General features: G+C 69.1%; 53 protein-coding genes (1 of these 53 only partly in view). 29 read left to right on the top strand and 24 right to left on the bottom strand.

What is annotated here, in order from left to right:
• Positions 1 to 257 precede the first annotated feature (257 nt).
• The gene (locus ACLJRM_RS00005) at positions 258 to 626 is read left to right on the top strand and encodes a hypothetical protein (protein ID WP_168214266.1); all 369 of its coding nucleotides are present in this window, start codon (positions 258 to 260) and stop codon (positions 624 to 626) included.
• Positions 627 to 649: 23 nt separating this feature from the next.
• Complete coding sequence (locus ACLJRM_RS00010; RefSeq protein ID WP_410602172.1) at positions 650 to 1,003, top strand: DUF3817 domain-containing protein; 354 nt, start codon at positions 650 to 652, stop codon at positions 1,001 to 1,003.
• Here the strand turns inward: ACLJRM_RS00010 and ACLJRM_RS00015 are convergent.
• Positions 1,000 to 2,421 carry an MFS transporter gene (locus ACLJRM_RS00015; RefSeq protein ID WP_410661851.1) on the bottom strand — a complete coding sequence of 474 codons (1,422 nt, stop codon included), beginning with the start codon at positions 2,419 to 2,421 and terminating at the stop codon, positions 1,000 to 1,002. The two genes, ACLJRM_RS00010 and ACLJRM_RS00015, sit on opposite strands and share 4 nt — an antisense overlap.
• Before the next feature lie 137 nt (positions 2,422 to 2,558).
• On the opposite strand from ACLJRM_RS00015, the gene ACLJRM_RS00020 reads away from it, so the two are divergent.
• Positions 2,559 to 3,140, top strand: coding sequence for a TetR/AcrR family transcriptional regulator (locus tag ACLJRM_RS00020; RefSeq protein WP_101613048.1), 582 nt, complete (start codon positions 2,559 to 2,561; stop codon positions 3,138 to 3,140).
• Between the two features lie 64 nt (positions 3,141 to 3,204).
• On the opposite strand, the gene ACLJRM_RS00025 is transcribed toward ACLJRM_RS00020, so the two are convergent.
• Together ACLJRM_RS00025 and ACLJRM_RS00030 are read right to left on the bottom strand one after the other, a co-directional pair.
• Entirely contained in the window at positions 3,205 to 4,779 is a 1,575-nt protein-coding gene (locus ACLJRM_RS00025; protein WP_101606487.1) for a cation acetate symporter, read from the bottom strand.
• Complete coding sequence (locus ACLJRM_RS00030) at positions 4,776 to 5,201, bottom strand: DUF485 domain-containing protein (protein ID WP_101606488.1); 426 nt, start codon at positions 5,199 to 5,201, stop codon at positions 4,776 to 4,778. The genes ACLJRM_RS00025 and ACLJRM_RS00030 overlap by 4 nt, the downstream gene beginning before the upstream one ends.
• A 972-nt stretch (positions 5,202 to 6,173) precedes the next feature.
• Here ACLJRM_RS00030 and ACLJRM_RS00035 point away from each other — a divergent pair.
• From ACLJRM_RS00035 to ACLJRM_RS00050, 4 genes are read left to right on the top strand one after another with little or no spacing between them, the layout of a single operon-like run.
• Complete coding sequence (locus tag ACLJRM_RS00035) at positions 6,174 to 9,596, top strand: nitrate- and nitrite sensing domain-containing protein (RefSeq protein ID WP_410661852.1); 3,423 nt, start codon at positions 6,174 to 6,176, stop codon at positions 9,594 to 9,596.
• Positions 9,593 to 10,045, top strand: a complete 453-nt coding sequence (locus ACLJRM_RS00040) for a roadblock/LC7 domain-containing protein (RefSeq protein ID WP_005166055.1) — start codon at positions 9,593 to 9,595, stop codon at positions 10,043 to 10,045. Before ACLJRM_RS00035 ends, ACLJRM_RS00040 begins: the two co-directional genes overlap by 4 nt.
• A gap of 7 nt (positions 10,046 to 10,052) precedes the next feature.
• Positions 10,053 to 10,808 (top strand): DUF742 domain-containing protein, encoded by a 756-nt coding sequence (locus tag ACLJRM_RS00045; protein ID WP_410661853.1) that lies wholly within the window; start codon positions 10,053 to 10,055, stop codon positions 10,806 to 10,808.
• Positions 10,809 to 10,836: 28 nt separating this feature from the next.
• The gene (locus tag ACLJRM_RS00050; RefSeq protein ID WP_101606490.1) at positions 10,837 to 11,400 is read left to right on the top strand and encodes a GTP-binding protein; all 564 of its coding nucleotides are present in this window, start codon (positions 10,837 to 10,839) and stop codon (positions 11,398 to 11,400) included.
• 37 nt (positions 11,401 to 11,437) lie between these two features.
• On the opposite strand, the gene ACLJRM_RS00055 is transcribed toward ACLJRM_RS00050, so the two are convergent.
• The 3 genes from ACLJRM_RS00055 to ACLJRM_RS00065 form a co-directional block, all read right to left on the bottom strand.
• A complete protein-coding gene (locus ACLJRM_RS00055) occupies positions 11,438 to 11,995 on the bottom strand; it encodes a dihydrofolate reductase family protein (RefSeq protein WP_101606491.1) in 558 nt (185 codons plus the stop codon).
• 100 nt (positions 11,996 to 12,095) lie between these two features.
• Entirely contained in the window at positions 12,096 to 12,755 is a 660-nt protein-coding gene (locus ACLJRM_RS00060; RefSeq protein WP_101606492.1) for a DUF899 domain-containing protein, read from the bottom strand.
• Positions 12,748 to 13,086: an ArsR/SmtB family transcription factor gene (locus tag ACLJRM_RS00065; protein ID WP_101606493.1), complete on the bottom strand. Its 339-nt coding sequence runs from the start codon at positions 13,084 to 13,086 to the stop codon at positions 12,748 to 12,750. Before ACLJRM_RS00065 ends, ACLJRM_RS00060 begins: the two co-directional genes overlap by 8 nt.
• Before the next feature lie 135 nt (positions 13,087 to 13,221).
• On the opposite strand from ACLJRM_RS00065, the gene icmF reads away from it, so the two are divergent.
• Genes icmF through ACLJRM_RS00080 form a run of 3 tightly spaced genes read left to right on the top strand, consistent with a single transcriptional unit; the run spans position 13,222 to position 18,332 of the window.
• The gene (icmF, locus tag ACLJRM_RS00070) at positions 13,222 to 16,458 is read left to right on the top strand and encodes a fused isobutyryl-CoA mutase/GTPase IcmF (RefSeq protein WP_101606494.1); all 3,237 of its coding nucleotides are present in this window, start codon (positions 13,222 to 13,224) and stop codon (positions 16,456 to 16,458) included.
• Between the two features lie 42 nt (positions 16,459 to 16,500).
• Entirely contained in the window at positions 16,501 to 17,346 is an 846-nt protein-coding gene (locus ACLJRM_RS00075; protein WP_101606495.1) for an LLM class F420-dependent oxidoreductase, read from the top strand.
• A complete protein-coding gene (locus ACLJRM_RS00080) occupies positions 17,343 to 18,332 on the top strand; it encodes a TIGR03557 family F420-dependent LLM class oxidoreductase (protein ID WP_101606496.1) in 990 nt (329 codons plus the stop codon). The genes ACLJRM_RS00075 and ACLJRM_RS00080 overlap by 4 nt, the downstream gene beginning before the upstream one ends.
• Positions 18,333 to 18,416: 84 nt before the next feature.
• On the opposite strand, the gene kstR is transcribed toward ACLJRM_RS00080, so the two are convergent.
• A complete protein-coding gene (gene kstR, locus ACLJRM_RS00085; RefSeq protein ID WP_101613050.1) occupies positions 18,417 to 19,064 on the bottom strand; it encodes a cholesterol catabolism transcriptional regulator KstR in 648 nt (215 codons plus the stop codon).
• A gap of 157 nt (positions 19,065 to 19,221) precedes the next feature.
• On the opposite strand from kstR, the gene ACLJRM_RS00090 reads away from it, so the two are divergent.
• The 3 genes from ACLJRM_RS00090 (at position 19,222) to ACLJRM_RS00100 (ending at position 25,371) form a co-directional block, all read left to right on the top strand.
• Positions 19,222 to 21,297 (top strand): acyl-CoA dehydrogenase family protein, encoded by a 2,076-nt coding sequence (locus tag ACLJRM_RS00090; protein WP_410661854.1) that lies wholly within the window; start codon positions 19,222 to 19,224, stop codon positions 21,295 to 21,297.
• A 115-nt stretch (positions 21,298 to 21,412) separates the two neighbouring features.
• Positions 21,413 to 24,187: a DEAD/DEAH box helicase gene (locus ACLJRM_RS00095; protein ID WP_410661855.1), complete on the top strand. Its 2,775-nt coding sequence runs from the start codon at positions 21,413 to 21,415 to the stop codon at positions 24,185 to 24,187.
• On the top strand, positions 24,187 to 25,371 hold the full coding sequence (locus ACLJRM_RS00100; RefSeq protein WP_410661856.1) for an SWIM zinc finger family protein: 1,185 nt from the start codon (positions 24,187 to 24,189) through the stop codon (positions 25,369 to 25,371). Before ACLJRM_RS00095 ends, ACLJRM_RS00100 begins: the two co-directional genes overlap by 1 nt.
• On the opposite strand, the gene ACLJRM_RS00105 is transcribed toward ACLJRM_RS00100, so the two are convergent.
• Complete coding sequence (locus ACLJRM_RS00105) at positions 25,359 to 26,606, bottom strand: alpha/beta hydrolase fold domain-containing protein (RefSeq protein WP_410661857.1); 1,248 nt, start codon at positions 26,604 to 26,606, stop codon at positions 25,359 to 25,361. The two genes, ACLJRM_RS00100 and ACLJRM_RS00105, sit on opposite strands and share 13 nt — an antisense overlap.
• A 66-nt stretch (positions 26,607 to 26,672) precedes the next feature.
• Here ACLJRM_RS00105 and ACLJRM_RS00110 point away from each other — a divergent pair, with 66 nt between their 5' ends.
• The 7 genes from ACLJRM_RS00110 (at position 26,673) to ACLJRM_RS00140 (ending at position 33,505) form a co-directional block, all read left to right on the top strand.
• Positions 26,673 to 28,064, top strand: coding sequence for a WS/DGAT/MGAT family O-acyltransferase (locus ACLJRM_RS00110; protein WP_410602152.1), 1,392 nt, complete (start codon positions 26,673 to 26,675; stop codon positions 28,062 to 28,064).
• An 84-nt stretch (positions 28,065 to 28,148) separates the two neighbouring features.
• The gene (locus ACLJRM_RS00115; protein ID WP_101606501.1) at positions 28,149 to 29,213 is read left to right on the top strand and encodes an acyl-CoA dehydrogenase family protein; all 1,065 of its coding nucleotides are present in this window, start codon (positions 28,149 to 28,151) and stop codon (positions 29,211 to 29,213) included.
• A gap of 4 nt (positions 29,214 to 29,217) precedes the next feature.
• The gene (locus tag ACLJRM_RS00120; protein WP_101606502.1) at positions 29,218 to 30,390 is read left to right on the top strand and encodes an acyl-CoA dehydrogenase family protein; all 1,173 of its coding nucleotides are present in this window, start codon (positions 29,218 to 29,220) and stop codon (positions 30,388 to 30,390) included.
• A complete protein-coding gene (locus ACLJRM_RS00125; protein WP_410661858.1) occupies positions 30,387 to 31,301 on the top strand; it encodes a bifunctional MaoC family dehydratase N-terminal/OB-fold nucleic acid binding domain-containing protein in 915 nt (304 codons plus the stop codon). Before ACLJRM_RS00120 ends, ACLJRM_RS00125 begins: the two co-directional genes overlap by 4 nt.
• A complete protein-coding gene (locus ACLJRM_RS00130; protein ID WP_410661859.1) occupies positions 31,298 to 31,693 on the top strand; it encodes a MaoC family dehydratase in 396 nt (131 codons plus the stop codon). Before ACLJRM_RS00125 ends, ACLJRM_RS00130 begins: the two co-directional genes overlap by 4 nt.
• Positions 31,693 to 32,862, top strand: a complete 1,170-nt coding sequence (locus ACLJRM_RS00135; protein ID WP_101606505.1) for a lipid-transfer protein — start codon at positions 31,693 to 31,695, stop codon at positions 32,860 to 32,862. The genes ACLJRM_RS00130 and ACLJRM_RS00135 overlap by 1 nt, the downstream gene beginning before the upstream one ends.
• Positions 32,863 to 32,935: 73 nt before the next feature.
• Positions 32,936 to 33,505 (top strand): DUF5134 domain-containing protein, encoded by a 570-nt coding sequence (locus ACLJRM_RS00140; RefSeq protein ID WP_410661860.1) that lies wholly within the window; start codon positions 32,936 to 32,938, stop codon positions 33,503 to 33,505.
• Positions 33,506 to 33,507: 2 nt separating this feature from the next.
• On the opposite strand, the gene ACLJRM_RS00145 is transcribed toward ACLJRM_RS00140, so the two are convergent.
• From ACLJRM_RS00145 to kstD, 7 genes are all read right to left on the bottom strand, one after another.
• Positions 33,508 to 33,966, bottom strand: coding sequence for a riboflavin kinase (locus tag ACLJRM_RS00145; protein ID WP_101606507.1), 459 nt, complete (start codon positions 33,964 to 33,966; stop codon positions 33,508 to 33,510).
• A 273-nt stretch (positions 33,967 to 34,239) separates the two neighbouring features.
• Entirely contained in the window at positions 34,240 to 34,989 is a 750-nt protein-coding gene (locus ACLJRM_RS00150) for a class I SAM-dependent methyltransferase (RefSeq protein WP_101606508.1), read from the bottom strand.
• A 52-nt stretch (positions 34,990 to 35,041) separates the two neighbouring features.
• Positions 35,042 to 35,905 carry a MaoC/PaaZ C-terminal domain-containing protein gene (locus ACLJRM_RS00155; RefSeq protein WP_101606509.1) on the bottom strand — a complete coding sequence of 288 codons (864 nt, stop codon included), beginning with the start codon at positions 35,903 to 35,905 and terminating at the stop codon, positions 35,042 to 35,044.
• A gap of 9 nt (positions 35,906 to 35,914) precedes the next feature.
• Positions 35,915 to 36,940, bottom strand: coding sequence for a ferredoxin--NADP reductase (locus ACLJRM_RS00160; RefSeq protein WP_101606510.1), 1,026 nt, complete (start codon positions 36,938 to 36,940; stop codon positions 35,915 to 35,917).
• On the bottom strand, positions 36,937 to 37,197 hold the full coding sequence (locus ACLJRM_RS00165) for a hypothetical protein (protein ID WP_101606511.1): 261 nt from the start codon (positions 37,195 to 37,197) through the stop codon (positions 36,937 to 36,939). Before ACLJRM_RS00165 ends, ACLJRM_RS00160 begins: the two co-directional genes overlap by 4 nt.
• Positions 37,194 to 38,333 (bottom strand): Rieske 2Fe-2S domain-containing protein, encoded by a 1,140-nt coding sequence (locus ACLJRM_RS00170; protein WP_101606512.1) that lies wholly within the window; start codon positions 38,331 to 38,333, stop codon positions 37,194 to 37,196. Before ACLJRM_RS00170 ends, ACLJRM_RS00165 begins: the two co-directional genes overlap by 4 nt.
• Positions 38,330 to 40,000, bottom strand: a complete 1,671-nt coding sequence (gene kstD / locus ACLJRM_RS00175) for a 3-oxosteroid 1-dehydrogenase (protein ID WP_410661861.1) — start codon at positions 39,998 to 40,000, stop codon at positions 38,330 to 38,332. The genes ACLJRM_RS00170 and kstD overlap by 4 nt, the downstream gene beginning before the upstream one ends.
• A 99-nt stretch (positions 40,001 to 40,099) precedes the next feature.
• On the opposite strand from kstD, the gene ACLJRM_RS00180 reads away from it, so the two are divergent.
• The 6 genes from ACLJRM_RS00180 (at position 40,100) to ACLJRM_RS00205 (ending at position 46,519) form a co-directional block, all read left to right on the top strand.
• Positions 40,100 to 41,698: an FAD-binding protein gene (locus ACLJRM_RS00180; RefSeq protein WP_410661862.1), complete on the top strand. Its 1,599-nt coding sequence runs from the start codon at positions 40,100 to 40,102 to the stop codon at positions 41,696 to 41,698.
• A 43-nt stretch (positions 41,699 to 41,741) separates the two neighbouring features.
• Positions 41,742 to 42,917, top strand: a complete 1,176-nt coding sequence (hsaA, locus tag ACLJRM_RS00185) for a 3-hydroxy-9,10-secoandrosta-1,3,5(10)-triene-9,17-dione monooxygenase oxygenase subunit (protein WP_101606515.1) — start codon at positions 41,742 to 41,744, stop codon at positions 42,915 to 42,917.
• A complete protein-coding gene (hsaD, locus tag ACLJRM_RS00190; protein WP_101606516.1) occupies positions 42,917 to 43,765 on the top strand; it encodes a 4,5:9,10-diseco-3-hydroxy-5,9,17-trioxoandrosta-1(10),2-diene-4-oate hydrolase in 849 nt (282 codons plus the stop codon). The genes hsaA and hsaD overlap by 1 nt, the downstream gene beginning before the upstream one ends.
• A complete protein-coding gene (gene hsaC / locus ACLJRM_RS00195) occupies positions 43,765 to 44,679 on the top strand; it encodes an iron-dependent extradiol dioxygenase HsaC (RefSeq protein WP_101606517.1) in 915 nt (304 codons plus the stop codon). The genes hsaD and hsaC overlap by 1 nt, the downstream gene beginning before the upstream one ends.
• Entirely contained in the window at positions 44,676 to 45,242 is a 567-nt protein-coding gene (hsaB, locus tag ACLJRM_RS00200; RefSeq protein ID WP_410661863.1) for a 3-hydroxy-9,10-secoandrosta-1,3,5(10)-triene-9,17-dione monooxygenase reductase subunit, read from the top strand. Before hsaC ends, hsaB begins: the two co-directional genes overlap by 4 nt.
• Positions 45,243 to 45,385: 143 nt before the next feature.
• Entirely contained in the window at positions 45,386 to 46,519 is a 1,134-nt protein-coding gene (locus ACLJRM_RS00205; protein WP_410662426.1) for a S8 family peptidase, read from the top strand.
• Here ACLJRM_RS00205 and ACLJRM_RS00210 read toward each other — a convergent pair.
• Positions 46,507 to 46,860 (bottom strand): transcriptional regulator, encoded by a 354-nt coding sequence (locus tag ACLJRM_RS00210; RefSeq protein WP_101606520.1) that lies wholly within the window; start codon positions 46,858 to 46,860, stop codon positions 46,507 to 46,509. The genes ACLJRM_RS00205 and ACLJRM_RS00210 overlap by 13 nt on opposite strands.
• Positions 46,861 to 46,891: 31 nt before the next feature.
• A complete protein-coding gene (locus ACLJRM_RS00215; protein ID WP_101606521.1) occupies positions 46,892 to 47,938 on the bottom strand; it encodes a fatty acid desaturase family protein in 1,047 nt (348 codons plus the stop codon).
• A gap of 179 nt (positions 47,939 to 48,117) precedes the next feature.
• Between ACLJRM_RS00215 and ACLJRM_RS00220 the strand changes: the two genes are divergently transcribed.
• Positions 48,118 to 48,585: a MarR family transcriptional regulator gene (locus tag ACLJRM_RS00220; RefSeq protein ID WP_410661864.1), complete on the top strand. Its 468-nt coding sequence runs from the start codon at positions 48,118 to 48,120 to the stop codon at positions 48,583 to 48,585.
• Positions 48,586 to 48,652: 67 nt separating this feature from the next.
• The gene (locus ACLJRM_RS00225; RefSeq protein ID WP_410661865.1) at positions 48,653 to 49,834 is read left to right on the top strand and encodes a DUF222 domain-containing protein; all 1,182 of its coding nucleotides are present in this window, start codon (positions 48,653 to 48,655) and stop codon (positions 49,832 to 49,834) included.
• Positions 49,835 to 49,881: 47 nt separating this feature from the next.
• Here ACLJRM_RS00225 and ACLJRM_RS00230 read toward each other — a convergent pair whose 3' ends face one another.
• Positions 49,882 to 50,262 carry a nuclear transport factor 2 family protein gene (locus ACLJRM_RS00230; RefSeq protein WP_101606523.1) on the bottom strand — a complete coding sequence of 127 codons (381 nt, stop codon included), beginning with the start codon at positions 50,260 to 50,262 and terminating at the stop codon, positions 49,882 to 49,884.
• Positions 50,263 to 50,321: 59 nt separating this feature from the next.
• Between ACLJRM_RS00230 and ACLJRM_RS00235 the strand changes: the two genes are divergently transcribed.
• Positions 50,322 to 51,272 carry an RNA polymerase subunit sigma-70 gene (locus ACLJRM_RS00235; RefSeq protein WP_369862480.1) on the top strand — a complete coding sequence of 317 codons (951 nt, stop codon included), beginning with the start codon at positions 50,322 to 50,324 and terminating at the stop codon, positions 51,270 to 51,272.
• Here the strand turns inward: ACLJRM_RS00235 and ACLJRM_RS00240 are convergent.
• The 6 genes in view from ACLJRM_RS00240 to ACLJRM_RS00265 are tightly spaced (at most 4 nt apart) and all read right to left on the bottom strand, a layout consistent with a single transcriptional unit that may run on beyond the window.
• Positions 51,263 to 51,670: an HIT family protein gene (locus ACLJRM_RS00240; protein WP_101606525.1), complete on the bottom strand. Its 408-nt coding sequence runs from the start codon at positions 51,668 to 51,670 to the stop codon at positions 51,263 to 51,265. The genes ACLJRM_RS00235 and ACLJRM_RS00240 overlap by 10 nt on opposite strands.
• Positions 51,671 to 51,674: 4 nt before the next feature.
• On the bottom strand, positions 51,675 to 52,661 hold the full coding sequence (locus ACLJRM_RS00245; RefSeq protein WP_410661866.1) for an acyl-CoA dehydrogenase family protein: 987 nt from the start codon (positions 52,659 to 52,661) through the stop codon (positions 51,675 to 51,677).
• Positions 52,658 to 53,587, bottom strand: coding sequence for an acyl-CoA dehydrogenase family protein (locus tag ACLJRM_RS00250; protein ID WP_410661867.1), 930 nt, complete (start codon positions 53,585 to 53,587; stop codon positions 52,658 to 52,660). Before ACLJRM_RS00250 ends, ACLJRM_RS00245 begins: the two co-directional genes overlap by 4 nt.
• Positions 53,584 to 54,717 (bottom strand): acyl-CoA dehydrogenase family protein, encoded by a 1,134-nt coding sequence (locus ACLJRM_RS00255; RefSeq protein ID WP_410661868.1) that lies wholly within the window; start codon positions 54,715 to 54,717, stop codon positions 53,584 to 53,586. The genes ACLJRM_RS00250 and ACLJRM_RS00255 overlap by 4 nt, the downstream gene beginning before the upstream one ends.
• On the bottom strand, positions 54,717 to 55,550 hold the full coding sequence (locus ACLJRM_RS00260; protein WP_034317229.1) for an enoyl-CoA hydratase: 834 nt from the start codon (positions 55,548 to 55,550) through the stop codon (positions 54,717 to 54,719). Before ACLJRM_RS00260 ends, ACLJRM_RS00255 begins: the two co-directional genes overlap by 1 nt.
• A protein-coding gene (locus ACLJRM_RS00265) for a FadD3 family acyl-CoA ligase (RefSeq protein WP_410661869.1) crosses the window boundary here: on the bottom strand, positions 55,547 to 55,656 show its 3' portion. Its footprint extends 1,381 nt past the window's final position; the window shows 110 of its 1,491 coding nt (coding positions 1,382-1,491); its start codon lies beyond the right edge, outside the window; its stop codon occupies positions 55,547 to 55,549. Before ACLJRM_RS00265 ends, ACLJRM_RS00260 begins: the two co-directional genes overlap by 4 nt.

Consider the following 55,656-nt stretch of genomic DNA (forward strand, 5'->3'; position numbering starts at 1 on the left):
GCGCAGGGGGTCGCGAGTGGCGATTCGGGTTAGAACCCGAATCGCCACTCACGACCACCGCCACCGCGAGTCACGAGAAGCATCCTCTCGCCTCGACCCAAGGATGAAAAGATGTCATGAAAGGGGCTTTCAGGACGAACATGTCCTGAAAGCCCCTTTCATGACACGCCGCGGGGCCAGGCGGGCCGACCGGGACCAAGGTCCCGACCGGCCCGGTCGCCGAACTTTCGCCGCGCGCCCAGTGCTAGCGTCGATGCGTGCCCGCCTCGTCCGTCGCCCTGCGCCGTCTCGGCATCGCCGGCGTCTGCCTGGTGAGCCTGGCGCTGTGCTGCGGGCTCGCCTGGTGGCAGTGGGAGCGGTTCTCCTCGGCCAGCGGGACGTTCCAGAACCTCGGCTACGTCCTGCAGTGGCCGCTGTTCGGGCTGTTCCCCGCGTTCATGTTCTGGCGGATCCGCAAACTCCGCCGCCAAGCCGCGGAAGCCGACACTCCGGAGCAGACGGCCGAGGCCGCCGTCCCCGAGGTGCCCGCGCCCCGGCGGAGGCCCGCCCCGGCGCCCGCTCCCGAAGACGACGAGCTCGCCGCGTACAACAAGTATTTGCGCGAACTCAACGCCCGCGACAAGTAGTTCCCAGAGAGGTTCGAGACGCTATGACCACCCGAACTGACGACGCCGCCCCGGCCCGCTCGGTCTCGCTGGGCGGGCCGCTGATCCGGTTCCGCTTCGCGGCGTACGCCACCGGTGTGGCCCTGCTCGGGCTGGTCGTCGAGATGCTGCTGCAGTACGTCTTCAGTGTGGAACTGCCCCAGTTCGTGAAGATGATCCCCATGGTCCACGGCGGGCTTTACCTGATCTACCTGCTGCTCGCGGTCGACCTCGCGATCAAGGCCCGCTGGTCGATGAAGGGCACTCTCCTCGTGCTGATCGCCGGCTGCATCCCGTTCTTCTCCTTCGTGATGGAACGCAAGGTCACGCACAAGGTCCAGGCGGGCGTGAAGCTCTAAGCCCGGCGCCGGAAGGTCAGCGCCACCACGAAGGACAAAGCCGTCACCACGGCGGCGGTGGCGAACGCCGCCGTCATCCCGTCGACCGTGGTCTCCGCCGGGCTCCCGGACGGGGTCCGCGTCACCGAGCCGAACACGGTGATCAGGGTCGCGAGCCCCAGGGTCGCCCCGACCTGCTGCAACGTCTGCAGGACGCCGCCCGCCGCACCCGCGTCTTCGGTGGGCACGGTCGCCATGATGATCACGCTGAGCGGGGAGAACGCCAGCCCCGCGCCGACGCCCATCAGCAGCATCGGGCCGAGCAGGTCGGAGAAGTACCCGCTGTCGGTGGTGAGGGTGGTCAGCCAGACGACGCCGCCGGTCATCAGCGCCGTCCCGGTCAGCGCCAGCGGTTTCGGGCCGAACCGGGGGAGCAGCCTCGGGATCAGCCTGCTGAGCCCGAACATGCACACCGCCATCGGCAGGAAGGCGAAGCCGGTCTCCAGCGCGGCGAAACCCGCGATGTCCTGCAGGAACTGGGTCAGAAAGAAGAAGAGCGACATCATGGCCATCGGCCCGAGGAAGAAGTTGACGTAGGCCGCGGCCCGGTTGCGTTCCGCGAACAGCCGCAGCGGGATGAGTGGCTGGCTCACCCTGGTTTCGATCGTGAGGAACGCGGCCAGCAGGGCCAGTCCTGCCGCGAGGCTGCCGAGGGTGACGGTGTCGCCCCAGCCGTCCGACGCGGCGTGGGTGAACGCGAACACGAGCGAGCCGACGCCGAAGGTGCCGGTGAACGCGCCGGGGAGGTCCAGGCGTGCCCGTCGGCGAGGGGGGTCGGCGACGTATCGCGAGGTGAGCAGGACGATCGCGAGCCCGAACGGGACGTTGATGTACAGCGCCGCCCGCCACGAGATCCATTCGGTCAGCAGCCCGCCGAGCAGCAGGCCGATCGCGAAACCGCCGCTGGACATCGCCGAGAACAGCGCCAGTGCGCGCACCCTGGCCTTGGCCTCGGTGAACGTGCTGGTGATCAGCGCCAAGGTGCTCGGCCCGGCCATCGCGGCGCCGACACCCTGGGCGATCCGGGCCGCGATCAGCATCTCCGCCGAGCCGGCGAGGCCGCCGAGCAGGGAGGCGGCGGTGAACACGGCCGCGCCGACGACGAACATCCGGCGACGGCCGAACAGGTCGCCCGCGCGCCCGCCGAGCAGCAGCAAGCCGCCGAAGACGAGGCTGTACGCCGTCATCACCCAGGACAGGCCGGTGTCGGTGAAACCGAGGTCGGTCTGGATCCGGGGGAGCGCGACGTTCATCACCGTCGCGTCGAGGATGAGCATGAGCTGGCAGGTCAGCACGATCGGCAGGACCAGCCGGTGTGGGGGCGGTGGGGCCTCGGCCGTCTCGGGCCTAGGCTCGATACGCAGGGTTCGCTCGGTCAAGGAATACTCCAAAGACGTAACGAGATGAAGCGGAGAGACTCTCCACTTGAGGTCGTGAGCGATGATATGGAGAGACTCTCCGCTTACGCAAGTGGATTCGGAGAATGTCTCCGTTTTCGTCGCCCGAGGAGGTGCAGATGGTCACGGCCGATCCGGACCGGCCCATGCGCGCGGACGCCCGGCGCAACTACGAGCGCATCGTGGCCGTGGCGAAGGAGGCGTTCACCGCCGACGGCGTGGACGTGCCCGCCGACGACATCGCCAAACGCGCCGGTGTCGGCGCGGGCACGTTGTACCGGCACTTCCCGACGCGCGACAAACTGGTCGAGGCCGTCTACCGCGACGAGATCGACGGGCTGGCGCAGCAGGCCTACGACCTGCTCGAAGAGCTGCCGCCGGGGAAGGCGCTCGAGACCTGGCTGGCCACGCACGTCGTCTACGTGGTCGAGAAACACGGGCTGGCGATGACGTTGAAGGCGTCCGTCGACGCGGGCTCCGAGGTCTTCGCCTGGTGTCAGTCACGGCTGCGGGGCGCGTCCGACACGATCGTGAAGGCCGCTCAGGACGAGGGCGTGATCCGGCCCGACGTCCGAGGCGTCGACATCCTGCGGCTCGGCCACGGGGTCGGTTCGGCCGCGAGCAAGGCGTCACCCGAGGACACCCAGCGGCTGCTCGCGATCGTGCTGGACGGCCTGCGGACCTCTCCCGGCGTGCTGTGAAAGGCCCGTTACTTGCAAATTTTGCAAGTAACGGGCCTTTCATGGCATCGGTGAGGCAAGGAGATCAGGAGCCGATCCCGGTGAGGGACCGCACCTCCATCTCGGCGTGCTTGACCGGGTCGGCCTTCGACCGGCCGACGAAGGTGCCCACGATCCCGCACAGGAACGAGAACGGGATCGACACCAGACCCGGGTTCTTCAGCGGGAACCAGTGGAAGTCGACGCTCTTGATGATCGAGTCCGCCGCCCCGGACATCACCGGCGAGAAGAACACGAGCACCAGGCTCGCGATCAGCCCGCCGTAGATGCCCCACAGCGTTCCGGTGGTGTTGAACCGCTTCCAGAACAGCGAGAACAGCAGCGTCGAGAGGTTCGCCGACGCGGCGACCGCGAACGCCAGCGCCACCAGGAACGCGATGTTCTGCCCGTTCGCCAGGATGCCGCCCACGATCGCGAGCGCCCCGACGGCGACCGCGGTCAGCCGGGCGACCCGGACCTCCGCGGCCGGTTCCGCGTTGCCGCGTTTGAAGATGTTGGCGTAGACGTCGTGGGCGAAGGAGGCCGACGCGGTGATCGTCAGCCCGGCGACGACCGCGAGGATGGTCGCGAAGGCCACCGCCGAGACGATGCCGAGCAGGACGGTGCCACCGATGTTCAGCGCGAGCAGCGGCGCCGCCGAGTTCTCCCCGCCGGGCGCGTTCTTGATCGCCTCCGGGCCGACCAGCGCCGCGGCGCCGAAGCCGATGACCAGCGTGCAGAGGTAGAACACGGACATGCACGCGGTCGCCCACACCACCGAGCGCCGCGCCTCGCGCGAGTTCGGCACCGTGTAGAAGCGCATCAGCACGTGCGGGAGCGCGGCGGCGCCGAGGACCAGCGCGAGCGCCAGCGAGACGAAGTCGAGTTTCGTGACCTCGCTCTTGCCGTACGAGCCGCCCGGCTCCAGCAGTTCGTCGCCGAGCGGGCTCCGGTCGGCGGCGGCCGAGAGCAGGTTCGAGAAGCTGAAACCGAACTTGCCGAACAGGAACACGGTGATCAGCGCACCGGTCAGCAGCAGGATGGTCGCCTTGATGATCTGCACCCACGTGGTGCCCTTCATCCCGCCGACCAGCACGTACAGCACCATGACGACGCCGACGACGCCGATCACCAGTGCCTGGCCGATGCCGCCGTGGATGTCCAGCAGCAACGCCACCAGCCCGCCGGCGCCCGCCATCTGCGCGAGCATGTAGAAGAAGGAGATCACCAGCGTCGACGTCGCGGCCGCGGCGCGGACCGGGCGCTGCTTCATCCGGAAGCTCAGCACGTCGCCCATGGTGAAGCGGCCGGTGTTGCGCAGCAGTTCCGCGATCAGCAGCAGGTCGACCATCCAGGCGACGAGGAACCCGATCGAGTACAGGAAGCCGTCGTAACCGTGGATCGCGATCGCCCCGGCGATACCCAGGAACGACGCCGCCGAGAGGAAGTCACCCGAAAGCGCGATGCCGTTCTGCCGCCCGGTGAAGGCGCTGCCCGCCGCGTAGTAGTCCGAAGTGGACGAGTTGCGGGTGCTGACGCGGTACACCACGTACAGGGTGATCGCGACGAACAGCGCGAACACCGCGATGTTCAGGACCGGGTCGTTGTCGGGGATGCTCATTGTTCCTCCGCCCCGACCGAGGCCCGAAGCTGTGCGACCTTGGGGTCGAGCCGCTTGTCGGCGAACTTCAGGTAGCCGATCGTGATCAGGATCGTGCTGGCGAACTGGCCGAGCCCGAGCAGCATGCCGACGTTGACCTCGCCCCACACCTTCCGGCTCATGAAGTCGTGCGCGTAGGCCGCCAGCAGCACGAACGTCATGTACCAGGTGAAGAACAGCAGGCTCATCGGGAACACGAACCGCCGGAAGGTCTTGCGCAGCGCGACGAACTCCTTGCCGTGCTGGATCCGGTCGAAGTCGGGGCCGGTGCTGCGCGGCGGCGGGGGAGCGGGCTGCTGGCGCTCGCGGACGAACAGCGCGGGCATCTGCCCGGTGTCCTCGAGGGCGTTGCTCGCCGCGAACGGGCGCGCGACGTCGGGCATGGGGTTCCTCCGGGGGCTTGCTGGCATCCGGGCGCGGTGCGGAGCGCACATACTAACTTCGGCTTCCGGCGCTCTGAATAGGCGACCCCGCTTCCGGATGCGTGCGACCCGGTATTCGTTTTCCCCTCGGAATAGTTGTCCCGGGAATTCGTTTCGGCCGGAATGAACCGGCTTTATCACTCGTAATAGTGAGGCGGATTGTCACGCGCGGTCGTCGCCCGAACGGCCCACTGCGGCAAACGGGGAAGACGGCCACGCTGTGTCCCTCGTTTTGGTGACAGATCGTAGTTTCACTTCCGGCGCGAAGCGGGCTTCGATACTGTGCCCGCCATCGCGGATCGGGGAAGATCCCCTGGTTCGACGATCATCCTGAAAGAAATCACCATGTCGGGCGACAAGGAATCGGCCGGATCGGCAAGGCCACAACATCGGGCAAACATTTGGGCTTGACCCACCCGATGGGGGCACGGAAAGTAGTTCGACCGGGCGACGCGGCTACCCAGCGTAGGCTGATCGGGTGACCCGGGCCCCTGATGCACCGGCGCAACCTGTAACCGGAATTCCCTCGTTTGTGACGCGGAGACGGATTTCGGGCCTTGTACATCGTTCGAATACACACTTTTCCCAGGTCAGCACCCGTGTGCTGAACAGAATTGACGGCACCCGGATTGGTGTACGATTCTTTGGCCCGGCTGACCCGCAGTGATCGATTGGCAAAGAAAAGTTGATCTCGACGACCGTGCACTTCGCAGGTTGCGACCTGCACGTGCAGGTGCAAGACCTCCCGAAGCGGACCGGTGTTCCTGGGGACACCCGGATCGCCGGACGGGGTCCCTCATGTCGCGATCGATCACGTGGTCAGGCCGGGGCCGAGTTCTCCGCAGGCGGACACCTCGCGGGAACGGACGCCTCAGACCGTGCCAGGACGCCGGACAGGGAGTCACCTACGTGACCGTTGCAGGAGAAGGCCAAGTGCCTGTCGGGGAGCTGCTGGGACGCACTCCCCGGCCATCGCGGTGGGCCACCGGCTGGCGCGCACTCGTGCGCTGGCGGGACTGGAGCCTGCCGGTGAAGCTGTCGGCCGTGACGCTGGTGCCGATCCTCATCGCGCTCGCGCTGGGCATCGCCACCATCGCGGGCCAGGTCGGCCGTTCCGACGGCTACCAGCGTCTCGACCGTCTCGTCGCGTTGAGCGGGCAGATCCGCGCCCTCACCGACGGACTCGGCCGCGAGCGCACCCAGTCCGCCGCGGGGCTGACCGCGGGCACCGTCGGCGGGACCCTCGAGCTCGGCTCCGCCCGCGCCGACGTCGACACCGCCATTCCTCTTTACGTGGCCGCCGCGTCCAGGGCCGTCGAGAACGAGCCGTCCCTCCGCCAGGCGCGGGACACCGCCGCGGCCCAGCTGGAGAGGCTGGCCGACATCCGTCAGCGGGCCTCCGCCGGACAGCTCGATCCCGTGCAGGCCATCGGCGAGTACACCGACGTCACCACCGCGCTGCTCGCCCTCGACACCGCGTTGACCGCGGGCGCCAGCGAAGACGTCCTCGGCGGCACCCCCGCCGCGGTGCACGACCTCGCCGTGATGAAGGAACAGCTGTCGCTGAGCCAGGCGCTGGTCTCCTTCGGCATCGCCCGGTCGGGTCTCGCGCCGAGTGAACTCGCCCAGCTGCGCACCGCCGAACTGCGGCTGGCCGACCGCTTCACCGACTTCCGGGCCGCCGCTTCGGAACAGCAGCGCCAGGAGTTCGGCACCGCCGTCACCGACGACGCGATGGAGACCCGGGACAGGCTCGCGAAGACCGCCCTCGGCGATCAGGGCGCCCCTACCTCCCAGGCCTTCCGCACGCTGTCCGCGCAGGGCTGGAACGACGCTTCGAACGCGGTGATCACCAAGACCGGTGAGGTCGCGAACAAGTTCGGCGCCCAGGCGAGTTCGGTGACGGCCGAACTGGTCGACGACGCCAGCAGCGGCGCGGGCCTGCTCGCGGTCCTGCTGTTCGGCGCGATGGTGCTCGCCGTCGCCGTCGTCTTCCTCATCACCCGTCAGCTGTTGCGCTCGCTGAAGATGCTGCGCGCCAGCGCCCTCGACGTCGCCGAGAAACAGCTGCCCGACGCGGTCCGCAACATCCAGGAGGGCCGCTCGCAGGGCACCGACGTGCACCCGGTGCCGGTCGGCGGCGACGACGAGATCGGCGAGGTCGCCAGGGCCTTCGACAAGGTGCACCACCAGGCGCTGCGCCTGGCCACCGAGCAGGCCTCGATGCGCACCGGGTACAGCAACGTGTTCGTCAACCTCTCCCGCCGCAGCCAGAGCCTCGTGCAGCGGCAGCTGCAGCTGATCGAGCGGCTGGAGCGCGACGAAGAGGACGCGGACCAGCTGGCCACGCTGTTCCAGCTGGACCACCTCGCCACCCGCATGCGCCGCAACAACGAGAACCTGATGGTCCTCTCCGGCGCCGAGCCGGGCAGGCGGTCCGGGCAGCCGGTCTCCGCCACCGACGTGGTGCGCGCGGCGGTCTCCGAGATCGAGCAGTACCAGCGGGTCACCGTGCAGAACCCGCCGCCGGTCCGGCTGGTCGGGTACGCGGCCAACGACCTGATGCGCCTGATCGCCGAACTGCTGGACAACGCCACCGCGTTCTCCGCGCCGGAAACCCAGGTGACCATCGCGACCAGGCTCGTCGAAGACGGCTCGTTCGGCATCGACATCCTCGACAAGGGCATCGGGATGAACGAGGCCGAGGTCGCCGAGGCCAACGCCCGGCTCACCGAGGCCCCCAACGTCGACCTCGCCACCTCGCGCCGGATGGGCCTGTTCGTGGTCGGACGGCTGGCCAGCAGGCACCGCATCGCCGTCTCGCTCCACGGCGGCAAGGACATCGTGGGCGTGCGCGCCACCGTGTCGGTCCCGGCGGATCTCGTGATGGCCCCGCCCGGGGACCCCGGCCCCGCGACCGGCCCGATCACCCAGCGCCTCGCGCCGGTGCCGCCGCAGCAGCCGGGCGGCCTGCCCCGCCGCCAGCGTCCCGCGAACGGGTCACGGCCGGGAATGCCGAGCGTGCCCTCGCAGGGCGGCGAGCGGTGGCCGTCCGCGAACGATCTGGCCGGTCACACCAAGTCCGGGGTGAACGGGCACACCCACACCCAGGACCCGCGGCCGCCGTCGGATGTCGAGATCTCGGGAACGGCGCTGTTCAGCCCGATCCCCAAGGACCAGACGGCGACCCCGCCCGCGCCGCAGCCCGCTCCCGAGCCGGTCGCGACGGAGGCGGAGCAGCCAGCCGGGCCGGCCGAGCCCGCCGAGCCCGCCGAGCCCGCCGAGCCCACATCGGCGTCGCTCGAAGGCGAACTGCCCAGCGGCAAGGAACTGTTCGAGGCCAAGAACAGCACCACACTGAGCGAGTGGTGGAACCAGGCGGCCACGCCACCCCCGGCCGTCGCCCCGCTGCCCACCGCGTCGGAGACGACGCCGATCTTCGACGAGATGCTCTCGGCGTGGTTCCGTTCGCCCGCCCCCGCTCCGGAAAAGCCCGCGGCCGAACCCGTGGCCAAGAAGGAGAAGCCGGGGAAGAAGGAGCCCGAAGAGCAGAAGGCGGCCGAGCCCGCCGCCGAAGCCGGTCCGACCGCCGAGCAGGAGGCCCGCAACTGGGACTTCGCCAGCGACAAGGCGTTCCGCACGGTCCAGGAGGTCTCGCAGACCGCGCCGTCGACGTTCACCCAGGCCGGGCTGCCGCGCCGCCGCAAGGGCGAGCAGCTCCTTCCGGGCAGCGCGACGTCGTCGGTCCCGCCCGCCGAGCCCGCCACCGGTACGGAGCTGCCGGTCCGCGATCCGGTGAACGTGCGCGGCAGGCTGAGCAGCTTCCAACAGGGTGTCAAACGAGGTCGCAAGGAGGCGGCGGACAAGGCCGCGCCCGCCACCACGCAGCTCCCCGCGACCCAGCCGGAAGAGACGCCGGAGCCGCCGGCGGCACCCGGGCCCGCGAAGGCGGCGCCGGAGACGGCCGCGCGTCCGGCGACCTCGCCCGCCGCGCTGCCGAGCCGCAAACCCGAGAAGAAACCGCAGGCAGCGGCGCCGGAACCGGAACCGGTCAGCGCCGTCGAGAAGACCGACGCGTGGAACTTCGGCTCCGACGAGGGCTGGAAAGCGGCCCAAGCGGTGTCCCAGTCCGTGCCCTCGAAGATGACTTCGGCAGGATTACCCCGGCGCCGTCGCGGGGAGCAACTGCTTCCGGGCAGCGCGGGACCGCCCGCCGGGGCGGTCACCCCCCGACCACAGCGAGACGCGCACGACGTGCGCGGTCGTCTGAGCAGTTTCCAGCAGGGCATCCAGCGCGGACGGCACCACACAGCCCAGGCGACCGAAGGCAACCACGAAACCCTGGAGGGTGAATGACCTCGCCGAACCCGGCCCAGCCCCAGCAGAACCAGTTCGGGTGGCTGGTGAACGATTTCGCCGAGCGGGTACCCGGAGTGGCGCACGCCGTGGTCGTGTCGGCGGACGGCCTCCTGCTCACCGCGTCGAGCCGTCTCCCGCTGGACCGGGCAGACCAGCTGGCCGCTGTCGCGTCCGGCCTGGTGAGCCTGACCCAGGGTGCCGCGAGGTGCTTCGAGGCGGGCGCTGTCAACGAGACCGTCGTCGAGATGGAGCTCGGCATCATGGTGCTGATGTCCATCAGCGACGGTTCCTGCCTGGCCATCCTCGCCGCCCCGAACTGCGACATCGGGCAGGTCGCCTACGAGATGACGATGCTCGTCGACCGCGTCGGCCAGATCCTCACGCCGGAACTTCGCGCACAATTGCAGGGCGCCGGTGGGTCGCTGATCGGCGAACCGGTGGGATGATGTCTCGATGAGCACCGGGTCCGGATCCTTCGGCGAACCGCCGGGGACGGGTGAACACCAGCCACCGCGCGCGGGGGCTGCCAATGCTGCCGGTTCAAGGGACGACGGTACCTTCGCCGATGTCCTGAACGGCTTCACCCTGGATTCGGGCCGTGGTCGTCGGAAGCGCAAGAAGAGCAAGCAGTCCGAAGACGCCTCTGTTTCCCGGGTGGGCGGAGCACACGCCGCCGGGGAATCGGCAGTCCCGCAGCCGACCGATCAAGGAGACCGCGTGACCTCACTTGCTTCTCCACCCAACAGCGGCGCTGACGCCGTTGGGCCGAGACCAGGTGGTCTGTTCGACCCGGGCCCGCCGAGTGGCGAGTTCATCATGCCCGCCGTGTTCGAGCAGGCGCACTCACCGTTCGAGGAGACGGCGATCGTCCGTCCCTATGCCCTCACCGGCGGCCGGACCAAGGCGAACTACGCTCTCGAGCTGGAGACCCTCATCTCCACCAAGGACCATGTCGCCGCGGGTAGCCTCCCCTCGGTGGCCGTGGGGCAGATCGAGTGCATTTCGATCATCGAGGAGTGCCGGACCCCGCGTTCGGTCGCCGAGATCGCGGCGACCCTGCGCGTACCGCTGGGTGTGGCACGCGTGCTGATCAGTGACGCGGCGGACGCGGGACTGGTCAGCGTGCACAAGACGATTACGGGCAATGACGGCGCCGAGGCACATCTGGTGTTGATGGAAAGGGTTTTGAGTGGACTCCGTCGGCTTTAAGGCACCGCGGGAAACCGCGCCCCCGACCATGACATCCGCGAAGATCGTCGTGGCGGGTGGCTTCGGTGCGGGCAAGACGACCTTCGTCGGTTCGGTGTCGGAGATCGTCCCGCTCACCACCGAGGCGATGATGACCGACGCCAGTCGGGGGATCGACAACCTCGACCAGACTCCCAACAAGTCGACCACCACGGTCGCGATGGACTTCGGCCGGGTCTCCCTCGACGCGGACCTGATCCTCTACCTGTTCGGCACGCCCGGGCAGCAGCGGTTCTGGTTCATGTGGGACGACCTCGTGCGCGGCGCGATCGGTGCCGTGGTGCTGGCCGACACGCGACGGCTGGCCGATTCGTTCGCGCCGATCGACTTCTTCGAGGACCGGGGCCTGCCCTACATCGTCGGGGTCAACACCTTCGACGGCGTCCTCGAGCACGACATCAACGACGTGCGTGAAGCGCTGTCGATCGACCCCAACATCCCGATCGTCCGGTGTGACGCGCGGGAGCGGGAGTCGACGAAGCAGACGCTGATCACGCTGGTCGAGTACGCGATGCGGCAGTGGATCGCGTTGCGCGCGAGCAACTCGAGGTGATCCTGACGGCGGCAGCGTAGGGGCTGCCGCCCCGGTTTCACTTCACCCGGTAGGTCAGCAGTACCGCACGTCCGTCGAACGTGCGCGTGCCGGTCAGCCGCAGATCGGTCCGGACGCCGCCCGGGAACAGCTGCTTGCCGCCGCCCAGCACCACGGGGTGCACGACGACGTGGATCTCGTCGACCAGGCCTCGGTCGGCGAACGCGGTGGCCAGTTCGGTCCCGCCCGTGAGCAGCAGGTCCTTGCCGGGCCTGCTCTTGAGCTCGGCCACGCGTTCGGTGAGGTCGCCACCGAGGACTTCGGTGTTCCAGTCCGCTTTCTCCAGCGTCCGCGAGAAGACGATCTTCGGCGTCTTCCGCCAGATCGGGGCGAAGCGAAGGTCGTGCGGGTGGTCCGAGATCGCCTCGGCCCGCGGCCAGTACGACGACATCATGTCCCAGACCCGGCGCCCGTAGACGAAGGTGTCGGCCCGGTCGACCAGTTCCTGGGAATGCTCGGACAGTTCAGGGCCCATCGAAGGCCAGTCGAACTCGCCGTCCGGGCCCTCGATGTGGCCGTCGAGCGAGGTGTGGACGAAGTAGACGAGCTCGCGCATGGCGTTTCCCTCCGGTGTGGCGCCCGCCCTCCGGGCGCCGGTCACCCAGGGGTCGGAGCGGTCGCGGGGTTCTCGACATGCCCGGCCCGCGTCCAGAGGACTAAACGCGGTATTCGTCGTGCAGCTTCCACCAGTGCCCCGGCCCGTCCGTCCCGCGGCCGGACTCCTCCCAGGCCTCCTGCCGCCCGAACGGCGTCAGATCCAGGTATCGCAGCGTCCCCACCAGCTGGTCGCCGCCGCGATCGGTGGTGAAGTAGGTCCGGAACACCTCGTCGCCGTCGCGCAGGAAGACGCTGATCCCGAACCCGGCGCCGACGTCGCAGGCCGCGTTGAAGTCGCCGCCGGTCGAGACCCACGGGACGGTCCAGCCCATCCGCTCCTTGTACCGCTCGATCTCGGGCAGTGTCGCGGGCGCGACCACGGACAGTGTCGTGTCCCGGGCGTGCAGGTGGGCGAGGTGACCGATGTTGTCCACGACCATCGAGCAGCCCGGGCAGCCCGCCTTCTGCCCGGGAGCGAGCATGAAGTGGTAGACGATCAGCTGACGTCGTCCCTCGAACAGGTCCAGCAGCGTCACCCGGCCCTGCGGTCCTTCGAACTCGTGGCCGCCGTCGAAGCGGACCATCGGCAGCCGCCGTCGTTCGGCGGCGACCGCGTCCGCGGCGCGGGTGAGCTCTTTTTCCTTGGCCAGCAACGCTTCTCGCGCGCTCTGCCATTCGTCCTGCGAGACGATTTCCGGCAGTGCCGTGGTCTCAGTCATCGCGATCGCCCTTCTGTAGTTCGGCCAGATGACTTTCCAGCCTGTCGAAGCCGCCGTCCCAGAACCGCCGGTACCGCTCGACCCAGTCGGCGATGTCGCCGAGCGGGGCGGCCTCCAGCCGGCAGGGCCGCCATTGCGCCGTCCGGCTCCGGCTGATCAAGCCCGCGCGCTCGAGGACCTTCAGATGCTTGGAGATGGCCTGGAGGCTGACCGGAAAGGGCTCGGCGAGCTCGTTGACGCTGGCCTCGCCGGTGGAGAGCCGGGCGAGGATCGCCCGGCGGGTGGGGTCCGCCAGGGCGGCGAACGTGGCGCTGAGCTGATCAGTGGTCATCTCTGCTCAATCAATCGGTTGTTTAACCTTTTGGTTGAATATACTGGTAAGAGTTGATCTGTCAAGGACGAGTGAGAGCGCCGTCACGCGAGTGGATGGGTTTAAAATAGTCGGAAGTCCAAGTATTTTGGAGAGATGAGCAGCGACCTGCACCGGCCCGTGAACCCCGTTCGCTTCGTGACGGCGTCGAGCCTCTTCGACGGGCACGACGCGTCCATCAACATCATGCGGCGCATCCTGCAGTCGCAAGGTGCGGAGGTCGTGCACCTCGGGCACAACCGGTCGGTCGACGAGGTCGCCACCGCGGCCATCGCCGAGGACGTCCAGGGTGTGGCCATCAGCGCCTACCAGGGCGGGCACGTCGAGTACTTCAGCTACCTGGTCGAGCTGCTGAACGAACGCGGCGCCGGGCACATCAAGGTGTTCGGCGGCGGGGGCGGTGTCATCGTCCGCGAGGAGATCGACCTGCTGCACTCGCGGGGCGTCGCCCGGATCTTCTCGCCCGAGGACGGCTACGAGATGGGCCTCCCGGGCATGATCAACCTGATGATCAAGGCCTGCGACACCGATCTCTCCGCGGAGTCGCCCGGTTCGCTGGACAAACTGCTTTCGGGTGACATCCCGGCGCTGTCCCGCGTCATCACCCAGCTCCAGCGTGAAACCCTGCCGCGGGAGTGGCTCGACAAGATCGCCGAGTCCGCCAAGGCGCGGACGACGCCGGTGCTGGGCATCACCGGAACGGGTGGTTCCGGCAAGTCGTCGCTCACCGACGAGCTGATCCGGCGGTTCCGGCTCGACCAGGAGGACAAGCTCCGCATCGCCGTGCTCGCCGTCGACCCGTCGCGCCGCAAGGGCGGGGGAGCGCTGCTCGGCGACCGGATCCGGATGAACTGTCTCGACGGCAGCCCCGTCTACTTCCGTTCGCTGGCCACGCGGACCACCAGCGGCGAGATCCCCACCGGGCTTTCGGAGTCGATCCTCGCCTGCAAGGCCGCGGGCTTCGACCTCGTGATCGTCGAGACCCCGGGTATCGGCCAGGGTGACGCCGGCATCGTCGACTACGTGGACCAGTCGTTGTACGTCATGACGCCGGAGTTCGGCGCCGCGTCGCAGCTGGAGAAGATCGACATGCTCGACTTCGCCGACGCGGTGGCGATCAACAAGTTCGAGCGCCGCGGCGCCGAAGACGCCCGCCGTGACGTCGCTCGCCAGCTCGTCCGCAACCGTGAGGCGTTCAGCTCCTCGCCCGAGGACATGCCGGTCTATGGCACCAGCGCCGCCAAATTCAACGACGACGGTGTCACCGCGCTCTACCAGCACTTGCGCGACACGCTCGCCGAGCGCGGCCTGACCGTCTCGCCCGGTGTGCTCCCGAAGGTGGCGGGCAAGGTGTCCACCGACGCCAGCACGATCATCCCGGCCAACCGGACGCGCTACCTCGCGGAGATCTCCGACACCGTCCGCGGCTATCACACCAAGACCGAGCAGCAGGTCGCCGCGCTCCGCAAACGCGAGCACCTCGCCGTCGCCAAAGAAGCGCTGGCCGAGGTCGACGCGAGCACCGACGCGCTCGACGGCCTGCTCGCCGCCGCCGAGTCCGATGTGGACGGTGAGTCGACGAATCTGCTGGCGCGCTTCGGCGAGCTCGCCGAGTCCTACCGCGCCGACGAACTGGTCGTGAAGATCCGCGACAAGGAACTGCACACCCAGCTCTGGCGCGAGACGCTGTCCGGCAACCGGATCCCGCGCGTGGCGCTGCCGCGCTACACCGAGTCCGGCGAGCTGCTGTCGTTCCTGCGCCGCGAGCACCTGCCCGGATACTTCCCTTACACCGCGGGCGTTTTCCCGTTCAAGCGCGAGGGCGAGGACCCGGCGCGGATGTTCGCCGGCGAAGGCGACCCCTTCCGCACCAACAAGCGGTTCAAGCTGCTCTCGGCAGACTCCGACGCGAAGCGCCTTTCGACCGCCTTCGACTCCGTCACGCTCTACGGGCACGACCCGCACACCCGCCCCGACATCTACGGCAAGGTCGGCACGTCCGGCGTCTCCATCGCGACGCTCGAGGACATGGAGGTGCTCTACGACGGCTTCGACCTGACGTCGCCGAGCACGTCGGTGTCGATGACGATCAACGGCCCGGCGCCGACGATCCTCGCGTTCTTCCTCAACACCGCGATCGACCAGCGGGTCGAGGCGTTCAAGGCCGAGCACGGCCGCGAGCCGTCCGAAACCGAGGCCGCCGAACTGCGCGAATGGGCGCTGCGCAACGTCCGCGGCACCGTGCAGGCGGACATCCTCAAGGAGGACCAGGGGCAGAACACCTGCATCTTCTCCACCGAGTTCAGCCTGCGGATGATGGCCGACATCCAGGAATGGTTCATCGACCACGGCGTCCGGAACTTCTACTCGGTGTCGATCTCCGGCTATCACATCGCCGAAGCCGGGGCGAACCCGATCTCGCAGCTGGCGTTCACCCTGTCGAACGGTTTCACCTACGTCGAGAGCTACCTCGCGCGCGGGATGAGCATCGACGACTTCGCGCCGAACCTGTCGTTCTTCTTCTCCAACGGCATGGACGCCGAGTACTCGGTGCTGGGCCGGGTCGCCCGCCGGATCTGGGCGGTGGCGATGCGGGAGCGCTACGGCGCCAACGAGCGCTCGCAGAAGCTCAAGTACCACGTGCAGACCTCCGGCCGGTCGCTGCACGCGCAGGAGATGAGCTTCAACGACATCCGGACCACGCTGCAGGCGCTGTGCGCGCTGTACGACAACGCGAACTCCTTGCACACCAACGCTTTCGACGAGGCGATCACGACGCCGTCGGAGAGTTCGGTGCGGCGCGCGATGGCCATCCAGATGATCATCAACAAGGAATGGGGCCTGTCGAAGAACGAGAACCCGCTGCAGGGCTCGTTCATCATCGACGAGCTGACCGAGCTGGTCGAAGAGGCCGTCCTGCTGGAGTTCGACCGGATCTCCGAGCGCGGCGGCGTGCTGGGCGCGATGGAGACCGGCTACCAGCGCGGCAAGATCCAGGACGAGTCGATCCTCTACGAACGCCAGAAGCATGACGGCACGCTGCCGATCATCGGCGTCAACACCTTCCGCAACCCGCACGGCGGCGAGAACGACGTCGAGGTCGAGCTGGCGCGGGCGACCGAGGACGAAAAGGTGTCGCAGCTGCACCGGCTGGAGGACTTCCAGCACCGGCACCACGCCGAGGCGCAGGTCGCGCTCAAGACGCTGCGCGAGGCGGCGACCCGCGGCGGCAACCTGTTCGGCGTGCTGATGGACGCGGCCCGGGTGTGCTCGCTCGGCCAGATCACCGAGGCGTTCTTCGAGGTCGGGGGGCAGTACCGCCGCAACGTCTAGGGCGCGGGAATACAGCGGGGCGTGTTCGGGTAGTTGCAGAACATGGAGATCGGAATCGCCACCTTCATCACCGATGAAGGCATCAGGCCGGACGTCCTCGCAGCCGCCGCGGAAGAGCGCGGGTTCAGCTCGCTGCACATCGCGGAGCATTCGCACATCCCGGTCAGCCGGGAAACGCCGTACCCGGGCGGTGGCGACCTGCCGCGCGTGTACTACCGGACCTTGGACCCGTTCGTCGCGCTGACCGCGGCGGCCGGTGCCACCTCGACGCTGAAACTGGGCACGGGTGTCGCGTTGCTGCAGCAGCGCGACGTCATCCACACGGCGAAGGAGGTCGCTTCGCTGGACCTGGTTTCGCGAGGCCGGTTCCTCTTCGGTGTCGGCGTCGGGTGGAACCGGGAGGAAATGCGCAATCACGGCACGGATCCGCGGACGCGGGGCGTGCTCGTCGACGAGCAGCTCGCCGCCTTGAAGGAGATCTGGACCAAGGACGAGGCCGAGTTCCACGGCAAGTACATCGACTTCGACCCGATCTTCGCGTGGCCCAAGCCGGTGCAGAAGCCGCATCCGCCGATCTACATCGGCGGCGCCGGGGAGAAGGCGATGGAGCGGATCGCCAAGTACGGCGACGGCTGGCTGCCCCACGCCCACACCCCGCCCGAGGAGCTCCGCCGGGCGCGCCAGTGGCTGGCGGACCAGGGCCGGAGTGACATCAAGTTCTCGGCCTTCGGCGCCACCCCGGAGGAGGACGCGCTGGGCAAGCTGGCCGACGGCGGCGTCGACGAGGCCACGCTCTTCCTGCCGACCGAGCCCGAAGCGGCGACACTGGAGCGACTCGACCAGTACGCGAAGGTCGCCGAAAGCTTTCGAAAGGGGCAGCAGGCGTGACTGAGGTTCAAATCGGCTTGGCCGCGGCACTCGAGCAGTTCTCGCCGCGCGAGTCGATCCGGCTGGCCGCGCTCGGCGAACAGCACGGATTCTCCGGCCAGATGGCCGCCGACCACTTCCAGCCGTGGGTCCCTCAACAGGGTGAAGCTTCCTTTGTGTGGAGCGTGCTCGCGTCGCTGGCCGAGAACACCACCGGCGATCTCGGGCCGGGCGTGACCTGCCCGTCGTTCCGGCTGCACCCGTCGATGGTCGCGCAGGCCGCGGCGACGCTGGAAGCGACCTACCCCGGCCGGACCTGGCTCGGCATCGGCTCCGGCGAGGCGCTCAACGAGCACATCATCGGCGGCTACTGGCCCGAAGCGCCCGAGCGGGTGCGACGGATGTTCGAGGCGCTCGAGGTCATCCGGAAGCTGTTCACCGGCAAGGACGTCAAGCACAGCGGCGAGTTCTTCAAACTGCACACCACCCGGCTGTGGACGCTGCCGGACGAGCCGCCGCCGATCTACATCGCGTCGGCGGGCCCGTACACCTCGCGCAAGACCGGCGAGCTCGCGGACGGGCTGATCACGCCGGGCGCGTCGATCGAGAAGCTGGCGGGGATCCTCGACAACTTCGGGACCGGCGCGCGCAAGGCGGGCAAGGACCCGGACACGATGCCGAAGCTGCTGCAGGTGCACCTGTCGTGGGCCGAGGACGACGAGACGGCGTGGGCCAACGCGATGGACCAGTGGCCCAACGGCGGCATGAAGTTCCCGAAGGCCGACATCCGCTCGCCGTTCGACTTCGCGCAGATGGCGAAACTGGTGCGGCGCGAGGACTTCGAGGGCCGCATGGTCGTCTCGTCCGACCCGGACGTGCACCGTGCCGCGCTGCAGAAGTACGTCGATGCCGGCTTCAACCGGATCTACGTGCACAACGTGGGGCGGAACCAGGACGCGTTCATCGAGACCTTCGGGCGGGACGTGCTGCCGAAGCTCACCGCCTGACCCCTCCAGCGCGCGCTATGAAAGGCCCGTTACTTGCAAATTTTGCAAGTAACGGGCCTTTCATAGCACGACGGGAGGGGCGGATCAGCCGTTTTTGTCCAGCAGCAGGTGGACCGAGAGTTCCAGCCGGTTCGCCACGTCGGCGGCCGAAGCGCGGCGGGTCACCCAGGCGACCAGGTTCGCCATCCAGACGTCGGCGATGACGTGGAAGATGTCGCGGTCGGCCTCGGTGGGGTCCTCGATGCCCATGGCCTTGGCGAACATGTTCTCCATCAGCCGCCCGACCTGCTCGACCTCGGCGGCCGCGGTGGTGTCGGCGAACATGAACGCGCGGACCATGGCCTCGGTCAGATGCGGGTCCCGCTGCATCAGCCGGGTGTTGCGGCCGAGGACGACCATGAGCCGCTCGCTCGGGGTGTCACCGGGGATGGCCGCGCGCTCGAGTTTCTCCTGCGCGCGTTCGAATTCCCTGGCCAGCCCGGAGACGAGCAGGTGGATTTTCGAGGGGAAGTAGCGGTACAGCGTGCCGAGCGCGACGTCCGCCTTCTCGGCGACCGCCCGCATCTGGACCGCGTCGTACCCGCCCTTGGCGGCGAGGGTCAGGGTCGCGTCGATGATGCGGCGCCGCCGGTCGCGTTGTGCCGCGGAGCCGAGTTCCTCGCCGCCCAGGGCGGAGAGACCGTTGCCGCTTCGCGCCTTCGCGCTCGTGGGTGCCTTGGCCTTCCCTGGCATCGCCACGTCCCCCTTCATCGAACCGATCTTCGGAACTTGTTCCACTTTCCTCGCGTAGCGTACCTAAGCGGACGAACTGTTCAAGACGTGACCCACTGGGCAAGAAACTGTAACACGTTCTACACTCGCGGGTAGGTCCGGCGAGGAGGTCTCACCCGTGTCGATCGCGCTCACCGAGGAACAGGCGGCGCTGGCCGCGTCGATCCGGGCGTGGGCGGCTGCCGCCCGCCCCGTCGACGCCGTCCGAAGTGGCCGGATCGCCGAGTCGCCGCCAGGGCTGGCGGAACTCGGCTTGTTCGGCGTCGCCATCCCCGAAGACGTCGGCGGCGCCGGTGGCACGCTCGCCGACCTGGCCGCCGGGCTCGCCGAAGCCGCCGAAGCACTCGTACCCGGTCCTGTCCTCGGGACCGCGCTGGGCGGCGCGCTGCTCGCGACGGATCCCGTGGCCGCCAAGGAAATCTTGCCCGGTCTCGCGGACGGGACCGAACGGCTGGCGGTGGTGCTCGGCCCGGGTTTCCGTATCGCGGACTCGGTCGTCGACGGTGTGTCAGGACCGGCTCTCGACGTTCACCCGTCGGCATGGTTGCTGGTCTCCGACGGCGACGTCTGCGCGCTCATCCCACCCGGGACGTCCGGAGTGGACATCGAGCAGTGTGACCCCTTCGACGTGTCCCGCCCGGTCGGCCGCGTCCGCTGCACGGGCGTGCGGGCCGAAGCGGTTTTCGAGTCGCTTCCCGTGGACGCCTACGCCGCCACGCTCGGCGTCGCGGAAGCCGCGGGGATCGCACGATGGTGCCTCCGGACCGCCGTCGAGTACGCGAAAGTGCGAGAACAGTTCGGCCGTCCCATCGGCTCGTTCCAGGCGATCAAACACCTTTGCGCGGAAATGCTCTGCCGGGCCGAAGCCACCGACGCTCTCGCGTGGGACGCGGCGAGGGCGGCCGACGACCCGGCGCAGCATCCCCTCGCGGCCGCGACGGCGGCGGCCTACGCCCTCGACGCGGCCGTCGCCAACGCGAAGGACTGCATCCAGATCCTCGGTGGCATCGGATTCACCTGGGAGCATGACGCGCACTTCTATCTGCGCCGTGCCGTGGCCCTGCGGCAGTGGCTCGGCGGTTCCGCCCGGTGGCGTCGTCGCGCCGCCGAACTCGCGCTGCGCGGCGACCGCCGGACGTTGCGCGTCGAGTTCGGCGAGGACGCCGAACTCCGTGCCCTGGTCGGCGAAATCGCCGCTCTGCCCGAGCCGGAACGACGTGTCGCGCTGGCCGATTCGGGGCTGCTGGCCCCGCACTGGCCCGCGCCCTACGGCCGGGGCGCGGCCGCCGCCGAGCAACTGCGGATCGACGCCGCGCTCGCCGACTGTGACCTCCGCCGTCCCGACCTGGTCATCGGCTCCTGGGCGATCCCGACGCTGCTGGAGCACGGTTCTCCCGAACAGCGGGACCGGTTCGCCGCGCCCACGTTGCGCGGCGAGATCATTTGGTGCCAGCTGTTCAGTGAGCCCGAAGCAGGCTCCGATCTCGCGTCGCTGCGCACGACTGCCCGGCGCGTCGACGGCGGATGGCTGCTCAACGGTCAGAAGGTGTGGACGTCGCTGGCCCGCGAAGCCGATTGGGCGATCTGCCTGGCGCGCACCGATCCGGCCGCGCCGAAACACAAGGGCATCACGTACTTCCTCGTCGACATGACCGCCGGCGGGATCAGCACCCGTCCGCTGCGCGAGATCACCGGCGACGCCGTCTTCAACGAAGTGTTCCTCGACGACGTCTTCGTCCCGGACGACATGGTCGTCGGCGAGGTCGACGGCGGCTGGCGGCTCGCGCGGACGACACTGGCGAACGAACGCGTCGCCCTCGGGAGCGGGTCCGCGGTCGGGGAAGGCGTCGAGAACCTGCTCGCCACGCTCGGGGACGGCGCCGATTCGGAGAGACTCGGCGCGCTGATCGCCGACGGCAGCGCGTGTTCGGTGCTGGACCTGCGGGCGACGCTGCGGCGGCTCGACGGCCAGGATCCGGGAGCCGAGTCGAGCGTGCGCAAACTGCTGGGCGTCCGGCACCGGCAGGCGGTGGCGGAATTCGCGCTGGAGGCGCTCGGCGAGAACGCCCTCGTCGCCGGTGACCCCGCGCAGCACGAGTTCCTGCTGACCCGCTGCCTCAGCATCGCGGGCGGCACCACGCAGGTGTTGCTGTCGTTGACGGCCGAGCGGCTGCTGGGGCTCCCACGGTCCTGAAAGTCCCGGTCACGGCTCCGTGAAGTGCTATGAAAGGCCCGTTACTTGCAAAATTTGCAAGTAACGGGCCTTTCATGGCACCGCCGCCAGCCGGTTGTCGGTCCCGTGCTCTAGCGTGCGGGTCGTGGAGTTCGGCACAGGAACCCAAGCCATCTTCGTCCCCTCGGATCCCCCGCGGGACGGCGTGCTGGCGCTCTGGGGAGACGGCGTAGCGGGTGACACCGCGATCGAACTCGTGCTTCCGGCGGGCAAGGAGAACAAGGTCTTCCGGCGCACGAAGGTCGACGCGGCGCTCGTCCCGTTGTCACGCGCGATTCCGCGGCTGCTGACCGCCGAGGGCGAGCTGAGCCCGGCCATCGCCGCGTGGTCGGCCGCCGCCGAGGCCGGGGTGAACCTCATCGCCCGCGGCAGGTTGCTGCCCGCGGCCTCACCCGGTGGGGTGGATTCGTGGCGGGTGGGCCCGCTCGACGTCGCCGACGAGGAGCTGCTGCGCGGGCTCGCCGCCGCGCTGCCGCCCGAGGCGCACGCGCTGCCGTTGTCCGGGCTGAAACGGATCCGGCTGCATTCGCCGGAGTCGCTGATCCGCGCGCTCTGGGACGCGACGGCGGACGTGCTGGTGCGCACGCCCGCCGCGAGTGTCGCCGCCGGTGGTCCGGCGTTCGCCTCGGCCGAGCCGACGCTGGTCGGGCCGGACGGCGCCGCGTGGCTCGCGGAACTGAACGCCCGTCAGGCCCAGGGCGCGCGTCTCATCCTGCGCATGGAGGTGCACGAGCCCGAGAACCCCGAGGAAGAGCCCACTTTCGCCGCGGTCCTCGCCGTGCGGAGCACCGCCGATCCGAGCCTGATCGTCGAGGCGGCGACGTTGTGGGACGCGCCCGAAGCCGTGCTGGAGCGGATGGGCGAGCAGGTCGAGACGCAGTTGCTGCTCGGGCTGCGGCGAGGCGCCAGGGCGTGGTCGCCGCTCGGCCGCATGCTGCGATCGGCCGCGCCGACCGAACTGGCGCTGGAGTACGACGAGGTCGTCGACCTGCTGACCCACGGTGACGCGGCGCTCGGCGGCGCGGGTATCGAGGTGCAGTGGCCGAAGGACCTGTTCTCGGGCGAGCTCAAGGCCAAGGCGAGCGCGACGCAGGCGCCGGGCAGTGTCACCGGCCCCGAGTTCACGCTCAAGAGCCTGTTGCAGTTCCGTTGGCGGCTGAGCCTCGGGGACGAGGAACTCACCGACGACGAGGTCACCGCGCTCGCGGAGGCGAAACGGCCGCTGGTGCGGCTGCGGGGCAAATGGATCAAGGTCGACGCACGCTTGATCGCGAAGGTGCGTGCTCACCGGGCGAAGAAGCTGTCCGGGGCCGAGGCGCTGGCCGCGGCGCTCACCGGCGAACTGGAACTGGACGGCGAAAAGGTCGAGTTCACCGTCCCGTCCGCGCTGGCGGGGCTGCTCCAGCGGATCCGTGACAGCGCCGCGGAACCGATCGAGCAGCCCGCCGAACTGCAAGCCACCCTGCGGCCGTACCAGAAGGCGGGCCTCGCCTGGCTGGCGACGATGACCGGGCTGGGTCTGGGCGCCTGTCTCGCCGACGACATGGGGCTGGGCAAGACGATCCAGTTCATCTCCCTGCATCTGCACCGCCGCCCGCTCAAGGAAGGTCCCACGCTCGTCCTGTGCCCGACCTCGTTGCTGGGCAACTGGGAACGCGAGTTCGCCCGGTTCGCGCCGGACATCCCGGTGCGCCGGTTCCACGGCGGCGGGCGCCATCTCGACGAGGTCGCGTCCGACGAGGTCGTGCTCGCCACGTACGGCGTCCTCCGCCGGGATCGCGAGACACTGTCCGAAGTGGGCTGGGGGATGATCGCCGCCGATGAGGCGCAGCACGTCAAGAACCCGCTTTCGGTCACCGCCAAGGAACTGCGGAAGATCCCGGCCGCCGCGAAGGTCGCGCTGACCGGGACGCCGATGGAGAACCGTCTCACCGAACTGTGGTCCATCATCGACTGGACGACGCCGGGACTGCTCGGCTCGCTCGACGGGTTCCGCCGCAAGGTCGCGCGCCCGATCGAACGCGACCGGGACACCGCCGTGACCGAACGGCTCGCCGCGACCGTGCGCCCGTTCCTGTTGCGCCGCAAGAAGACCGATCCGGACATCGCCCCGGAACTGCCGCGCAAGACCGAGACCGACCGGTTCGTCCCGCTCACCGCCGAGCAGACGACGCTGTACGAGGCCGTCGTCCGGGAGAACCTCGCGATGATCCGCGAACTGGACGGGGTGGCCCGGCGCGGGCAGGTGCTCAAACTGCTCACCGAACTCAAGCAGATCTGCAACCATCCCGCGCAGTACCTCAAGGAACCCGGCGTGCTGCACGGCCGCTCCGGCAAGCTCGCCGCCTTCGAGGAACTGCTCGACGTCATCCTCGACGAGGGCGACAGCGTGCTCGTGTTCAGCCAGTACGTCCAGCTCTGCCGCCTGCTGGAGAAACGCCTGGCCGAACGCGGGTTGCCGACGATGCTGCTGTCCGGGTCGAGCACGCCGGCGGCCCGCGAGGAGATGGTCTCCCGGTTCCAGGCGGGCGAGGTGCCGGTGTTCCTGTTGTCCCTCAAGGCGGGTGGCGTCGGGCTCAACCTGACCAAGGCCACCCACGTGATCCACTACGACCGCTGGTGGAACCCGGCTGTCGAGGACCAGGCCACCGACCGCGCCTACCGGATCGGGCAGGACAGGCCGGTCCAGGTGCACCGGCTGATCGCCGAAGGCACGCTGGAAGAGCGCATCGCCACGATGCTGGAGACCAAACGCGGACTGGCCGACTCGGTCATCAGCGCGGGCGAGAACTGGATCACCGAACTGTCCGACGACGAACTCACCGACCTCGTCCGGCTCGGGGAGACCTGATGCCGAGCGCGACCGGGCGGAAACGGCGCACCTTCGGCAACACGTGGTGGGGCCAGGCGTGGGTCGAAGCACTGGAGGACCGCGCCAAACTCGACCCGAACCGGTTGCCGCGCGGGCGCACGTACGCGCGCAAGGGGACGGTCAGCAAGCTGGTGGTCGGCACGGGCGAGGTGACGGCCTGGGTGCAGGGCAGCCGCGCCGTGCCGTACCGGGTGACCATCCACATGCTGGCGTTCACCGAGGCGCAGTGGGAGAGCCTGCTCGGCATGGTCGGCTCACGGCTCGGGCATGTCGCCGCTCTCCTCGACGGCGAATTGCCCGGTGAGCTGGCCGAGGATGCCCGGGCTGCCGGCGCGGATCTGCTGCCGGGCCCCGGCGACCTGCGCCCGAAGTGTTCCTGTCCCGACAGCGCGAACCCGTGCAAACACGTCGCCGCGGTCTACTACCTGGTCGCGGACGAGGTCGACGCCGATCCGTTCGTGCTGTTCCTGCTGCGCGGCAGGCCGAGGGAGGCCGTGCTCGCGGAACTGCGGTCCCGCCGGGCTCCCGCGAGAGAGCCGGGCAAGCGGGTGCGTGCCCCCGCCACGCCCGGGGTCGACCCGAAACGCGCCTACACCCGGCGGATCGCCGCGGTGCCCCCGCGGCTGGCCGTTCCCGGCACGGTCGGGCCGCCCGCGGTCCTCGACGTCGATCCGCCGCACGGCACGGGCTGGAGCGGCGACACGTTCGCGGAACTGGCCGCCGACGCCGCCGCGAGGGCCTGGGAACTGCTGGTCATGGGGCCCGAGCGCGAAGTGGAGCTGACATTCGAGGAAGACCTCGCGCGCCGGGCTGCGGCGAGCGATCCCGCCGTCGTCGCCGAACTCGCCGAGGCCGCGGGGGTTCCGGTCCGGGATCTCGGCCTCTGGGCTCAGGCCTGGCGTGAGGCGGGCCGGGGCGGGATGGCGGTGATCCGGGAGGTCTGGCGGCCGGGGCAGGCGCCGCTCGCGCAGGCCAAGGCGGACTTTGCCGAATCGGGACTGCCGGGGGAGCCGAAGGTCTGGCGGAACCGGATCACCCAGGGCGACCTGCAACTGCGCTACGGCCGTGACGAACGCTGGTACCGCTTCGTGCGCGACGGCGAGGGCTGGCGGGTCGACGGCCCGCCGTCCACGCGGCCGACGGACGTGATCTACCCGCCCTGACCTCGACGGAGGGAGCTGCGATAGCTCCATTCCAGGAACCGCTCCACCCCGCGGACCACATGGGCGCTGCGGATCGAGGGGAAGACGTCGAAAGCGTGCTGAGCACCGGAGATCTCGGCGTACGCGACCTCACGCTGGGACTTCTCCCGCAGGCGGCGCACGAACTCGCGGGCCTCGCCCACCGGCACCAGCGAGTCGTGGACGCCGTGGATGACGAAGAACGGCGGCGCGTCCTCGGTGATCCGGTCCAGCGGTGACGCCGCGATGTAGTCGTCGAGGAAGTTCACCGGGTCCTTGTCCGCCTCGAAGACGTGCCGGGCGATCAGCGTCTTCAACCGCGTCTGGCTGGAGCGCCGCCCGCTGGTCGCGGCGAAGTCGTACACGCCGTAGTGCGGCGCGCACGCCTGGATGCTCGTGTCTGCCTCGGTGAAGCCGGGCTGCAGCGCCGGGTCGTTCGCGGTCAGCGCCAGCAGCGCCGCGAGATGCCCGCCCGCCGAACCTCCGGTGACGGCGACGAAGGACGGGTCGCCGCCGTAGGACTCGGCGTTGTCCCGGATCCAGGCCAGCGCGCGTTTCGCCGCGATGATGTGCGCGGGCCACCGGGCGGCGGGGGAGAGCGGATAGTTGATCGCGATGCAGAGCCAGCCGCGTTTGGCCATGTGCAGCATCAGTGGCAGGCCCTGCTGGTCCTTGTTGCCGATCACCCACGCGCCGCCGTGCACCTGCAGCAGGATCGGCGCGCCGGTGACCTTCTTCCGCGGGGCGTAGATGTCGAGCAGGAACCGCTTCCCGCCGGGCGCGTAGGCGATGTTGCGTTCGCGGCGCACCTCCGGGTCGCGCATGCGGAACGGCATGGCCAGCTGGCCCCACGGTGTCGCGAGGTCGGTCGGGCTCGGCGGATGCTCCAGTTCCTCGGTGTAGGCCGTGCCGATGCCTTCGGTCAGCGCCGTCTCGATCTCGCCGCGGGCCCGCTGGGACTGCGCGATCAGCACGCCGAGACCGGCCGCCGACGCGGCCGCCAGCGCGAGACCGGCCTTGCTCGATCCGCCCCGGTGACGCGCGACGTGCGCGGCCGCGTCGGCCGCGGTGACCGCGAGCAGATGCGGGGCGAGTTCCCCGGTGAGCCAGCCCGCGAAGAACGCCGGAACCGCCGTCCTGGCGCCTCTCGGCGGCTTCAACGCGTTCGCGGCGAGCGCGAGCTGGAGTGCCTGGCGGACGACGAAACTCGGCTGCATGGACACCGATCCTACCGCCGGGTGACCGCCTAGAACCCGTTGCAAAGTTCACTTAAGGTGATTCTTATGCGGAGATTGAGTGGTCTGGACGCGAGTTTTCTTTACCTGGAGACGCAGGCCCAGGTCCTGCACGTGTGTGGACTGCTCATCCTCGACCGTTCGACCATGCCCGGCGGCTACGATTTCGAGCGCTTCAAGGAGAAACTGGCCGAACGGGTCGGGCTGATCCCGGCATTCAGGCGCAAGCTGCACAATCCACTCTGGAATCCGACCCACCCCGTCTGGGTCGAGGACGAGGATTTCGACCTCGAGGCCCACGTTCACCGGATCGGCGTACCGGCGCCCGGTGACCGGCGCGAACTGGCCGAACTGTGCGCCCACATCGCGGGACAACGGCTGGACCGCGCGCAGCCGCTCTGGCAGTTGCACGTCATCGAAGGCCTGGCCGGCGGCGAGATCGCGGTCCTGCTGAAGATGCACCACGCCAGCGTCGACGGGGTCAGCGGCGCCAGCCTGATCACCTATCTCGCCGGGCTCGAACCGGACGCCCCGCCGCCGGAGATCGCGCGGGACGAACGCCACAACGGGGGCGTTCCCGGCAGGCGCGCGTTGCTCGGCGCGGGGCTGACGTCGTTCGTGAAACGCCCGGCCGAGGTGGTGAAACTGCTGCCGGACCTGCTCGGGCTCGTCCCGAAATGGCTCGGTAAAGCGTTGCAGGGCAAGGGAATGCCGGTCCCGTTCACCGCTCCGCGCACGTCGTTCAACGGGACGATCACCGCACACCGCAGTGTCGCCTACGCCTCCCTCGACCTCGACGAGGTCAAACGGATCAAGAACGCCTTCGGGGTGACCGTCAACGACGTCGTCCTCGCCGTCGTTTCCGGTGCCCTGCGGCGGTTCCTGCGGGACCGGGGCGAGCTGCCGGAAGACCCGCTGGTGGCGACCGTGCCGGTGTCGGTGCACGAACGCACCGAGCGTGAGCACGGCAGCAACAAGGTCTCGGCCTTCTTCGCGTCGCTGCCCACCCATCTGGAGGATCCCGCCGCGCGCGTGTTCATGCTCGCGGAGTCGAACCGGCTGTCCAAGGACCACCACCACGACATCGACGCCGACATGCTCCAGGACTGGGCGCAGTTCTCGGCGGCGACCATGTTCGGTCTCGCGGTCCGCGCGTATTCCGCGCTGCGCCTGGCCGAACGGCATCCGGTGGTGCACAACCTGGTGGTGTCCAATGTGCCCGGTCCGCCGATGCCCCTGTACCTGCTGGGCTGCCGGATCACCGGGCTCTACCCGCTCGGGCCGGTGTTCCACGGCGCCGGGCTGAACGTCACCGTGCTGTCCAACGCGGGCCGGGTGGACGTCGGCCTGCTCGGCGCCCGCGAACTCACCGGCGACCTGTGGCCGCTCGCCGACCACTTCCCCGATGCTCTCCAGGAACTCCTCAAGGCCGCTCCTTAGCGAGGGGTTGCCGTTCGGCCGCCTTCCGGATAAGACTAGAACAGGTTTCAGTATTGTGCCCGTTCGCCCCGGTGAGGAGCCAGTGTGGACTTCCAGTTCGACGAGACGCAGACCGAGGTCACCGCGCTGACCGCGCGCGTGCTCGGCAAGGAGCGCGAACCCGCCGAGACGTGGCGCGCGCTCGCCGGCTCCGGTCTGCTCGCGCTGGCGCTGCCCGCCGAACTCGGCGGTGACGGCCTCGGCGTGGCCGAGGTCGCCTTGGTGCTGACCGAGCTCGGTCGCGTGGCCTCACCGACTCCCGCGCTGGCGTCGCTGGCCTTCGGGGTTCTGCCGGTCGCGGCGCTCGGCGGCCCGGACCAGCGTGCGGCCCTGCTCCCGCCGGTCGCCGCGGGCGAATCCGTGCTCACCGCGGCACTCCACGAACCTTCCACGCCGTTCGCCACCCGGCCCGCGAGCGTGGCCGAGCCGGCGGGGGACTGGCGGCTGAGCGGGGTCAAGGTCGGTGTCCCGTTCGCGGCGGAGGCGAGCCGGATCCTGACGCCGGTCTCGATGCCCGGCGGTACCGGGGTCTTCCTGGTCGATCCCCGGGCGGACGGCGTGACGCTGACGCCGACGAGAACCTCTTCCGGCACCCCGGACTACACGATGACGCTCGATTCCGTGACCGTCACCGATGCCGACCTCCTGAACGGGCCCGGCCCCGGCGAAGCGATCGCGACCCTGCACCGGTTCGCGCTCGCGGGCCTCGTGGCGTTCGGCGACGGTCTGCTCGCCGGCGCGCTCGCGCTGACCACCAAGCACGTCGGCGAACGCGAGCAGTTCGGGCGCCCGCTGGCGGCGTTCCAGGCGGTGGCGCAGCAGATCGCGGACGTCTACGTCGCTTCGAGAACCGTCCAGCTGGCCGCGCGGTCGGCGGTCTGGCGGCTCGCGGCGGGGCTCGACGCCGAGGCGGACCTCGACGTCGCGGCGTACTGGCTGGCGGAGGAGGCGCCCGGGGCGCTGGCCGTCTGCCATCACCTGCACGGCGGGATCGGCGTGGACGAAACGTATCCGCTGCACCGGTTCTCGTCGGCGGTCAAGGATCTGGGACGGACGCTCGGCGGCGCCTCGCATCGGCTGGCCGCCTTGGGCGAACTGGTGGCGGGGTGAACCGATGCTGATCGAACTGACCGCGGCGCAACAGCAGTTGCGCTCAGAACTGCGCAAGTACTTCGCCGGTCTGGTGAGCGCCGACGAGCGGCGCTCGATGCTGCGCGAGCGGCACGGACCGGTGTACCGCGAGATCGTCCGGCGGATGGGCCGGGACGGCTGGCTCGGCGTCGGCTGGCCGGAACAGTACGGCGGCCGGGGTTTCGGCGAGATCGAGCAGCACCTCTTCGTCGACGAGGCCGCCCGTGCCGACGTCCAGCTGCCGTCGGTGACCTTGCAGACCGTAGGGCCCACGCTGCAGGCGTTCGGCACCGAAGAACAGAAGTCCTTCTTCCTGCCCAAGATCCTGGCCGGTGAGATCCATTTCGCCATCGGCTACACCGAACCCGACGCGGGCACCGATCTCGCGTCGCTGCGGACCACCGCCGTGCGCGAGGGCGACGAGTACGTCGTCAACGGCCAGAAGACCTTCACCACCGGCGGGCACGACGCCGACTACCTCTGGCTCGCCGTGCGGACCGCGCCGGACGCGCCGAAGCACAAGGGCATCTCGATCCTCATCATGGACACGCGCGACCCCGGCTACTCGTGGACGCCGATCATCACCTGCGACGGCGCGCACCACGTGAACGCCACGTACTACTCGGATGTCCGGGTCCCCGCGAACATGCTGGTGGGCAAGGAGAACGAGGGCTGGCGGCTGATCACCACCCAGCTGAACCACGAGCGCGTCATGCTCGGCCCGGCCGGTCGCATCGGCGGGCTCCACGATCGCGTCCGCGACTGGGCGGCGTCGAGGAAGACGCCGGACGGCACGCCGTTGACGCAGCTGCCGGACGTCCGCGGCGTCCTCGCGGAAACCTGGGCGACGGCCCGGGTCAACGAACTGCTGAACTGGCAGGTCGCGGCGTCTTCGGCGACCGGGCCGGTGGCGGTGGCCGACGCCTCGGCCACCAAGATCGTCGGTTCCGAACGCATCCAGCGCCTGGCGAGGAGGCTGGAGGAGATCGTGGCACGGCACGGCGATCAGGCCGACACCGAGACCGCGGAACTGGCGCTGTGGCTGGACGTGGTGGCCAAACGCAATCTGGTGCTGACCTTCGGCGGCGGCGTCAACGAGATCCAGCGCGAGCTGATCGCCACCGCCGGGCTCGGCTTGCCGAGGGTGCCGCGATGAGCATCCAGGAAGCGGCCGAACGCATCGCCGCACAAGGGGAATCCGCGCCGAGGGCGGCCCGGGACGCGGTCAACCAGGCGATGGTGAACAACTGGGTCGAGGCCATCGGCGACCGCAATCCCGTCTATGTCGACGAAGAGTTCGCCGCGAAGAGTGTCCATAAAGGACTCGTCGCGCCGCCCGCGATGGCGCAGGTGTGGACGATGGGCGGGCTGCACTGGACGAGGGCGTCGGACGATCCGCTCGGCGCGATGATGGAGGTGCTCGACGAAGCCGGGTTCACCTCGGTCGTCGCGACGAACTCCGAGCAGCGCTACCACCGCTACCTGCGGCACGGTGAGCGGGTCGAGGCGACCGCGAAACTCGAGAGTGTCGTCGGGCCGAAACGCACCGCGCTGGGCGAAGGCTGGTTCGTGACGACGAAGACCACTTGGTACGTCGGCGAAGAAGCCGTCGCGGACATGGTGTTCCGGGTACTCAAGTTCCGCCCGCCGGGTGCGGAGCCCGCCAAGGCGGCGGCACCCGTACTGCGGCCGGTGATCAGCAAGGACACCGAGTTCTTCTGGGCCGGATTGCGCGAGGGTGAACTGAGGATCCAGCGGTGGGGCGAGACGCTGCGGCATCCGCCAGGCCCGATGCCGCCGGACGGCGACCTCGGCGCGAAGCCGGATCACGTCGTGGCGTGCGGGCGGGGAACGGTCTACAGCTACGTGGTGCACCACCATCCGAAGGTCCCCGGCAAAGACCTGCCGTTCGTGGTCGCGCTCGTCGAACTGGAGGAGGGCGTCCGGGTGATGGGCGAGCTGCTCGACGCCGACCCCGAAGCCGTCCACATCGGACTTCCGGTGGAAGCCGCCTTCGTGAAGGTCGACGAGGAACTGACCTTGCCCGCTTGGAGGGTCGCGCGATGAAGGACTGTGCCGTCGGCACCGAGTTGCCGCCGCTGACGATCGAGGCCACCCCGACCTTCGTGGTGAGCACCGCGTTGGCGACCCGGGACTTCCAGGACGTCCACCACGACCGCGACGCCGCAGTGCGACGGGGATCGAAGGACATCTTCCTCAACATCCTCACCGACACCGGTCTGGTGCAACGGTTCGTCACCGACTGGGCGGGGCCGGAGGCGTTCGTGCGGTCGATCAAGATCCGGCTCGGCGTGCCCTGCCACGCCTACGACACCTTGACCTTCACCGGACGGGTCACCGAACGCGACGGCGACGACGTGGTGATCTCCGTGTCCGGTGTGGACAGTCTCGGCGAACACGTGGTGGGCACCGTCGCGATCACCCTGGGAGGCGAGTGATGACCCTGTCCGGGAAGGCGGCGATCGCCGGTATCGGCGCGACGGAGTTCTCCAAGGATTCCGGGCGCAGCGAGCTTCGGCTGGCGGCGGAGGCGGTTTCGGCGGCGCTGGCCGACGCGGGGCTCAAGCCGTCCGATGTGGACGGTCTGGTCTCGTTCACCATGGACGGCAACAGCGAGATCTCGGTGGCCCGGGAACTCGGCATCCCCGAACTCAAGTTCTTCAGCCGGATCCACTACGGCGGCGGGGCGGCGGCCGCGACCGTGCAGCAGGCCGCGATGGCCGTCGCGACCGGTGTCGCGGACGTCGTCGTCGCGTACCGGGCCTTCAACGAACGGTCCGGGATGCGGTTCGGCCAGGTCTCCTCGGCCGCGGCGGGGCAGGTGAACTCCTCCGGTGTCGACAACGCGTTCCACTACCCGATGGGGATCGCGACGCCCGCCGCGACCGTCGCCATGCTCGCCCGGCGCTACATGCACGAGTACGGCGCGACCAGCGAGGACTTCGGCCGGATCGCCGTCATCGATCGCGCCCGCGCCGCGACCAACCCGAAGGCGTGGTTCCACGGCAAGCCGATCACGCTCGAAGACCATCAGGCGTCGCGCTGGGTCGCCGAACCGTTGCACCTGCTCGACTGCTGCCAGGAGAGCGACGGCGGGGTCGCGCTCGTGGTCACCAGCGCCGAACGCGCGCGCGACCTGCCGCACCGGCCCGCCGTGATCGCGGCGGCCGCGCAGGGGAGCGGCCCGGACCAGTACGTGATGACCAGCTACTACCGCGACGACCTGCCCGCGCTGCCCGAGATGGGGGTCGTGGGACGGCAACTGTGGGCGCAGTCCGGGCTCGGACCGGGCGACATGGACCTCGCCGTGCTGTACGACCACTTCACCCCATATGTCCTGATGCAGCTGGAAGAACTCGGCTTCTGCGGGAAGGGCGAGGCCAAGGACTTCATCGGCGGCGGCACCCTGGAACTCGACGGGAAACTGCCGCTCAACCCGCACGGCGGGCAGCTGGGGGAGGCCTACATCCACGGGATGAACGGGATCGCCGAAGGGGTCCGGCAGGTGCGGGGAGACGCCGTCAACCAGGTCGACGGGGCCGCACGGGTGCTCGTGACCGCCGGAACGGGCGTACCTACGAGCGGACTGGTCTTGACCGCCGGGTGAGATCACCTCAATGCCCGCTGGTGTACTAGAGCGGTACCTGCCACGGTGAGGGGGAGACCGGCTGGGAGGCACCATGTCTGGACCAATCGTCGTCGCGTGGACGCTGACCGCGGTGTTCGCGGCCTTGGTCCTGCCGTGCGTGCTGAGACTCGTCCGATTGGACTACGGACGCCACGGCGCGTCGGTCCGCAACGGTGATCTGGCCGAGCTGCTGCTCGTCGTCGCCATGGTCGCGATGCTGTCCCCGGTCGGCGGCCCCATTCCCGCCGCCGGCTGGCAGGCGGTACTCGCGCTGACGGCGGGCTGGTTCGCCGTCTCGTGGTGGAAGGGACGGCGGTCCGGGCACGCGGCGTGCGGGCACCACGCCGTCTCCGCCGCGGCGATGCTGTTCATGGTGACGTTCATGCCGCACAGCGAGGTCTCGCACGGGCCGTGGCTGGTGATGTCCGGCCCCGGCACCACCTCGGCGCTGTGGCTTTCCCTGATTTTCGGCGCCGTGGCCGCGTATTTCGCGGTGGACGCCATCCGCGCGGGTGTCTCGGCCGCGCGGGGCGACACGGGCGCGGGCCAGGTCTCACGCCGGGTGTGCCGGGTCGTGATGGGGCTGGGGATGGGCTACATGCTGCTGGGAGCGGCCGTCTGACGTCACGAGGCCGGTACGCGCCGGACCACACCCTCTTCGGCCGCCTCGGCGGCGGGAAGGCCCTCGGCCGGGTTGTCCGCGGCCCACTTGCCCGCGTCGGCGATGTCCTTGTTCAGCGCGACGATCAGCGCCTCCGACGACGGGTACGCCTGCTGTTCCCGCAGGTGGTGCCCCAGCCAGACGGTCAGCACCTCGCCGTAGAGGTTCCCGCCGAAGTCCAGCAGGTGCGCCTCGACGAGCCGGTAGCCGTCCGCGCCGTAGTACGTCGGCCGCCTGCCGACCGAGACCGCGGCCGCGATCCGGGTGCCGTCCGCGCGCTCGGCCCAGCCCGCCCACACTCCGTCGCCGACCTGGCCGTCCTGGTCGCGCAGCGCGATGTTGGCGGTCGGGAAGCCCAGTTCCCGGCCCCGCTGATCGCCCTTCTCCACCTGGCCACGGACCACGAAGTACTCCGCCGTCATGCCGCCCCCGTCCCTGCCGTCACGAAAGCCATGAATACCACGACCCGGAGCCGGGGTCGACCGCCGTCCACGGCACGAGAGTGTCCACTGTGTACCGAATCACCTAGATGAACCCGCGTCCGCGATCGGCGTCGGCAGGACGCTACCTGGTCATCTACGTCGCGATGGGCGTACAGGGCGTCCTGCCACCGCGATAGCGGGGCCTTCGGCCGGGGCGGGTTCATGCGTGGTGTCTTTTGCCACTGGACATCTCAGCTCCGCCACCCGGCTGAATCACGTCGTGACGAGCCGGTATCCCAGGTCCAGCTCGGTCCGGCCGAGCAGGCCGACGTGGTGCCGGTGCCAGTGCCCGTCGGCGAGGTCGGCGCGCAATCGGCCGACGGCCGCCGCGACGACGTTCTGGTCGAGCAGCGCCACCCCGGACATCCCCGCGCGCACACGTTCGGACAGGTAGGCCTCCGGCCTGCGCCAATACGCGCCGAGGAACCCGTCGACGCAGTCCGACGGCACCGGCAGCGGAGCGACGGACGGGGTCCCGCCCGCCGCGCTCAGCTCCTCGACGATCCTGTCGAGGCAGGCCAGCCGGCTCTCGTGTTCGGCGATCTCCGGCAGGTAGTCCCGCACCAGCCAGAACCGCGCGAACACCGCCTGGTCCCAGGTCACGATCACCTGGCGGCGGGACACCCGCCGCAGTTCGGCCAGCCCGGCGGTCACGTCCGTCCAGTGGTGCACGGTGAGCACCGCCAGGGCGACGTCGAAGGCCCCGTCACGGAAGGGGAGCCCTTCCGCGCAAGCCTGGACGGCGGGGGCCGCGGTGAACGGACGCTGCCCGATCATCCGCGACGACGGTTCGACGGCGATCACGCCGCGGTCTTCCGGCTCGTAGGAACCGGCTCCCGCGCCGACGTTGACCACCGACCGCGCGTCGCCGAGCGCGGCGGTCACGGCGGCCGCGATCCGGGGATCCGGACGTCTCGATCGCGCGTAATCCCGGCCGAGTTCGGCATACGGGTCCGAGATCAAGGGGCGCACGCGGACGAGTCTAGCCAGAGCCGCTACCTGCGGGAACGAGGATTCAGTCTGTAGTGGTCAATAAAGTGTCGGAAAGAACGGGAGCCTCGTCCCGGTCCGGCGCGGTGGTCGTGATCAGCAGCCCGGCCGGCTCCCGCCAGACGCGGGTCCGCAGCGGTTCGCCGGGGAAGACGACGCCGGCGAACTTGGCCGCGAACGAGGCGACGCGCGAGGTGTCGCCGTCGAGGAACTCGTCGGTGACGGCCTTCGCGATGACGCCGTAGGTGCACAGGCCGTGCAGGATCGGCTTGCCGAACCCGGCCGCCGCGGCGAACGCGGGATCCGCGTGCAGCGGGTTGCGGTCTCCGCAAAGCCGGTAGAGGAGGGCCTGCTGCGGCAACGTCGGCGTGTCGATGACCGCGTCCGGTTCCCGTGACGGGAGTTCGACGCGATCGGACGGTCCGCGTTCGCCGCCGAAACCCCCTTCGCCACGGGCGAAGATGCTCGATCGCAGCGTCCACAGTGGAGTTCCGTCCGCGTCGGTGGCGACCGTCTCGTTCACGATCACCGCCGCCTTCCCCTTGTCGAAGACGTCGACGATCCTCGTCCTGGCCACGGCCTTGCCCGACGCCGGGATCGGCCGGTGCGCGATCACTTCCTGTTTGCCGTGCAGCACCTTGCCGAGGTCGACCTCGACGCCGGGGAACGAGACGGCGGGCGGCTCGAACACGCGCAGGTTCGCGGCCACGGTCGCGAACGTCGGCAGCACCCGGAGGCCGTCCTCGTAGGTGTAGCGCAGCTCCCGCGGGCTCATCGGATCCGAGCCCGCGCCCAGCGCCAGGTGGTACAGCTGCACGTCGGACGCGGTCCAGGCGAAACTCACCTCGCCGAGGTCGGCGCCGATCGCGACCGAAGGATCGATGGGCACGAAGAACTCCTACTCGTAGGTGACGGTGACCTCGTCGGTCAGCGGCAAGGACTGACACGCCAGCACGATGCCTTCGGCGATGTCGTCGCCGTCGAGGACCTCGTTGTGCAGCATCTTCACCTCACCGGAGGTGACCCGGCAGGCGCACGCGCTGCACTGTCCCTCACGGCAGGAATACGGCGCGTCGAAACCCTTTTCCAGCAACAGGTCCAGCAGTTTCGTCCGGCGCGGCCACGCGAGCTTCCTGGTCTCGCCGTCGAGGGTGACCTCGACTCCCGCAGGGGTCTCGGCCTCTTCGGCGACGACGGGTTCGGCCACCTCGAACGGATTCCCGCCGAGGGACAGGAAACGCTCCAGATGGATCCGTTTGCGCGGCAGTCCGAGCTCCTTGAGCACCGCGCGCGCGGCGTCCATGAACGGACCCGGGCCGCAGATGAACGCCTCGTGCGCGGTGTACGGCGTGACCAGGGCGCGCAGGTGCGTCTCGGTCGGCAGACCTTGCAGGCTCTCCAGCCAGTGCACCACGACCAGCCGGTCCGCGTACCTCGCGCTGAGATCCGCCAGTTCCCGCGCGAAGATCACCGATCCTTCGTCGCGATTGGCGTAGAGCAGGACCACCTTGCCGGTTCCGTGTTCCAGCGCGGACTTCAGGATCGACATCACCGGCGTGATCCCGCTTCCGCCCGCGAGCAGCAGGAAGTCCTCGTCGAGCGACGCGGGGCTGAACACCCCGGCGGGTGGCAGGACCTGGACCTCTTGCCCGGCCCGGAGGTTGTCGCAGAGCCAGTTCGATCCGTAGCCGTCGGAGGTGCGCTTGACGGTGACCTGGACCCGGTTCTCGTGCGGCGCGCTGGAAAGCGAGTAACAGCGGGCCACCGACCCGGTCCGCTCGCTCGGCACGCGGACGGTGAGGAACTGCCCTGGGGTGTAGGCGAAAACGGAGGCGTGCTCGGCCGGGATCTCGAACACGATCGACGACGCGTCGGCCGTCTCGGCGATCACCTCGGCCACGGTCACGGTGACGGGACCGCTCATTCGGGCACCTCCAGCAGGCCGTCCTTCAGCGCGGCGTCGATGCTGTCGCTGAGGTTGCCGCAGGTGTCGAGCAACGCCGTCTGCGCGCCGGACGCCTTCTGCGCCGCGAACACCGGGCAGCTCCGCGACGCGTCGGTCGTCCACTGGATGCTGGTGTGCTGCATGCTGTTCTTCTTGACCAGCACACAGGTCCCGCACGAGCGGCAGTTCAGCGGCCGCAGCCCGGCGGTGAGGAACTCGACGGTTTCGGGCTTCACACCCCGGCCTCTTCCGCCTGCTGCCGCGCCAGGTTGTCGGCCACCTCCGCCGCCCAGACCTCGTTGGCGCGGCTGGTGTCCACTTCGAACTCGAACCGTCGCGTCATGTCCTCGGTGACGTCGGCCGCGTCCACATAGAACTGGTCGTACCAGCGGCGCAGCTGGTAGACCGGCCCGTCCTCCTCGCACAGCAACGGGTTGTCGATCCGCGTCTTGTTGCGCCAGATCTCCACGTCCTGCAGGAAACCGACGCCGATGCCCTTGGCGAACTTCCCGGCGATCTTGTCCGCGTGCTCGTCCGAGACGCCCTCGAACTTCTTCACGCTCACGCCCCACTGCAGCACGAACGAGTTCTCGGTGACCGGGTAGTGGCAGTTGATCAGCACGTTCTCGATCTCGAAACCCTGGTAGGTGTTGAGCAGCGTGTTGATCATGTAGGACGGCCCGAAATACGACGCCTCGGACCGCAGCAGGTTCTCCTCGCCGCCGTAGTTGGACGCCATTCCCTTGTCCGGACGGCCTTTCGTGTTCAGGTACTGCGTGGCGACATGTCCCTCGAACACGTTCTTGAAGTAGGTCGGGAAGGCGTAGTGGATGTAGAAGAAGTGCGCCATGTCGACCATGTTGTCGATGATCTCGCGGCAGTTGGAGCCCTCGATCAGCACCGAGTCCCAGGTCCAGTTGCTCCACTCGCCGTTGAACACGCCCTCGATGCGCGGGATGACGACGTCCTCGGGCGGCGGGTTGCCTTCCGGATCGTGCCAGACGAACAGCTGCTTGTTCTCCTCCAGCACTTGCCACGTCTTCGTCCGCGCCCGCAGCGGAACCCGCTTGGCGTAGGGGATCGAGACGCATTTGCCGTTGCCGTTCCAGCGCCAGTCGTGGAACGGGCAGGCGATCTCGTCGCCCTTGACCTCGCCCTGGGTGAGGTCGCCGCCCATGTGGCGGCAGTACCCGTCGAGCACGTTCAGCTTGCCGGACGAGTCGGCGAAGACCACCAGTTTCGTCCCGAACGCCGTGATGGCGTGCGGCTTCCCGTCCCGGAACGGCTCGGCGAGGCCGAGACAGTGCCAGCCGCGCGCGAACCGCGAAGGGGGCGCGCCCGCGTCGATCTGCCGTACGGATTCCGTCGTCATCGGCTGCCTCCCGCTTTGGTGTGATCTTGCTGCGCGAGATGCTCGGCCGCAAGGTAGCCGAACACCATCGCCGGGCCGATCGTCGCGCCGGGGCCCGCGTAAGTGCGGCCCATCACCGCCGCGCTCGTGTTGCCGGCCGCGTAAAGCCCGTCGATCACCGACCCGTCCTCGCGCAGGACACGCGCGTGCGGGTCGGTCCTCAAACCGCCCTTGGTGCCCAGGTCGCCGGGCACGATCTTCACCGCGTAGTACGGCGCGACGTCCAGCGGGCCCAGGCTCGGATTGGGTTTGTTCCGCGGATCGCCGTAGTAGTGGTCGTACGCGCTGCGCCCGCGGTGGAAGTCCTCGTCCACGCCGCTTTTCGCGAAGCCGTTGAAGCGCCGCACGGTGGACTCCAGCGCGTCGGCCGGGACCTCGATCCGCTCGGCGAGTTTCGCGATCGTGCTCGCTTTGACCGCGATGCCCGCTTTGAACCAGCGGCCGGGGAGCGGCTGACGCGGGCCGAGGCCGGTGAACATGTACCGGTTGCGGTTGCGCTGGTCGAACACCAGCCAGGTCGGGAAGTTCCGGCCGGGCCCGTCGCCGTCGCCGTACATCGCGTGCACGGCCTCGACGTAGGGCGCCGACTCGTTGACGAAGCGCTCACCCCGCGCGTTGACCATCAGGCAGCCCGGCCGCGACCGCTCGGCGAGCGCGAACCACGGGCCGCCGGTCAGCGGGATGGACGGGCCCCACCAGGCGTCGTCCATCAGAGCGGTGGCCGCGCCGAGTTTGAGCCCGGCGCCGATGGCGTCGCCGGTGTTGGCTTCGGCGCCGACGGTCCAGTCCGTGCCGATGGGCGCCCGCTGGTACTTGGCCCGCATCTCCTCGTTGCGCTCGAACCCTCCGGCGCCGAGGACGACACCGAGCCGGGCCCGGATCAGCTTTTCCTCGCCTTCGTGGCGGACCACGACGCCGATCACGCGATCGCCCTCGACCTTGAGGTCCACCAGCGGCGTGTTCAGCCAGACCGGGACATCGGCCCGCCGCAGACCCTCCCGCAAGCCGGCCGCAAGCGCTTGCCCCATGGAGAGAAGCCGTTGACGGCGGATCCGGCCCAGCAGCCAGCGGCCACCGAGACCGAGTACGCGAAGGATGCCGCGCGGATGCCGGGCGAGCAGGCTCAGCCACCGGTAGTCCGCCTGGGTGATCGGGGCGCCCAGCGGGGGAGCGCTGTACGGCGGCTCCAGATTCGCCAGCTCCGGCCCGAGCAGGTTGCCGTCGAGCGCGGCCGGTTCGACCGACCGTCCGCCGGCGCGCCCGCCGGGGGCCTCCGGGTGGTAGTCCGAGTAACCGCGGACCCACCGGAAGCGCAGCGGCGTCTTGTCGCAGACGAAGGACAAGACCTCGGGGCCGCGGTCGAGAAAGGCCGACCGGAGTTCCGCCGGGACGACGTCGCCGACGATCGACTCGAGGTACTCGTGCGCCCGCTCCGGGGGTTCTTCGATCCCGGCCGCCCGCAGGGCGTGGTTGCCGGGGATCCAGACGCCGCCGCCGGACCGCGCGGTGGAGCCGCCGAAGTGGGCGGCCTTCTCCACGACCAGGACCTCGAGTCCCCGGTGGGCTGCGGACAGTGCGGCGGTCATCCCGGCGGCCCCACTGCCCGCCACGATCACGTCGTAGTCCATACGCCCCTCACCTGGAACACGTTGTAGGAAGCATGTAGCAGCATCCGCGCTGCTCCAGTCACCATAGACGAGAACGTGTTCTAGTTCTAGGGTGGGGTGATGGACTCCCTCATCGCGGATGTGGTGATCGTGGGCTTCGGGGCGGCGGGCGCCTGTGCGGCGATCGAAGCCGCCGACGCGGGCGCCCGGGTGCTCGTCGTGGAGCGGTTCTCCGGCGGTGGCGCGAGCGCCGTCAGCGGAGGTGTCGTCTACGCCGGTGGCGGGACGGCGCAACAGCGGGACGCGGGTGTCGACGACAGCGTCGACGCGATGTACGACTACCTGCGGCTCGAGGTCGGCGACGTCGTCTCCGAAGAGACCCTGCGGCGGTTCTGCGCGGGCAGTACGGAGATGGTGACCTGGCTGGAGGGCAACGGTGTCCCGTTCGAGGGGAGCCTGTGTCCGTACAAGACGTCCTATCCGAGCGACGCGCACTATCTGTACTACTCGGGAAGCGAGGCGGCGGGCGGCTTCCGTGACGCGGCGAAGCCGGCACCGCGCGGGCATCGCGTCAAAGGCCCGGGGACCTCGGGGAAGCTGCTGATGGCGAGGCTGGCCGAGGCCGTCCGGCGCCGCGGGATCCAGGTGCTGCCGCAGACCGCGGCGCGGAATCTGATCGTGGACGAGAGCGGGACCGTGACCGGGGTCGTCGTGTCCACCCTGCGGGACGCGCCCGCGCGGGTCCGGGCGGCCCATCGGAAGCTGGCCGCGTACGCCGCCAAGCCGGGGATCTACGTGCCGTCGCTGCGGAAGTCACTGCATCGGCGGGTGGAGCGGATCGAACGCCGATACGGCCGTGAGCTGCGGATTTCGGCCTCGCGCGGGGTCGTCCTCGCGGCGGGCGGGTTCATCGCGAACCGGGAGATGGTGCGTGAGCACGCGCCCGCGTATCGCGGCGGCCTCGCGCTGGGGACCTCCGCCGACGACGGGTCCGGGATCCGGATGGGCGTCGAGGCGGGCGGGGCCACGGCGGAACTGGGGCGGATTTCCGCCTGGCGGTTCATCACCCCGCCGTCCGCGTTCCTCGGCGGCCTGCTGGTCGGCAAGGAAGGCGGGCGGATCATCGACGAAACCCGCTACGGCGCGGCCGTCGGCGAACGCATGATCACCGGGCACGGCGGGCGGGGCTGGCTGCTGGTCGACGACGCCATCGTGCGCGACGTGCGCCGTGACGCGCGGAAGCAAAGCCAGTGGTTCCAAGGACTTCAAGTGCGCTACCTGCTGCGGCAACGGGTCGTCGCCGGTTCGCTCGAAGACGTCGCGCGCAAGGCGGGCGTCGACCCCGGAGGGCTGGTCGCCAGTGTCGAGGCCTCGCGTTCCGGCGCGGATCCGACGGGCAAACCTGCGGAGTTCGCGCGCCCGCTGGACCGGGCGCCGTACTCGCTGATCGACGTCTCGATCCGGCCCAACCTCGGCTATCCGTGCCCGATGCTGACGCTGGGCGGCCTGGTCGTCGACGAGGAGACCGGCGCCGTGCGGGGCTCCTCCGGCGCCCCGATTCGCGGGCTGTACGCGGCAGGCCGGACCGCGGTGGGAATCTGTTCTAGGTCCTATGTGAGCGGTCTGTCGCTGGCCGACTGCGTGTTTTCCGGGCGGCGTGCTGGAGCGCACAGTGCGCTCGACCGGGGATCGGTCGACAAAAACGAGAACGTGTTCTAGTCTTGGATCCGGTTCACGGAGTACGGCGAGAGAGGGAACGCATATGAGCGAGCACGCCGCGCAGGACGTGATCGCGGGGATCCGGGAGCTGCTGCCGGTCCTGCGGGAACGGGCGCAGGAGGCGGAGGACGCCCGGCGCGTTCCCGAGGAGTCCGTCAAGTCCCTGCAGGAGACCGGGTTCTTCAAACTGCTGCAGCCGAAGACGTTCGGCGGTCTCGAAGCCGACCCGGTGAGCTTCTACACCGCCGTCAAACTCGTCGCGAGCGCGTGCGGCTCCACGGGCTGGGTCGCCTCCATCCTCGGCGTCCACCCGTGGCACCTCGGCCTGTTCGAGGCGCAGGCGCAGCAGGACGTCTGGGGCGACGACCACGACGTCCGGATCTCCTCTTCCTACGCGCCGATGGGCAAGGCGGACGTCGTCGACGGCGGCTACCGGCTCAGCGGCCGCTGGAGTTTCTCCTCCGGCTGCGACCACGCGACCTGGGTGCTGCTGGGCGGGCCGGTGTTCAAGGACGGCAAACCCGTCGACTTCTGTACCTACCTGGTGCCGATCGGCGACTACACGATCGAAGACGTCTGGGACACCGTGGGCCTGCGCGGCACCGGGTCCAACGACATCATCGTGAACGACGTCTTCGTCCCGAAGCACCGCGCGCTCAGCTTCATCGCGACGTCGAAGTGCAAGACGCCCGGCCAGGAGCTCAACCCCGGGCCGCTGTACAAGCTCCCGTACGGTTCGGTGCATCCGAGCACGATCACCGCGCCCATCATCGGGATGGCACAGGGTGCCTACGACGCGCACGTCGAGTACCAGGGCAAGCGGGTGCGCGCGGCGTACGCGGGCGAACAGTCCAAAGAGGACCCGTTCGCCAAGGTGCGGATCGCCGAGGCGGCGAGCGAGATCGACGCGGCCTGGCTCCAGCTGACGCACAACATCGACGAGCTCTACCAGCTGGCGTGCAAGGGGGAGAAGCTGCCGTTCCCCACGCGGCTGAGGGTCCGGCGTGACCAGGTCCGCGGCACGGAACGCGCGATCTTCGCGATCGACAGGCTCTTCGAGAACTCCGGCGGTCGCGCCTTGCAGGCCGGAACTCCGATCCAGCGGTTCTGGCGCGACGCCCACGCCGGCCGCGTGCACGCGGCGAACGACGCCGAGCGCGCCTACGTCATGTTCGGAACCGGCGCCTTCGGGCTGCCCGTCGAGAATGCGATGGTCTGATGACCGAAGGCAAGTACGCCACCGTCCGAGGTGGACTGAAGCTGCACTACCACGAAGCGGGCGTGGAGCATCCGGAGACGGTGATCCTCCTGCACGGCGGCGGCCCCGGCGCGTCGGCGTGGAGCAACTTCGGCCGCAACCTGCCGGTCTTCGCCAAGAACTACCGCACACTGGCGATCGACCAGCCGGGGTTCGGCCGGTCGGACAAGCCGACCGAGCATCCGCAGTACTTCCGCCACAGCGCGGACGCCGTCGTCGGGCTGATGGACGAACTCGGCATCGAGCGGGCGCATTTCGTGGGCAACTCGCTCGGCGGAGGGGCTTCCGTCCGGCTCGCGCTGAACCATCCGCAACGCGCCGGACGGCTGGTGCTGATGGGGCCGGGCGGGTTGAGCCTCAACCTGTTCGCACCCGATCCCACCGAGGGCATCAAGAACCTGGGCCGGTTCAGCGCCCCGCCGGGGCCCAGCCGGGAAAAGCTCGAAGCCTTCCTGCGGATCATGGTGCACGACCAGTCCTTGATCACCGACGAACTGATCGACGAGCGGTTCGCCGCCGCGAGCGCGCCGGAGTCCCTCGCGGCGATGAAGGCGATGGGCAAGTCGTTCGCCCAGCCCGACACCTACGAGGAAGGCATGCTGTGGCGTGAGGCGCACCGCCTCCGTCAGCGTGTGCTGCTCATCTGGGGCCGCGAAGACCGGGTCAATCCGCTCGACGGCGCCCTGCTCGCGCTCAAGACGATCCCGCGGGCTCAGCTGCACGTGTTCGGCGGCTGCGGCCACTGGGCGCAGCTGGAGAAGTTCGACGAGTTCAACCGGCTGGCACTCGACTTCCTGGGAGCCTCCTGATGGGTATCCGTTCGCTCGCCTACCTCCGCATCGAAGCCACCGACATGGCCGCGTGGCGTGAATACGGGCTGAAAGTCCTCGGCATGGTCGAGGGATCCGGGACGAACCCGGAAGCGCTTTACCTGCGCATGGACGACTTCCCGGCTCGGCTGGTCATCTTCCCCGGCGAGCACGACAGGCTCGCCGTGGCGGGCTGGGAGGTCGCCACCGCCGGTGAGCTCGACGAGATCCGGGACTCGCTCGACGCGAACTCCGTGCCGTACAAGGAAGGCACCCCGGATCAGCTCGCCGATCGCCGCGTCGACGGCCTGGTGTCCTTCGAGGACCCTTCCGGCAACACGCTGGAAGTCTTCCACGGCGTGGCGTTGCAGCATCGGCGCGTGGTGAGCCCGTACGGGCACAAGTTCGTGACCGGCGAGCAGGGGCTCGGGCACGTCGTACTGTCCACACACGACGACGAAGCGGCGCTGCGGTTCTACCGCGACGTCCTCGGATTCCGGTTGCGGGACTCGATGAAACTGCCGCCGCAGATGGTCGGCAGGCCCGCCGACGGCGCGCCCGCGTGGCTGCGGTTCTTCGGCTGCAACCCGCGTCACCACAGTCTCGCGTTCCTGCCGATGCCGACTCCGAGCGGCATCGTGCACCTCATGGTCGAAGTGGAGAACACCGACGACGTCGGCCTCTGCCTCGACCGGGCCATCCGCCGGAAGGTGCCGATGTCGGCCACCCTCGGGCGGCACGTCAACGATCTGATGCTCTCGTTCTACATGAAGACCCCCGGCGGATTCGACATCGAATACGGCTGCGAGGGAAGGCAAGTGGACGACGAGAGCTGGATCGCCCGAGAGAGTACGGCGGTTTCCTTGTGGGGACACGACTTTTCAGTCGGCGCCCGGCCTCCGGGTCAGTCGTGACCCGGGTGACGGACGTCGATCCCGAGATCGCCGCGGATATCGAGCCCGCCCGGTTCCGTTCGGTGCTCGGGCACTTCTGTACCGGCGTCGCCGTGGTGACCGGGCACGACGGCCGGGCACCGGTAGGGTTCGCGTGCCAGTCGTTCGCGGCGCTTTCCCTGGATCCGCCGCTGGTCTTGTTCTGTCCCGCCAAGACTTCCCGGACCTGGGCGGTGCTGGTCGAGTCCGGTCGGTTCGCGGTCAACGTGCTCGCCGAACACCAGCAGGACGTCAGCGCGGTGTTCGGGTCGCGGGGCGCGGACAAGTTCGCGTCGGTCGACTGGACCCCCTCGCCGTCCGGATCTCCTTTGCTGACAGGGGCTTTGACGTGGATCGACTGCACGCTCGAAGCCGTGCACGAGGCGGGAGACCACTACGTCGTCGTCGGCAGGGTCACCGCGCTCGGGGAACTGTCCGATGACCGGCCGCTGCTGTTCCACCGCGGGCGGTACACCGTGACGGAACCGGTGACCGACGCGCTCGCCGCGCTCATGCCGTGGCCGCGTCCCGATGATTGGTTGTAAACGTATAACTGGATAACCGTATAAACGAAAAAATGTAAAGCTGTCCTTTCCTGTTGCTTCCGCTTAGCGTTTTCACCGGAAGCTCACCAAGGAATGGGGACAGCAACGTGAACGGGAATTCTCGCAGACTGGCCGGAATCGGCTTGGCCGCCGCCGTCGTCACGGTCTTGGCCGGGGTGACGCCGGCGCAGGCCGCCGAGGGCTCGATCGTCGGCGCCGGTGCGGAAGGCGCCATCGCCGACAGCTACATCGTCGTGCTCAAGGACGGAACCACCGTCGACAAGCCTTCGCTGGCAAGCAAGTTCGGCGGGGCCATCGGACGGCAGTACACGCAGGGCATCAGCGGTTTCTCGGTGGCGCTGGGCGAGCGGCAGGCCAAGCGCCTCGCGGCCGACCCGGCGGTCGCCTTCGTCGAGCAGAACAAGGTGGTGCGCGCCGAGGCGACGCAGACGAATCCGCCGTCTTGGGGGCTCGACCGCATCGATCAGCGCAATCTTCCGCTGGACAACAAGTACAATTACTCGACGACCGCGTCGAATGTGAACGTCTACGTTCTCGACACCGGTATTCGCGCCAGCCACACCGATTTCGGCGGCCGGGTGAAGCAGGGCTACGATTTCGTCGACAATGACACGAACGCGGACGACGGTTACGGTCACGGCACACATGTCGCGGGCACGATCGCCGGCGCGAAATACGGTGTCGCCAAGGGTGCTTCGCTGTACCCGGTGCGGGTCCTCGGTTCCGACGGCAGCGGCACGACCGCGGGCGTGATCTCGGGCGTCAACTGGATCACCCAGAACGCCAAGAAGCCCGCCGTGGCCAACGCCAGCCTCGGTGGCGGCGCGTCGACCGCGTTGGACACCGCGGTGCGGAACTCCATCAAGGCGGGGATCACCTGGGCGGTCGCCGCGGGTAATTCGAACGTCAACGCCGCCAACACCTCGCCCGCCAGGGTGACCGAAGCGCTCACGGTCGCCGCGGCGGACCGCACCGACCGCCGCGCTTCCTTCTCCAACTACGGTTCCGTGATCGACCTGTTCGCGCCGGGCGTCTCGATCACCTCGGCCTGGAAGGACAACGACACCGCGACCTACACCGGTAACGGCACCTCGTTCGCCGCTCCGCACGTGGCCGGTGCCGCGGCGCTGTACCTGTCTTCGCACACCGGGGCCACCGCGGCCCAGGTGGCTCAGGCGCTGATCGGCGCCTCGACTCCGGGGCTGGTGACCAACCCCGGTAGCGGTAGCCCGAACCGCACGCTCTACGTCGGGTAGGTTCCCTCGGTGGTGGTGGCTCGGTCCCGGCGTTGCGCCGGGACCGAGCTTTTTCGTCCCCGTGGCCGGGGCGGGCCGAGCAGCGAACGCAAAGCCAACGGCGGCAGGGCCAGAAGTTGTTCCAGTTCGGCGAGCGCCCGGAGGGATTCCGGGCGTTCCGGTCTGCGTCTGCCGGACTGCCAATGGCTCAGCGTCGGCACACTGATGGTGACGCCGCGGAGCTCCAGGCGGTGGCGGATCCGGTCCAGCGGGAGCCCGCTGGCCGTGATCGCCGCGCGCAGGGCCGGCGGGAACGGTTCTGGATGCAGGGTGGCGCCGGGGAAGATCTGCGGGGGCGTCATGCACTGAAAGTAAGAAGCCGTATCTGGAGTGTCAACGGCGCCCGGCGGTCGTCTCAGCCGGTGAACCCTCCGAAAGTCGGATCGGCTCACCCGCTTCGTGCAGGCTGCGCAACGCGAGCCGGTACGACTCGATCAGCCCCGTCTCGTGATACGGGACGCCGATTTCCGCGCAGTATCCTTGGACGATGGGCCGGGCGCGGCGAAGGTGCGGCGACGGCATACTCGGGAACAGATGGTGCTCGATCTGGTAGTTGAGCCCGCCGAGCGCGACGTCGACCACCCTGCCGCCGCGGACGTTGCGCGACGTGAGCACCTGCTTGCGGAGGAAGTCGAGTTCGGTTTCGCCGGACAGGATCGGCATCCCCTTGTGGTTGGGCGCGAAGATCGATCCCATGTAGACACCCCACAGTGCTTTGTGGACGATGAAGAAGACGAGTGCCTTGCCGGGGGAGAGGACGACGAGCAGCGCGCTGAAGTAGAGCGCGAAATGCGCCAGCAGCAAGGCCGCTTCGATCCCGCGCCGCCGGATGCCCGGCTTCGAGACCGCGCGGATACCGGAGAAGTGCAGGTTCAGGCCTTCGAGCGTGAGCAGCGGGAAGAACAGGAAAGCCTGGTAGCGGCCGATGAACCGCGGAAGTCCCTTGCTGGCCCTCGCTTGGTCCTTCGACCACACGAGGATGTCCGGATCGACGTCGGGGTCGAGGTCCTCGTGGTTCGGGTTCGCGTGGTGACGGGTGTGCTTGTCCATCCACCAGCCGTAACTCATGCCGACACCGAGATTCCCGGCGATCCGGCCCGCGATCTCACTCGGACGGCGGGTCCGGAACACCTGACGGTGCGCGAGATCGTGCGACAGCAAGGCGATCTGGCCGAACATCACCGCCTGGAAGACGGCGATCCCCAGCTGCCACCAGGAATCCCCGATCGCGAAGAAGGCGACCCAGCCGGCGACGAAGAGGGTGGCGACCAGGCCGATGCGGAAGACGTAGTAGCCGGGACGGCGGTCGAGGAGGCCCGCTTCGCTGACGCGGCGGGACAGGCGGGCGAAATCGCTGCCTGTGCGGAGGTTTGCGGTCACCGTTGTGAGTCTGGCCGAGGGTGGGGGCTGGGTGAATGTGGTGGGCCGGTGGGTCGGTGCGGGGGTTGGCCCTACCTTGGCCCGGCGTGGGCGCCTGCGGCAGAGCTTGACCTTGACCGCGCTGGAGGTTCTACCGTCATCAGCATGACCCGCACGGAAGTACCCGGAGGAGACACGACATGACGACTCGGCAGATGTCCGACGTCGAGCTGGCCGGACAGCCGGCCGCGTATTGGACCGGTGTCGCTTACGAAGCGCTCATCGCGTTCACCCGGGCTCGGCAGGCCGAAAAGGGCTATACCCAGCCGCAGTTCTGGCTGCTGCGCAACCTGTCGGCGAACGACATCTCACCCGACGGCCGGGGAATGACTTTGGCCGAACTGCGAGAGGCGATGGTCTCCTATATTCGCCCCGAGGACGATCTGGCGGTGGAGGCCGAAGCGCTCGTGGAGCGTGGCTGGGTGACCTGGGACACCGAGAACCGGCTATGGCTCACCGAGGAGGGGGAGCAGGCTCGCGTCGATCTCGCGCGTAACGCTCCCGCTATTCGTGCCGCCCTTCATGAAGGTATCGAGGATACGGACTACGTCACGACGGTGAAGGTGCTTCAACGGCTGATCCGCAATGCGGGTGGGACGGTCTCGTAGAAGAGCTCGATGCTGAAACCCACGCGTTCAGTGGTGATCGAACGCACGTTCGAGTATGATCATGGACATGACCACTACCCTTGTTTTCAATCCGAAAGCCGCTCGCCTTCTCGATTCCGCCTACGACGAAGAAGTCTCGCTTCGTCGGACACAGGGTCGTCAGGTGCGGTTCATAGCGGAGTTCGCCGCTGCGGGTGGTTCGCGAAGATCGGTGACCGAGGAGGTCGCCCTGTGCTTCTCGGTCTCTCGCAATCAAGCCTCCCTGCTGGTCGAAACGTCCTGCTCTCTCGTGGCGCGCTTGCCGAACACGTTGGCGGCGCTGGAGAAAGGTGACATCGATCTGTACAAGGCGTCAAAGGTCAGTCAGTTGACCCGCGAAGTCTCGGACGAGATCGCCGCGCAGGTGGACGCGTTCATGGCCAACCGGCTCGCCGGGCGTGACCCCGGGGCGATCCGCAAATCGGTGAACGGCGCGGTGCAGAAGTTCGACCGGGCGGGCTACAAGGAACGGGCGGAAAAGAAACGCGCGCGACGACATCTCTCGCTGGACCACGAAGACGAGACCATGTCGACTCTCTCCGGTCTTCTGCCTTCCGAGGTGGCGAGTTCGATTTACGCGTCGATGAGCAGCGCCGCGCAGGCGCGCCGGGCACGGGACAAGTCCCGGACCCTGGATCAGCATCGCGCGGACGTGTTCGCCGAGCGGCTTCTGGCCGAGGACGGGCACGGAAAGCCTCGCGCGCACATCCATGTCTACGTCGACTTCTTGACTCTGGCGGGCGCTCGCGAGGATCCCGCGACCCTGGCCGGTTACGGGCCCATCCCCGACTGGCTCGTGCGGGAGATCGCCTCCGATCCCGGCTCGACCTGGTCGCGGCTGATCACCGACCCCGCCACCGGGCAACTCCTGGAGGCCGGTGCCGACAAGTACCGGTCACCGGCCTCGCTGGCCCGGTTGATCAAGGCGCGGGACCGGGAATGCACGCATCCCGGCTGCCACCGTCCGGCGGAGTTCTCCGAGATCGACCACATCATTCCCCGGGCGCGGAACGGCAGGACCGATCACCACAACTGCCGCGGAGCGTGCAAGATCCACAATCTCCTCAAGGAGGAACCCGGCTGGTCCGCGACGCCCACCGGCGACGGCGGCATGACCATCACCACCCCGTCCGGACGCACCTACGACGCGACACCGGAACCACTCCACGACCCACGCCCGGAGCCGGAGGACGATACCCCGCCCTTCTGAACGAGACGAACGTCCTCACACCTAGTCGAGCACGCAGACTCTCCGGCCTACGCCCCGGCAGCCGTCGCCCGCGCCGCATCAAAGGGCGCCCGGTCGAACACGATCCGCAGCTCCACGATCTTCCCCTCCCGCACGGTCACCAGCTCAGCCCCGGGCGCACTCGCCACCGGCAGCGTCGCGGTGTCGTACATCAGCAGCGCCGTCGTCTCGTCCCCGAACGCCGAAAGCAGGGTCGACCCGGTCAGGATCTCGGTGAACGGGCCCATGAACCCGCGAAACGCTTCCGCGCCGGAAAGCTGCCCGGCGGGAGTGTGGCAGACGACGTCGTCGGCGACGTAGGTCATCGCCTTCTCGAAGTCTTTCTCCAAGGCACTGCCGGTCCACGCCCGGTGGTAGGAGAGCGCGACGTCCAAAGCCGGACTGGTCATGATGGTTCCTTTCGTCGACCTTCACCCCGTCAGACACCGTCCCCACCCGAAACGGAACGGTGCGCCGCGAAAAAGGTCGTGACAGGATCGCGCCCGTGAGGAAAACGGACGACCAGGCGTTTCGCAAGCTCACCGACACCTATCGGCACGAGCTGCATCTGCACTGTTACCGGATCCTCGGCTCCCTCACCGACGCCGAGGACGCGGTTCAGGAGACGCTGCTCGCCGCCTGGCGCGGCCTCGACGACTTCGAAGGGCGCTCGTCGCTCCGCACCTGGCTGTACCGCATCGCCACCAACCGCTGCCTCAACGCCCTGCGGGACGCGGGCCGCCGCCGTCCCCCTGAACCGGTGCCCCCGTTCGACCCGCCGGAGCCCAGCCTCCGCGGCGAGATGACCTGGCTGCAGCCGTACCCGGACGAACTCCTCGAGCGCGTCGCCGACAGCGAGCCCGGCCCCGAAGCGCGCTACAGCGCGAGGGAGGCGATCGAGCTCGCCTTCGTCACCGGCCTCCAGCTCCTCCCACCGAGACAGGCCGCCGCCCTCGTCCTGCGGGACGTTCTGTGCTTCCCCGCAGGCGAGGTCGCGAGCATGCTCGGCACCACCGAAACCGCGGTCAAGGGCATCCTCCAGCGCGCCCGCGCCTCACTCGACAAGCATCGTGACGGCGCCGGGCACCGGCCGTCACCCCAGGAGCGCGAGCTGACCAGGCGGTTCGCCGATGCCTTCACCGAGGGCGATCTCGACGGCGTCCTCGGCTTGCTCACCGACGACGCGTGGCTCGCCATGCCGCCGGCGCCGCACGAGTACCACGGCCTCGACGCGATCGCCGGCTTCCTCCGCGTGACCATGGCCGTGCCGGTCCCGGAGGGCTTCACGATGACGCCGACCCGGGCGAACAACCAGCCTGCCTTCGACTGCCGGCACGGCGAGGCACCGGCCGGGTTGATGGTCCTCACCCTCGACGGCGACCGCATTCGTGCCATCACCCGGTTCCTGGCTCAGAAGTAGCTCGCCAAACGACCGCAGAGCGCCTCGATGTCCATGACCGGCGCACCCGTCCACGAGGGACCGTCCATCCACCCGATTTCAGTGGGCGTTCCCCGATGCCGCGCGAAAACGTGCTGATGGAAGTGAGCGACACTCCGTCCGGCGATGGCGGAGAACACGTGCTCCGGAGCCAGTTCCGCCCGCAGGCCGCGAGCCGCGCACCAGGCCGCCCGCGAGACCGCCGAGACCTCTTCCGAAGTCAGTTCGTCCAGTGCGGCCACGTGCCGCCGAGTCTCCACGAACAGATACCCGGGGAACTCACCCGGGCGATGTGAAACGACGAGTACGTCGTCCGCCCAGACGACCGGCCCCACGAGGGGCCCCTCGCCCCGGTGTTTGGCGCAGATCGCACAGTCCACCGGCTCACGATAACGGCGGCCGCACCCGCCCGAGGTGATCGCCGGGCGAACCGAAAAGGTGCGCCGCACCGTGCGCCCGCTTGAAGTAGCGGTGCGCCGGATGCTCCCAGGTGATCGCGATCCCGCCGTGCAGCTGGATCATCTCGCCCGCCACCGTCGCCAGCGCCTCCGAGCAGTGCACCTTCGCCACCGCGGCCAGCCTGCTCGACTCCGGAGCCGCGTAGGCCGCCGAACGCGCGGTCTCCACCAGGACGTGGAGGTCCGCCATCCGATGCTTCAACGCCTGGAATCCGCCGATCGGCCTGCCGAACTGGTGCCGCTGCTTGCTGTACTCCACCGTCAGCTCGAACGCCCGCGCCGCGGCCCCGGCCTGTTCGGCGGCGAGCACCGCGCACGCGACGTCCCGGAGCGCGCCGACGTCGACCGGTCCGATCAAGCGGGCAGGGGTGCGGTCGAAGGTCACGCGAGCGAGCCGCCGGGTCTCGTCCATCGCGGCGGTCCGTACCCGAGGGGCATCGGTGACCTCGTAGAGCGAGTCCCCCGCGAGCACCAGCAGGATCTCGGCCTCGTCGGCGTGGAGGACGTAGTGTGCCTCACCATCCACAGTGGTTTCAGAAGCAGTGGACTCAGAAGCGTCACACGCCGGGGCGTTCCATCGACCATCGGCATCCGTCCAGGCCACGGCTCCGACGACACCTTCGGCGAGGCGGGGGAGCAGGCGCTCACAAGCGTCGTCATCGCCCGTGGCGAGCAGCGCGTGCACGGCGAGCACTGCCGAACCGAGGAACGGGACGTCCGCGAGGACCCGGCCCAGCTCCTCGGCGACCACCTGCAGTTCCGCCGTCCCGGCACCGAGACCGCCGAACCGCTCGGGAACGGCCAGTGCCGCCACGCCGATCTGTTCGCACAGCCCCGGCCAGGGATCAGCCTCCCGGTCCAGCAGTTTCCGGACGCTGTCGCGCAGCGCGTCCTGTTCGGCGGTGAACGTCATGACAGCACCCGCTCCCGGTGGAACCGCGGCGTTCCCCAGGCGCCGACCAGCGCGCGGACCCTGGTCAGCCGCAGGCCGAGAGCGTGTTCGGCGGTGTAGCCGATCGCACCGTGCACCTGCAGCCCGGTCCGGGCGGCGAGGTGCGCGGCGTCGCCGCACGCCACCTTGGCCGCGGAGACGTCTCGCCTGTCCAGGGTGACGGCCGCGCCGTACAGCAGTGGTTCGGCCAGCGCGAGCCCGGTCGCGACGTCGGCGAGCAGGTGTTTGACCGCCTGGTACCCGCCGATCTCCCGCCCGTACTGCTTGCGTTGCGCGGCATACGCGACCGCCGTGTCGAGCAGCCACCGTCCGGCGCCGAGGAGGTGCGCGGCCGTGGCGAGGCAGCCCAGTTCGAACGCGCGGTCCGCGTCGAGCGCCGTGCCGAGGTCGTCCCCCGCCACCGGCGGGAACAGTCGCCGTGAACCGTCCACAGAGGACAAGAGTGCGCCGGGGGTGAACGCGCGCAGCCTGCCGTTCCCGACCGCGAGACGGGCGTCGGCGACGTCGGAGTCCAAGGCGTACGGCACGTGGGGCGCGAACGCCACCGACGCCAGCGTCTCGCCGGACGCGACCGAGGTCAGCAGCTCGTCGTCCAGCAAGGACGGCAGTACGGCCACGGTGTCGGTCCACGGGCCCGGGACGCAGTGGTAGCCGAGCCGTTCGAAGCCGACGACCAGATCGACCGGGGTGGCGCCGAGCCCGTCGTACCGTTCGGGGACCGCCAGCGCGGTCACCCCGAGGTCCGCCAGCCGTCGCCAGATCTTGAGACCGGGGCCGGGATCACCCGCCGCCCAGGACCGGTTGGCCGTGTCGGTGTCCAAACCGGACAGAAGATCGTGCAGGCTGCGGGAGAACTGCTCCTGCTCACCGGAGAGCGTGAACCTCATCGAGCCCCCTTCGGCAGGCCGAGCAGTCGTTCGGCGACGATGGACCGCTGGATCTGGTCGGTCCCGCCGTAGATCGGGCCCGCCAGCGAGAACAACCATCCGTCACTCCACCGGCCGCGCAGTTCGGCGTCCGGGCCGAGGACGTCGAGCGCGGTTTCGTGCAGGGAGACGTCGAGGTGGGACCAGAACAGCTTGTTGACACTCGATTCCGGCCCGAGCTCCGCTCCGTCCGCGAGGCGGGTGACCGTGCCGAGCGTGTACAGCTGGTAGGCCCGTGCTCCGATCCACGCGTCGGCGACCCAGTCGGCGGTATGCGCGGGGCGTCCGGCGTCGTGCCAGAGCGAGACCAGCCTGTCGGCCGCGGCGAGGAACCGGCCGGGACTGCGCAGGGACAGACCGCGTTCGTTGTTCGCCGTCGTCATCGCGACCCGCCAGCCCTCGCCCGGCGTGCCGATCACGTCCTCGTCGGGGACGAAGACGTCGTCGAAGAAGATCTCCGCGAACCCCGGCTCGCCGTCCAGCTGGGGGATCGGCCGGACGGTGACCCCCTCGGCCCGCAGATCCACCATCAGATACGTGAGGCCCTTGTGCCGCGCCGAATCCGGATCGCTGCGGAACAGGCCGAAAGCCCGGTCGGCGAACGTCGCGCGGGAACTCCACGTCTTCTGCCCGCTGACCCGCCATCCGCCGTCGCAGCGGGTCGCGGTGCTCCGGAGCGCGGCGATGTCGCTGCCCGCTTCGGGTTCCGACCAGGCCTGCGCCCAGACCTCCTCCGAGCGCGCCATCTTCGGCAGGATGCGACTCTGTTGTTCCTCGCTGCCATGGGAGAACAGGGTAGGCGCGAGCATGAAGATGCCGTTCTGGTTGACCCTCAGCGGCGCGCCGGCCGCGTAGTACTCCTCCTCGAACAGCACCCACTCCAGGAGACTCGCGTCCCGCCCGCCGTACTCGCGCGGCCAGGAGACGACCGACCATCGGGCCTCGGTCAGCTTCGCCTCCCACTCGCGGTGCTGGGCGAATCCCTCGGCGGTGTCGAATGACTTCAGTGGCTCGGCGGGGACGTTCGCGGCCAGCCAGGAGCGTGCTTCGTCGCGGAAGGCGAGGGTCCGCTCGTCCAGGTCGAGGTTCATCACGAACTCGCGTCCCGCATCGAGCGCGCGTCCTGCCCGCCCAAGGAATCGCCACCGGACACTTCGGCGTTGTGCGCGTGCGCGAAATGATGCAGGCCGAACACGGAGTCCATTCCGGACCGCAGCCCCATCAGATCCTCGGCCTGGTTGACGGCCTTCTTGGCGAGCGCGAGCCCCATTCGCGGCATCACCGCGATCTTCTCCGCCAGCGCCATCGTCTCGGTCTCGAGGTCGGCGCGGGGGACGACGCGGTTCAGCATGCCCCACTCCTTGGCCTGCTGCGCGGTGAAGCGCTCACCGGTGAACAGCACCTCCTTGGCCGCGCGCGGACCGAGGACCCAGGGATGCGCGAAGTACTCGACACCGGGAATCCCCATGCGCACCACGGGATCGGCGAAGAACGCGTCGTCGGAGGCGACGATCATGTCGCACACCCAGGCCAGCATGAGCGCGCCCGCGATGCACGCGCCCTGCACACTCGCGATGGTCGGCTTCGGGATCTCGCGCCACCGGCGGCACATGCCGAGGTAGACCTCCGACTCGCGGGCGAACCGCTGGTCACCGCCCTCGGCGCCGACGTGGTCCCACCACAGGACCGCCTTGCGCTCGAAGGAGACGTCCACGTCGCGTTCCGGGGTCCCGATGTCGTGCCCGGCGGAGAAGTGCTTGCCCGCTCCGGCCAGCACGATCACCTTGACCTCGGGATCGTCGACGGCGCGGGTGAACGCGGCGTCGAGCGCGTAGGTCATCGCCGAGTTCTGCGCGTTCCGGTACTCCGGCCGGTTCATCGTGACGACGGCCACCGGCCCGCGTCGCTCGTACTCGACGGTCATCCGTTCTCCTCCCGCAACACGCGTTTCAGCACCTTCCCCGACAGGTTGCGCGGAAGTTCCGCCACGAAGTCGACAAATCGAGGAATCTTGTAGTTGGCCAATTCGC

This window comes from Amycolatopsis sp. lyj-84 (assembly GCF_046549075.1).
GTDB lineage: Bacteria > Actinomycetota > Actinomycetes > Mycobacteriales > Pseudonocardiaceae > Amycolatopsis.

What these genes read in the sequence shown, in the direction of transcription:
- ACLJRM_RS00010 (WP_410602172.1), top strand. Translation starts at nt 650, where the DNA reads ATGACCACCCGAACTGACGACGCCGCCCCGGCCCGCTCGGTCTCGCTG.
- ACLJRM_RS00020 (WP_101613048.1), top strand. Translation starts at nt 2,559, where the DNA reads ATGGTCACGGCCGATCCGGACCGGCCCATGCGCGCGGACGCCCGGCGC.
- ACLJRM_RS00025 (WP_101606487.1), bottom strand. Translation starts at nt 4,779, where the DNA reads ATGAGCATCCCCGACAACGACCCGGTCCTGAACATCGCGGTGTTCGCG.
- ACLJRM_RS00030 (WP_101606488.1), bottom strand. Translation starts at nt 5,201, where the DNA reads ATGCCCGACGTCGCGCGCCCGTTCGCGGCGAGCAACGCCCTCGAGGAC.
- ACLJRM_RS00040 (WP_005166055.1), top strand. Translation starts at nt 9,593, where the DNA reads ATGACCTCGCCGAACCCGGCCCAGCCCCAGCAGAACCAGTTCGGGTGG.
- ACLJRM_RS00045 (WP_410661853.1), top strand. Translation starts at nt 10,053, where the DNA reads ATGAGCACCGGGTCCGGATCCTTCGGCGAACCGCCGGGGACGGGTGAA.
- ACLJRM_RS00050 (WP_101606490.1), top strand. Translation starts at nt 10,837, where the DNA reads ATGACATCCGCGAAGATCGTCGTGGCGGGTGGCTTCGGTGCGGGCAAG.
- ACLJRM_RS00055 (WP_101606491.1), bottom strand. Translation starts at nt 11,995, where the DNA reads ATGCGCGAGCTCGTCTACTTCGTCCACACCTCGCTCGACGGCCACATC.
- ACLJRM_RS00060 (WP_101606492.1), bottom strand. Translation starts at nt 12,755, where the DNA reads ATGACTGAGACCACGGCACTGCCGGAAATCGTCTCGCAGGACGAATGG.
- ACLJRM_RS00065 (WP_101606493.1), bottom strand. Translation starts at nt 13,086, where the DNA reads ATGACCACTGATCAGCTCAGCGCCACGTTCGCCGCCCTGGCGGACCCC.
- icmF (WP_101606494.1), top strand. Translation starts at nt 13,222, where the DNA reads ATGAGCAGCGACCTGCACCGGCCCGTGAACCCCGTTCGCTTCGTGACG.
- ACLJRM_RS00075 (WP_101606495.1), top strand. Translation starts at nt 16,501, where the DNA reads ATGGAGATCGGAATCGCCACCTTCATCACCGATGAAGGCATCAGGCCG.
- kstR (WP_101613050.1), bottom strand. Translation starts at nt 19,064, where the DNA reads ATGCCAGGGAAGGCCAAGGCACCCACGAGCGCGAAGGCGCGAAGCGGC.
- ACLJRM_RS00100 (WP_410661856.1), top strand. Translation starts at nt 24,187, where the DNA reads ATGCCGAGCGCGACCGGGCGGAAACGGCGCACCTTCGGCAACACGTGG.
- ACLJRM_RS00105 (WP_410661857.1), bottom strand. Translation starts at nt 26,606, where the DNA reads ATGCAGCCGAGTTTCGTCGTCCGCCAGGCACTCCAGCTCGCGCTCGCC.
- ACLJRM_RS00110 (WP_410602152.1), top strand. Translation starts at nt 26,673, where the DNA reads ATGCGGAGATTGAGTGGTCTGGACGCGAGTTTTCTTTACCTGGAGACG.
- ACLJRM_RS00120 (WP_101606502.1), top strand. Translation starts at nt 29,218, where the DNA reads ATGCTGATCGAACTGACCGCGGCGCAACAGCAGTTGCGCTCAGAACTG.
- ACLJRM_RS00125 (WP_410661858.1), top strand. Translation starts at nt 30,387, where the DNA reads ATGAGCATCCAGGAAGCGGCCGAACGCATCGCCGCACAAGGGGAATCC.
- ACLJRM_RS00130 (WP_410661859.1), top strand. Translation starts at nt 31,298, where the DNA reads ATGAAGGACTGTGCCGTCGGCACCGAGTTGCCGCCGCTGACGATCGAG.
- ACLJRM_RS00135 (WP_101606505.1), top strand. Translation starts at nt 31,693, where the DNA reads ATGACCCTGTCCGGGAAGGCGGCGATCGCCGGTATCGGCGCGACGGAG.
- ACLJRM_RS00140 (WP_410661860.1), top strand. Translation starts at nt 32,936, where the DNA reads ATGTCTGGACCAATCGTCGTCGCGTGGACGCTGACCGCGGTGTTCGCG.
- ACLJRM_RS00145 (WP_101606507.1), bottom strand. Translation starts at nt 33,966, where the DNA reads ATGACGGCGGAGTACTTCGTGGTCCGTGGCCAGGTGGAGAAGGGCGAT.
- ACLJRM_RS00160 (WP_101606510.1), bottom strand. Translation starts at nt 36,940, where the DNA reads ATGAGCGGTCCCGTCACCGTGACCGTGGCCGAGGTGATCGCCGAGACG.
- ACLJRM_RS00170 (WP_101606512.1), bottom strand. Translation starts at nt 38,333, where the DNA reads ATGACGACGGAATCCGTACGGCAGATCGACGCGGGCGCGCCCCCTTCG.
- kstD (WP_410661861.1), bottom strand. Translation starts at nt 40,000, where the DNA reads ATGGACTACGACGTGATCGTGGCGGGCAGTGGGGCCGCCGGGATGACC.
- ACLJRM_RS00180 (WP_410661862.1), top strand. Translation starts at nt 40,100, where the DNA reads ATGGACTCCCTCATCGCGGATGTGGTGATCGTGGGCTTCGGGGCGGCG.
- hsaA (WP_101606515.1), top strand. Translation starts at nt 41,742, where the DNA reads ATGAGCGAGCACGCCGCGCAGGACGTGATCGCGGGGATCCGGGAGCTG.
- hsaD (WP_101606516.1), top strand. Translation starts at nt 42,917, where the DNA reads ATGACCGAAGGCAAGTACGCCACCGTCCGAGGTGGACTGAAGCTGCAC.
- hsaC (WP_101606517.1), top strand. Translation starts at nt 43,765, where the DNA reads ATGGGTATCCGTTCGCTCGCCTACCTCCGCATCGAAGCCACCGACATG.
- ACLJRM_RS00210 (WP_101606520.1), bottom strand. Translation starts at nt 46,860, where the DNA reads ATGACGCCCCCGCAGATCTTCCCCGGCGCCACCCTGCATCCAGAACCG.
- ACLJRM_RS00220 (WP_410661864.1), top strand. Translation starts at nt 48,118, where the DNA reads ATGACGACTCGGCAGATGTCCGACGTCGAGCTGGCCGGACAGCCGGCC.
- ACLJRM_RS00225 (WP_410661865.1), top strand. Translation starts at nt 48,653, where the DNA reads ATGACCACTACCCTTGTTTTCAATCCGAAAGCCGCTCGCCTTCTCGAT.
- ACLJRM_RS00230 (WP_101606523.1), bottom strand. Translation starts at nt 50,262, where the DNA reads ATGACCAGTCCGGCTTTGGACGTCGCGCTCTCCTACCACCGGGCGTGG.
- ACLJRM_RS00245 (WP_410661866.1), bottom strand. Translation starts at nt 52,661, where the DNA reads ATGACGTTCACCGCCGAACAGGACGCGCTGCGCGACAGCGTCCGGAAA.
- ACLJRM_RS00250 (WP_410661867.1), bottom strand. Translation starts at nt 53,587, where the DNA reads ATGAGGTTCACGCTCTCCGGTGAGCAGGAGCAGTTCTCCCGCAGCCTG.
- ACLJRM_RS00255 (WP_410661868.1), bottom strand. Translation starts at nt 54,717, where the DNA reads ATGAACCTCGACCTGGACGAGCGGACCCTCGCCTTCCGCGACGAAGCA.
- ACLJRM_RS00260 (WP_034317229.1), bottom strand. Translation starts at nt 55,550, where the DNA reads ATGACCGTCGAGTACGAGCGACGCGGGCCGGTGGCCGTCGTCACGATG.